48 protein-coding genes are annotated in these 51,426 nt (G+C 72.2%); 23 read left to right on the plus strand and 25 right to left on the minus strand.

Annotated elements, in window-relative coordinates; all coding sequences use genetic code 11:
• Positions 1-66: 66 nt before the first annotated feature.
• Positions 67-1,015 (minus strand): IS630 family transposase gene (locus WD341_RS03875; RefSeq protein WP_368424107.1). Its coding sequence is split into 2 segments (ribosomal slippage): positions 67-673 and positions 672-1,015, totalling 951 coding nucleotides; the frame shifts between segments, so codons are not numbered across the junction.
• Positions 1,016-2,280: 1,265 nt separating this feature from the next.
• Here WD341_RS03875 and WD341_RS03880 point away from each other — a divergent pair.
• Complete coding sequence (locus WD341_RS03880; protein ID WP_368424108.1) at positions 2,281-3,108, plus strand: hypothetical protein; 828 nt, start codon at positions 2,281-2,283, stop codon at positions 3,106-3,108.
• Positions 3,109-3,232: 124 nt separating this feature from the next.
• On the opposite strand, the gene WD341_RS03885 is transcribed toward WD341_RS03880, so the two are convergent.
• From WD341_RS03885 to WD341_RS03945, 13 genes are all read right to left on the minus strand, one after another.
• Positions 3,233-3,832 carry a methyltransferase domain-containing protein gene (locus WD341_RS03885; protein ID WP_368424109.1) on the minus strand — a complete coding sequence of 200 codons (600 nt, stop codon included), beginning with the start codon at positions 3,830-3,832 and terminating at the stop codon, positions 3,233-3,235.
• 46 nt (positions 3,833-3,878) lie between these two features.
• Positions 3,879-4,262: a HesB/IscA family protein gene (locus WD341_RS03890; RefSeq protein ID WP_368424110.1), complete on the minus strand. Its 384-nt coding sequence runs from the start codon at positions 4,260-4,262 to the stop codon at positions 3,879-3,881.
• A gap of 85 nt (positions 4,263-4,347) precedes the next feature.
• Positions 4,348-4,944, minus strand: a complete 597-nt coding sequence (locus tag WD341_RS03895) for a DUF59 domain-containing protein (RefSeq protein ID WP_368424111.1) — start codon at positions 4,942-4,944, stop codon at positions 4,348-4,350.
• On the minus strand, positions 4,941-5,354 hold the full coding sequence (locus tag WD341_RS03900; protein ID WP_368424112.1) for a SufE family protein: 414 nt from the start codon (positions 5,352-5,354) through the stop codon (positions 4,941-4,943). The genes WD341_RS03895 and WD341_RS03900 overlap by 4 nt, the downstream gene beginning before the upstream one ends.
• Positions 5,355-5,363: 9 nt before the next feature.
• Entirely contained in the window at positions 5,364-6,641 is a 1,278-nt protein-coding gene (locus WD341_RS03905; RefSeq protein ID WP_368424113.1) for a cysteine desulfurase, read from the minus strand.
• Complete coding sequence (gene sufD, locus WD341_RS03910; RefSeq protein ID WP_368424114.1) at positions 6,638-8,002, minus strand: Fe-S cluster assembly protein SufD; 1,365 nt, start codon at positions 8,000-8,002, stop codon at positions 6,638-6,640. Before sufD ends, WD341_RS03905 begins: the two co-directional genes overlap by 4 nt.
• Complete coding sequence (gene sufC, locus WD341_RS03915; RefSeq protein ID WP_368424153.1) at positions 8,002-8,754, minus strand: Fe-S cluster assembly ATPase SufC; 753 nt, start codon at positions 8,752-8,754, stop codon at positions 8,002-8,004. Before sufC ends, sufD begins: the two co-directional genes overlap by 1 nt.
• 226 nt (positions 8,755-8,980) lie before the next feature.
• Complete coding sequence (gene sufB / locus WD341_RS03920) at positions 8,981-10,432, minus strand: Fe-S cluster assembly protein SufB (protein WP_368424115.1); 1,452 nt, start codon at positions 10,430-10,432, stop codon at positions 8,981-8,983.
• Between the two features lie 51 nt (positions 10,433-10,483).
• The gene (locus WD341_RS03925; protein WP_368424116.1) at positions 10,484-10,999 is read right to left on the minus strand and encodes an SUF system Fe-S cluster assembly regulator; all 516 of its coding nucleotides are present in this window, start codon (positions 10,997-10,999) and stop codon (positions 10,484-10,486) included.
• A gap of 103 nt (positions 11,000-11,102) precedes the next feature.
• Positions 11,103-11,762, minus strand: coding sequence for a uracil phosphoribosyltransferase (upp, locus tag WD341_RS03930; protein ID WP_368424117.1), 660 nt, complete (start codon positions 11,760-11,762; stop codon positions 11,103-11,105).
• Positions 11,759-12,949 (minus strand): MFS transporter, encoded by a 1,191-nt coding sequence (locus tag WD341_RS03935; RefSeq protein ID WP_368424118.1) that lies wholly within the window; start codon positions 12,947-12,949, stop codon positions 11,759-11,761. The genes upp and WD341_RS03935 overlap by 4 nt, the downstream gene beginning before the upstream one ends.
• 151 nt (positions 12,950-13,100) lie before the next feature.
• Complete coding sequence (locus WD341_RS03940; protein ID WP_368424119.1) at positions 13,101-14,798, minus strand: methyl-accepting chemotaxis protein; 1,698 nt, start codon at positions 14,796-14,798, stop codon at positions 13,101-13,103.
• A 189-nt stretch (positions 14,799-14,987) separates the two neighbouring features.
• The gene (locus WD341_RS03945; protein WP_368424120.1) at positions 14,988-16,616 is read right to left on the minus strand and encodes a GMC family oxidoreductase; all 1,629 of its coding nucleotides are present in this window, start codon (positions 16,614-16,616) and stop codon (positions 14,988-14,990) included.
• 155 nt (positions 16,617-16,771) lie between these two features.
• Here WD341_RS03945 and WD341_RS03950 point away from each other — a divergent pair, with 155 nt between their 5' ends.
• On the plus strand, positions 16,772-19,021 hold the full coding sequence (locus WD341_RS03950) for a penicillin acylase family protein (protein WP_368424121.1): 2,250 nt from the start codon (positions 16,772-16,774) through the stop codon (positions 19,019-19,021).
• A gap of 3 nt (positions 19,022-19,024) precedes the next feature.
• Here the strand turns inward: WD341_RS03950 and WD341_RS03955 are convergent, their stop codons facing one another.
• A complete protein-coding gene (locus WD341_RS03955) occupies positions 19,025-19,801 on the minus strand; it encodes an SDR family NAD(P)-dependent oxidoreductase (protein ID WP_368424122.1) in 777 nt (258 codons plus the stop codon).
• A 52-nt stretch (positions 19,802-19,853) separates the two neighbouring features.
• Between WD341_RS03955 and WD341_RS03960 the strand changes: the two genes are divergently transcribed.
• From WD341_RS03960 to WD341_RS03980, 5 genes are read left to right on the plus strand one after another with little or no spacing between them, the layout of a single operon-like run.
• On the plus strand, positions 19,854-20,495 hold the full coding sequence (locus WD341_RS03960; protein WP_368424123.1) for a TetR family transcriptional regulator: 642 nt from the start codon (positions 19,854-19,856) through the stop codon (positions 20,493-20,495).
• Positions 20,496-20,498: 3 nt separating this feature from the next.
• A complete protein-coding gene (locus WD341_RS03965) occupies positions 20,499-22,100 on the plus strand; it encodes an acyl-CoA carboxylase subunit beta (protein WP_368424124.1) in 1,602 nt (533 codons plus the stop codon).
• A 52-nt stretch (positions 22,101-22,152) separates the two neighbouring features.
• On the plus strand, positions 22,153-22,947 hold the full coding sequence (locus WD341_RS03970; RefSeq protein WP_368424125.1) for a crotonase/enoyl-CoA hydratase family protein: 795 nt from the start codon (positions 22,153-22,155) through the stop codon (positions 22,945-22,947).
• Entirely contained in the window at positions 22,944-25,043 is a 2,100-nt protein-coding gene (locus tag WD341_RS03975; protein ID WP_368424126.1) for a biotin carboxylase N-terminal domain-containing protein, read from the plus strand. Before WD341_RS03970 ends, WD341_RS03975 begins: the two co-directional genes overlap by 4 nt.
• Positions 25,040-26,188: an acyl-CoA dehydrogenase family protein gene (locus WD341_RS03980; RefSeq protein WP_368424127.1), complete on the plus strand. Its 1,149-nt coding sequence runs from the start codon at positions 25,040-25,042 to the stop codon at positions 26,186-26,188. The genes WD341_RS03975 and WD341_RS03980 overlap by 4 nt, the downstream gene beginning before the upstream one ends.
• A 138-nt stretch (positions 26,189-26,326) precedes the next feature.
• Here WD341_RS03980 and WD341_RS03985 read toward each other — a convergent pair whose 3' ends face one another.
• Positions 26,327-26,617 carry a GIY-YIG nuclease family protein gene (locus WD341_RS03985; RefSeq protein WP_368424128.1) on the minus strand — a complete coding sequence of 97 codons (291 nt, stop codon included), beginning with the start codon at positions 26,615-26,617 and terminating at the stop codon, positions 26,327-26,329.
• 207 nt (positions 26,618-26,824) lie between these two features.
• On the opposite strand from WD341_RS03985, the gene WD341_RS03990 reads away from it, so the two are divergent.
• The 7 genes from WD341_RS03990 to WD341_RS04020 all read left to right on the plus strand — a co-directional run bounded on the left by WD341_RS03990 (position 26,825) and on the right by WD341_RS04020 (position 35,252).
• On the plus strand, positions 26,825-27,169 hold the full coding sequence (locus WD341_RS03990; protein ID WP_368424129.1) for a hypothetical protein: 345 nt from the start codon (positions 26,825-26,827) through the stop codon (positions 27,167-27,169).
• A gap of 116 nt (positions 27,170-27,285) precedes the next feature.
• Positions 27,286-27,753 carry a hypothetical protein gene (locus WD341_RS03995; protein ID WP_368424130.1) on the plus strand — a complete coding sequence of 156 codons (468 nt, stop codon included), beginning with the start codon at positions 27,286-27,288 and terminating at the stop codon, positions 27,751-27,753.
• A 171-nt stretch (positions 27,754-27,924) separates the two neighbouring features.
• Positions 27,925-28,797: an ImuA family protein gene (locus tag WD341_RS04000; RefSeq protein WP_368424131.1), complete on the plus strand. Its 873-nt coding sequence runs from the start codon at positions 27,925-27,927 to the stop codon at positions 28,795-28,797.
• The gene (locus WD341_RS04005; protein WP_368424132.1) at positions 28,691-30,310 is read left to right on the plus strand and encodes a DNA polymerase Y family protein; all 1,620 of its coding nucleotides are present in this window, start codon (positions 28,691-28,693) and stop codon (positions 30,308-30,310) included. Before WD341_RS04000 ends, WD341_RS04005 begins: the two co-directional genes overlap by 107 nt.
• Before the next feature lie 255 nt (positions 30,311-30,565).
• Positions 30,566-33,850 (plus strand): error-prone DNA polymerase, encoded by a 3,285-nt coding sequence (locus WD341_RS04010; RefSeq protein WP_368424133.1) that lies wholly within the window; start codon positions 30,566-30,568, stop codon positions 33,848-33,850.
• A 35-nt stretch (positions 33,851-33,885) separates the two neighbouring features.
• Positions 33,886-34,728 carry a helix-turn-helix domain-containing protein gene (locus tag WD341_RS04015; RefSeq protein WP_368424134.1) on the plus strand — a complete coding sequence of 281 codons (843 nt, stop codon included), beginning with the start codon at positions 33,886-33,888 and terminating at the stop codon, positions 34,726-34,728.
• An 83-nt stretch (positions 34,729-34,811) separates the two neighbouring features.
• A complete protein-coding gene (locus WD341_RS04020) occupies positions 34,812-35,252 on the plus strand; it encodes a VOC family protein (protein ID WP_368424135.1) in 441 nt (146 codons plus the stop codon).
• Between the two features lie 39 nt (positions 35,253-35,291).
• Here the strand turns inward: WD341_RS04020 and WD341_RS04025 are convergent, their stop codons facing one another.
• A complete protein-coding gene (locus WD341_RS04025) occupies positions 35,292-36,080 on the minus strand; it encodes an SDR family oxidoreductase (RefSeq protein WP_368424136.1) in 789 nt (262 codons plus the stop codon).
• Positions 36,081-36,180: 100 nt separating this feature from the next.
• Between WD341_RS04025 and WD341_RS04030 the strand changes: the two genes are divergently transcribed.
• Genes WD341_RS04030 through WD341_RS04040 form a run of 3 tightly spaced genes read left to right on the plus strand, consistent with a single transcriptional unit; the run spans position 36,181 to position 38,306 of the window.
• Positions 36,181-37,347 (plus strand): toxic anion resistance protein, encoded by a 1,167-nt coding sequence (locus WD341_RS04030; RefSeq protein WP_368424137.1) that lies wholly within the window; start codon positions 36,181-36,183, stop codon positions 37,345-37,347.
• 3 nt (positions 37,348-37,350) lie between these two features.
• Positions 37,351-37,992, plus strand: a complete 642-nt coding sequence (locus WD341_RS04035; RefSeq protein WP_368424138.1) for a 5-bromo-4-chloroindolyl phosphate hydrolysis family protein — start codon at positions 37,351-37,353, stop codon at positions 37,990-37,992.
• Positions 37,989-38,306 carry a ferritin-like domain-containing protein gene (locus tag WD341_RS04040; protein ID WP_368424139.1) on the plus strand — a complete coding sequence of 106 codons (318 nt, stop codon included), beginning with the start codon at positions 37,989-37,991 and terminating at the stop codon, positions 38,304-38,306. The genes WD341_RS04035 and WD341_RS04040 overlap by 4 nt, the downstream gene beginning before the upstream one ends.
• Before the next feature lie 96 nt (positions 38,307-38,402).
• Here the strand turns inward: WD341_RS04040 and WD341_RS04045 are convergent, their stop codons facing one another.
• The 5 genes from WD341_RS04045 to WD341_RS04065 all read right to left on the minus strand — a co-directional run bounded on the left by WD341_RS04045 (position 38,403) and on the right by WD341_RS04065 (position 44,481).
• A complete protein-coding gene (locus WD341_RS04045; protein ID WP_368424140.1) occupies positions 38,403-39,482 on the minus strand; it encodes a Glu/Leu/Phe/Val dehydrogenase dimerization domain-containing protein in 1,080 nt (359 codons plus the stop codon).
• 303 nt (positions 39,483-39,785) lie between these two features.
• Positions 39,786-40,823: a lipid A deacylase LpxR family protein gene (locus tag WD341_RS04050; RefSeq protein ID WP_368424141.1), complete on the minus strand. Its 1,038-nt coding sequence runs from the start codon at positions 40,821-40,823 to the stop codon at positions 39,786-39,788.
• 14 nt (positions 40,824-40,837) lie between these two features.
• Positions 40,838-42,013, minus strand: coding sequence for an iron-containing alcohol dehydrogenase (locus WD341_RS04055; RefSeq protein ID WP_368424142.1), 1,176 nt, complete (start codon positions 42,011-42,013; stop codon positions 40,838-40,840).
• A gap of 686 nt (positions 42,014-42,699) precedes the next feature.
• Entirely contained in the window at positions 42,700-43,524 is an 825-nt protein-coding gene (locus WD341_RS04060) for an aldo/keto reductase (RefSeq protein WP_368424143.1), read from the minus strand.
• Between the two features lie 45 nt (positions 43,525-43,569).
• A complete protein-coding gene (locus WD341_RS04065; protein ID WP_368424144.1) occupies positions 43,570-44,481 on the minus strand; it encodes a LysR substrate-binding domain-containing protein in 912 nt (303 codons plus the stop codon).
• A 114-nt stretch (positions 44,482-44,595) separates the two neighbouring features.
• Here WD341_RS04065 and WD341_RS04070 point away from each other — a divergent pair, with 114 nt between their 5' ends.
• From WD341_RS04070 to WD341_RS04090, 5 genes are all read left to right on the plus strand, one after another.
• A complete protein-coding gene (locus WD341_RS04070) occupies positions 44,596-45,111 on the plus strand; it encodes a flavin reductase family protein (RefSeq protein WP_368424145.1) in 516 nt (171 codons plus the stop codon).
• Positions 45,112-45,168: 57 nt separating this feature from the next.
• Positions 45,169-46,635, plus strand: coding sequence for a 4-hydroxyphenylacetate 3-hydroxylase family protein (locus WD341_RS04075; protein ID WP_368424146.1), 1,467 nt, complete (start codon positions 45,169-45,171; stop codon positions 46,633-46,635).
• A gap of 163 nt (positions 46,636-46,798) precedes the next feature.
• Positions 46,799-47,296 (plus strand): hypothetical protein, encoded by a 498-nt coding sequence (locus WD341_RS04080; RefSeq protein ID WP_368424147.1) that lies wholly within the window; start codon positions 46,799-46,801, stop codon positions 47,294-47,296.
• Positions 47,297-47,324: 28 nt separating this feature from the next.
• Complete coding sequence (locus tag WD341_RS04085; RefSeq protein WP_368424154.1) at positions 47,325-47,750, plus strand: RidA family protein; 426 nt, start codon at positions 47,325-47,327, stop codon at positions 47,748-47,750.
• 76 nt (positions 47,751-47,826) lie between these two features.
• Positions 47,827-48,510 (plus strand): DUF1028 domain-containing protein, encoded by a 684-nt coding sequence (locus WD341_RS04090; protein ID WP_368424148.1) that lies wholly within the window; start codon positions 47,827-47,829, stop codon positions 48,508-48,510.
• 234 nt (positions 48,511-48,744) lie between these two features.
• Here the strand turns inward: WD341_RS04090 and WD341_RS04095 are convergent, their stop codons facing one another.
• The 3 genes from WD341_RS04095 to WD341_RS04105 are packed head-to-tail and all read right to left on the minus strand — an operon-like array spanning position 48,745 to position 50,166.
• Positions 48,745-49,479 (minus strand): nitrile hydratase subunit alpha, encoded by a 735-nt coding sequence (locus WD341_RS04095; RefSeq protein WP_368424149.1) that lies wholly within the window; start codon positions 49,477-49,479, stop codon positions 48,745-48,747.
• On the minus strand, positions 49,476-49,772 hold the full coding sequence (locus tag WD341_RS04100; RefSeq protein WP_368424150.1) for an SH3-like domain-containing protein: 297 nt from the start codon (positions 49,770-49,772) through the stop codon (positions 49,476-49,478). Before WD341_RS04100 ends, WD341_RS04095 begins: the two co-directional genes overlap by 4 nt.
• Positions 49,773-49,782: 10 nt before the next feature.
• Positions 49,783-50,166 (minus strand): nitrile hydratase, encoded by a 384-nt coding sequence (locus tag WD341_RS04105; protein ID WP_368424151.1) that lies wholly within the window; start codon positions 50,164-50,166, stop codon positions 49,783-49,785.
• A gap of 155 nt (positions 50,167-50,321) precedes the next feature.
• On the opposite strand from WD341_RS04105, the gene WD341_RS04110 reads away from it, so the two are divergent.
• Complete coding sequence (locus WD341_RS04110; RefSeq protein ID WP_368424152.1) at positions 50,322-51,302, plus strand: 3-keto-5-aminohexanoate cleavage protein; 981 nt, start codon at positions 50,322-50,324, stop codon at positions 51,300-51,302.
• Positions 51,303-51,426 lie beyond the last annotated feature (124 nt).

Raw genomic sequence — 51,426 nt, forward strand, 5'->3', positions numbered from 1 at the left:
CAGCCCTCGACAGGCTCAGGACGAAGCGGAATGCGGTGCGATTTCAAGACCTAGAGCATTTTCCGATCAGTCGCGGTCATATCCGGCAGCAGCGAAGTAGTTCTCGCATTCGCCCGGGGTGAAGATCTCGACGCCCTGAGCGATGGCCAGCCAGAGGTCGTCAACGGTCCTCGGGGCGAGCTTCTTGAGGAAGGCCTTGAACTTGGAGAAGGCCATCTCGATCGGATTGAAATCGGGGCTATAGGCCGGCAGGAAGCGCAGCTCGGCGCCGGCGGCCTCGATGGCCTGGCGCACGGCGAGACTCTTGTGGGCGGGCAGGTTGTCCATGACGACGATGTCGCCAGGGCTCAGGGTCGGCCCCAGAACCTGCTCGACATAGGCCAGGAAGGCAGGACCGTGCATGGCGCCGTCGAGGACCATGGGGGCGGTCATGCCGCCGAGCCTGAGGGCGCCGACGAAGGTCGTGGTCTTCCAGTGGCCGTGCGGCACCGGCGCCCGGCAGCGCTGGCCGCGCCGGGACCGCCCGTAGCGACGGGCCATCTTGGTCGAGGCGCCGGTCTCGTCGATGAACACCAGGCGCTCCGGGTCCAGCTCCGGCTGGAGTTCGAACCAGGCGCGCCGACGCCGGAGCACGTCAGCGCGCTGCTGCTCGCTGGCGTGCGCGGTTTTTTTTGAAGCTTTGGCCGTGCCGGTCGAGCAGTCGCCACACACTGCTCTGCGCCGGCCTGATCCCGTGGATCTCGTCCAGATGAGCGGCGATCTCGGCCAGGGTGACGTCCGGCGTCTGCTCGATCAGACACAGGATCTCCTCGGCGTGGGTCTCGAGATGCTGCGAGCGCCGGTCGCAGCCCTGAGGGCGAGGCTCGACCGTGCCTCTCCGCTGCCATTGCTCGACCCACTTGATCGCTGTCGAGGCGGAAACACCAAAGCGCCTGGCCGCCGACCGTCGACTCATGCCGCCGTCAACCGCCCGAACCAGCCGTTCCCGAATGTCCATCGAAAGAGGTCGCGTCATGCAGGCTGGCCTCCCTCACCAGCCCACATCTTGAATCAGAATTCACGCCGCGCCGGAATCCCCTGTGAGTCCGTCAGGTAGGAAAGTGCTCTAGCAGCACTGAATAGAGTCTCGACACTCATGATCTGCCACAGAGGTAGACGAGCGATAGGCACCACACATTAGCATGGCATTTTTCCGCGACTGGCGCGATCATTATGGATGCGGTCGCATGCGCAGATGCGGCGGCTGATGCCGGGTGAGGCTTGTTGCCTTTTCGCCGCATGCCGCCCGGCCAACTGTGCCGCGCTGGACATGATGAAGGTTGTTGACGAGGTGGCCGAGCGATGCACCAGCAGGCGAACCAGGCGCGAGATCCCCAGTACGCAGAGCGCAACGCGGGGCAGTGCCGCGTCGCCGGCAGAAGGTCGCGATGCAGCTCAAGGGCGCTCCGACAGCGTCGGCTGAGCAGGCGCACTTGTCCTCTGGAGAGTTAGATTCCCACCTCAACAGCCCGGGACTCTCCTGTTTAATCCCCAGAATAATTCGGCCTCCACTGGAACACGTTGCCAAGTCGATATCTACACAGAGAGGGCGCCGTCGCAATGGAAAGATCCAGTCGGAAAGATAGCGAGGCAATGAAGATCGTCGCTTTCTCAACCACGATCTTCCTTCTGAGCGTGGGGGCGCTCCAGGCTACTGAGAGACCAATGAGAAGGGATTGCATACTACTGGTGGATTTAAGATGGGGTACGGAGACCGCTTCAGAACGCGACGCCGTGATAAATCGTATGCCGGATGCGCTGTGGTCATTTAGGCTGCAGGGCAATGCCCCGGTCGCGACGCAGATTTCATCGCAAGGTGACATTTATTTGCAGTTCTCAAGCGGCTGCGATTCTAAACGTCAGCTTGCGCGTAAGCTTATGCTGCATATGAAAAACAAGATATCGTCGTTTCCTGCTTTCACAATAACTAGTGACATTGTAGAGCCTGGACTGTTAACAATCGATGTATGCGGTAAGGTATGGCGAGATTGCCAGAGTGAGAATTAACCTTAGCACGTCGGCGCTGGACAAACGACTCTTGAGGCTTGCGCGAGCATGACTTGTGATCGCTTGCATGTTCCTGATGTAGAGGTACGTACAGCTGTGCGTCAGGGGCTCGATGAGCAGATGGCGTCGGTATCTGTCCCGGGGAGAGGGAATGGACCTGGAGTAAGGGCGGCGCTACCTTTTCGAGGTTAGAAGTCAGAGCCTTGGAAGCATTCAGGAGGTTTGACGATCAGAATGCGTATGGTGGTGGATTCAAATTTCCTAGAGAGACAAGAGCTTACGGAATACTTGGCAGCGTCGACCGAGAATAGCATTGTTCTCACCGATTATGTCGCGATGGAAGCCTATAAAGCGGATACTCTTACTTCCATCTGCCGGCGCATGACAATTCCCTGCCAGTATCCCGCACAAGTGATGGTCCTGCGCTCTACAAGAGACGCGTGTGGCCTCGCTTTGAGGGCTGACGACTTCGCCGAACAAATCATTGATCCAGAACAGTCGGCGGGCTTTGGGCGCTTTTGTCAAGCGCTGGCACTTGCGGAATCCGGCAATCAGAAAATTCGACAGAGAGTGCTTGAGCACGGCCGCGAAGCACGAGAGCATTTGGAGCGGATGCTTTGCGAATCGGATGGCATGATGTCCGCGATCACGGAAATGGCCGCAGGGTTTTCGTCTCAAGAACTGAAAGCAATTCGGCGACCAGACGCGGCGTACTCGGACGCGTTGGTGAGTAAGCTCGCGCGTAATATCATTGCGCTTTCCTTGAATCTGATGAACTCCCATCCTGACGTGAAAAAGGAAGCGCCTTCATTCCAGGGAGCGACGGACAGATTCATTTTTCGGATAGCCATATGCGGCCTTGTCCTTGCAACGCGATGGATCGCTGTGGGCGGCGTGCAGGGCGTAAGGCCGGAAAAGATTCGGAATGATCAAGTAGACATTAACTTTGCGGCTTTCGCGACGTACTATGACGGGCTTTTTACCGCCGATAAGAAACTCACGGAACTATACCGTGAGTCGAAAGCATGGCTCAACATCTTCGGAGAGGCCAATCCTGCTTGACCCCGTTGAGGGCGAAGGTGCGCGCCCGCACTAGTCTAGCAAGGCGACGCTGCACCGCCATCCGCTTCGTCCCGAACTATCGAGGGGCGTGGGAGCACCGCAGTTAAGCAGGAACCGGCCGCGCTCACGCCCGCCGGAACAGCGCCAGCTGGCTGGCGCCGCCGAGGCGGGGGTGCTCGCCGGCGAGGTCGCGGCAGGCGACCCGGTAGGCGTTGCGGGCGGCGACGCCCTCGGCCCAGGCGCGGAACTTCGTCCGGTCCCACTCGAAGCGGTGGTCCGGGTGGCGCCGGCGGTGATCGGGCACGCCGAGCAGGGGATTGAAGTCGCTGTTGGGGGTGGTCACGACGACCGTGGCCGGGCGCGCGCGGCCAAAGACATTGCGCTCGACGGCCGAGAGGCGGTCGGGCTCGATGTGCTCGATGGTCTCGAGCAGCACCGCCGCCTCGAAGCCGGTCCAGGCGTCGCCGCCCTCGGTCATCGAGCCCTCGACGACCTCGACCTTGGCGCCCAGCGCGGCGGGCAGGGCCTGCAGCGCCCGGCGCAGGACCGCGAGGGCGGTCGTGGAGAGGTCGAGGGCGAGGACGCGCTCCACCTCCGGCTCGCGGGCCAGGCGCAGGCTCAGCGGGCCGTCGCCGCAGCCGAGGTCGAGGATGCGGCGCGCGCCGGACTCGCGCAGCAACGCGACGACGACCTCGATCCTCTGGTCGTGGAGGTGGGTGGTCACCGGGAGGCGCGCGCCGGCGGCGCCGGGCGCGTTCCCGCCGCCAGCCTCAGCCCGCGCTCTGCGCCTGGGGCTGCTGGGGCTGGCCCATGTTGCCGACGGTGAAGGACTCGCCGCAGCCGCAGCGGCCGGTCTCGTTGGGATTGCTGAAGACGAAGCCGGACTGCAGCTTGTCCTCCCGGTAGTCCATCTGGCTGCCGAGCAGGAACATGACGGCGGTCGGGTCGATGAAGATGCGCACGCCGCGGTCCTCGATCACGTCCTCGAGCTTCTTGCGCTCCTTGGCGTACTCGACGAAGTAGCTGAGCCCCGAGCAGCCGCGCGACTTCACGCCGACGCGCAGGCCGAGGATCTGCTCGTCGGCGGGCGCGGCGGCCATCAGCTTCTTGACGCGCTCGGCGGCGGCGTCGGTCAGCGTCAGCATCGGACCCATGGCGTTCTTCCTCTCGTCGTCGCGGCGCGTGCGATGGCTTGCCCGCTGAATATAAGGGCTTGGGCGGCCTGCTTGAAGGGGGCGCTCAATAGATGCCCAGGGCCAGGCGCGCGTCCTCGGTCATCTTCTCCTTGTCCCAGGGCGGGTCCCAGGTCAGCGTCACCGTGACCTCGCCGGTGCCGGGCACGGTGGCGATCGCGCGCGCGACCTCGCCGGGCAGCGTGCCGGCGACCGGGCAGGCCGGCGCGGTCAGGGTCATGGTGACGTCGACGGTGCCGTCCCCGGCGATCTCGAGCCCGTAGATCAGGCCCAGGTCGTAGATGTTGACCGGGATCTCCGGGTCGTAGACCTCGCGCATGGCGTCCTCGACGGCGAGGCGCTCGGCGACCGGCTCCTCGGGGTCCTTGGGGCTGCCGGCGTGGGCCTGGGTGCCCTCGTCGGCCTCGCTCTCCATGGAGCCCGGCCACATGTAGGGATTGTAGTGCGCGGGCGCCGGCAGGTCGTCTTGCCCGCCGCCCTGGTCCACGACCTCGGCGCCGGGAGGCGCGGCGAGGTCGGCCTCGGTCACCACGGGGCGCTCGCGGCTCGCGCCCGGGGCGAGGTCGCGGTCCCGGGTGTCGGTGACGGGGGTGTCGCTGCTCATGGTCCGGTCCTTCGAGAACAGATTGCGCAGGAAGCTCATGCCGTTGCCGCCTGTCTGCTGAGTTTCTGGATGTGCTTCAGCATGGCCATCATGCCGACCTGACGCTGGGTGGTCAGGGCGCCGAGGTTGAGCCGGCGCACGTGGTCGAGCGAGAGGTCCTGGATCTCCTCGTCGGTCAGGCCGCTGAAGGATTCGGTCATCATGTGGACCAGCCCGTTGACGATGGCGCCGTCGCTGTGGCCGCGGAAGTAGTGCCGGCCGTCGCGCTCCCGGTGCAGGATCCAGACCCGCGACTGGCAGCCGTGCATCAGGTTCTCCGGGGTCATGGCCTCCTCCGGAAAGCGGTCGTCCTTGTGCTCGCGGGCCAGGTCGAGGATGTACTCGAAGCGCATTTCTTCATCGAGCACCTCCAGGGCCTCCACGAACTCCTGGTATCTCTCCATCGACATCCCGCGGCCCTATCCCAGCTTCGCCTTGACCTTCTCGAGCCCGCGCGCCAGCGCCTCGACGTCCTCGTGCCGGTTGTAGCAGGCGAGCGAGGCGCGCGCCGTCGCGGTCAGGCCGAGGCGGGCCATCAGCGGCTGGGCGCAGTGGTTGCCGGTGCGCACCGCGACGCCTTCGCGGTCGAGGATCAGGCCGATGTCGTTGGCGTGGGCGAAGTCGGCGTGCAGCGAGATGACCCCGCCCTTGCCCGGCGCCGTGCCGACGATGCGCAGACCGTCGATGGCGGCGAGGCGCTGCGTCGCGTGGTTGAGCAGCGCCTGCTCGTGCGCGGCGACGCGCTCGATGCCGAGCTCCTGCAGGTAGTCGATGGCGACGCCCAGGCCGACCGCCTGGGCGATCGGCGGCGTGCCGGCCTCGAACTTGTGCGGCAGCTCCGCCCAGGTCGAGCCCTCGAAGCTGACGGTCTCGATCATCTCGCCGCCGCCCTGGTAGGGCGGCATGGCCTCGAGCAGGGCCTCCCTGCCGTAGAGCGCGCCGATGCCGGTCGGGCCGTAGAGCTTGTGGCCGGTGATGACGTAGAAGTCGCAGTCCAGGGCCTGGACGTCGACCCGGCTGTGGATCACGCCCTGGCAGCCGTCGATCAGGGTCGCGGCGCCGGCGGCCTTGGCCTTCTTCACGATCTCGGCGATCGGCAGGATGGTGCCGAGCACGTTCGACATGTGGGCGACCGCGACCAGCCTGGTGCGCGGGCCGAGCAGGCGCTCGAAGGACTCCATGTCCAGGCGGCCGTCGTCCTCGATGCGTGCGACCTTCAGGACCGCGCCGGTCGCCTGGCAGAGCAGCTGCCAGGGCACGATGTTGGCGTGGTGCTCCAGCTCGGTGACCAGGATCTCGTCGCCGGCCTTCAGGTTCTGGCGGCCCCAGCTCTGGGCGACCAGGTTGATCGCCTCGGTGCCGTTGCGGGTGAAGACGATCTCGCGCTCGCTGGCGGCGCCCAGCAGCCGGCGCACCTTCTCGCGCGCCGCCTCGAAGGCCGTGGTCGCGCGGTCGCTCAGGTAGTAGAGGCCGCGGTGGACGTTGGCGTACTCGGTCTCGTAGAGCCGGCTGACCGCCTCGATGACCTGGCGCGGCTTCTGTGCCGAGGCGGCGCTGTCCAGGAACACCAGAGGCTTGCCGTAGACCTCGCGCTGCAGGATCGGGAAGTCGGCGCGCACGGCCTCGACGTCGTAGGGTCGCTCCGGCGCGGCCAGGCTGCCCGGGGGAGCGCTGGCCAGGGGTGCGCTGCTGCTCATCGCCCGGCCTCCCCGCCGCTTGCGCCCTGCTGCTTCTCGCTCGCGACCTGCAGCCAGGCGCGCACGCGCGCCAGCAGCGGCACGTGCAGCGCCTCGTCGCTTAGGGTCTCGATCGCCTCGGCCAGGAAGGCCTCGATCAGCAGGGCCCGCGCCTGGCGCCCGTCGAGGCCGCGGCTGCGCAGGTAGAAGAGGGCGTCGGCGTCGATCTCGCCGGCGGTCGCGCCGTGGGCGCACTGCACGTCGTCGGCGTAGATCTCCAGCTCCGGCTTGCTGTCAATCTCGGCCTTGTCGGACAGCAGCAGCGTCTTGTTGAGCATGCGGCCGTCGGTCTTCTGGGCGTCGCGCTCGACCAGGATCATGCCCTGGAAGACGGCGCGCGCCGCGTCGTCGAGCGCGCCCTTGTAGGTCTCGCTGGCCGAGGTGTTGGGCACCCGGTGCTCGATCCGCGTCGTGGTGTCGCCGTGCTGGGTGCCGCGCAGCAGGTAGGCGCCGTTGAGCGCGATGTGGGCGCCTTCGCCGACCAGGGCGAACAGCAGCTCGTGTCGCGAGAGGGCGGCGCCAAGAGTCAGGCTGAAGCCCTCGTAGCGGGCATCGGCGGCCAGGCTGCCGCGCGTCGTCGCCAGCTCGACCGCCTCGGCGCCGGCCTCCTGCAGGCGCAGGTGGACCAGGCTGGCGCCGGCGCCGAGGTCGATCTCTGTGACGGCGTTGGCGAGAGAGCCGGTCGGGCCGAGGCCCTGGATGCGCTCGACCAGGGTCGCCCGCGCGCCGGCGCCCAGCACCACGAGGTGGCGCGGGCAGTGGAACACCGGCCGCTCGCTGAGGCCGCCGAGCTGGACCAGCTCGATGCGACCGGGCACGACGACGCCGGGCTCGACCAGCAGCACCAGGCCGTCGTCGAGCAGCGCGGCGTTGAGCGCCAGCAGCGACTGCTGCGGGTCGTCGCCGCCGTCGCCCTCGGTCAGGGCGCCCAGGCGGCCCTCCAGGAGCGCGGGCTCGCGCTCCAGGGCCTGGGCCAGGGAGAGCAGACGGACGCCCTCGGGCAGGCCCGCCGTCGCGCTCAGCTCGGCGCGATAGAGGCCGTCGACGAAGACCAGGCGGGCCAGCGGCGCCTCGGCGATCAGGGCCGGGACGGCGTCCAGGCTGACCGGCTCCTGGCGCTGCGCCGGCAGGTACTCGCGGTCCTTCAGGGCGCGCGGCAGGTCGGTGTACTTCCAGGCCTCGAGCCGCCGGTTCGGCAGGCCATGCGCGCGGAAGCGCTCCGCCGCCTCGGCGCGCCGGCGGCTCAGCCAGGGCAGGGTGCCGCCGGGGAGGGCGAGGGGGCCCTGGTCCAGGAGGCCGGAGAGCACGGGCAGGTCGCGCATCAGGCCGCCTCGGTCTCGGCGAAGGCGGCGTAGCCTTCGACTTCCAGCCGCTCGGCGAGCTCCGGGCCGCCGGACTCGACGATCCGGCCGCGCGACAGGACGTGGACCCGGTCGGGCACGATGTAGCCGAGCAGGCGCTGGTAGTGGGTGATCAGCAGGAAGGCGCGCTCGGGCCCGCGCAGGGCGTTGACGCCGTCGGAGACCGCCTTCAGGGCGTCGATGTCGAGGCCGCTGTCGGTCTCGTCGAGCACCGCCAGGCTGGGCTGCAGGCAGGCCATCTGCAGCACCTCGTTGCGCTTCTTCTCGCCGCCGGAGAAGCCGACGTTGACGGCGCGCTTGAGGAACTCGTCGGACATGCCGAGCTCCTTCAGCTTCTCGCGCAGGAACTTCATGAACTTGAGCGCGTCGTAGCGCGGCTCGCCGCGGTGCTCGCGCACCGCGTTGACCGCCTCGCGCAGGAAGGTCGTGTTCGGCACGCCGGGGATCTCGACCGGGTACTGGAAGGCCAGGAACAGGCCCTCGCCGGCGCGCTCCTCCGGCTCCAGGGCCAGCAGGTCCCGGCCCTTGAAGGTGACCGAGCCCTCGGTGACCGCGTAGCCGTCGCGGCCGGCCAGCACGTAGGACAGGGTCGACTTGCCCGAGCCGTTCGGCCCCATGATCGCGTGGACCTCGCCGCCGGCGATCTCCAGGTCGATGCCCCGGAGGATCGGCTTGCCCTCGACCTCGGCGTGGAGGTTGGTGATTTTCAGCATGCTCTCGGTCATCGGTTCAGGATCTTCCCGGTTCATGTTTCGTCGCGGTCGGGGCGCTTCATGGTTCGACAGGCTCACCATGAAGCGCGGGTCGTCTCGGCGCCGGCTTCACGGCGCGCTTCCTGCTTCGACAAGCTCACCATGAAGCCACGTGGGCCGGCTTCGGGGCGCGCTTCATGGTGAGCTTGTCGCACCACGAAGCGCGGCGAGCGCCGCTGCCGGACCCTCAGCCCACCGAGCCCTCCAGGCTGATGCCGACCAGCTTCTGGGCCTCGACCGCGAACTCCATCGGCAGCTGCTGCAGGACCTCGCGGCAGAAGCCGTTGACGACCAGGGCGACGGCGGCCTCGGCGCCGATGCCGCGCTGGCGGCAATAGAACAGCTGGTCGTCGGAGATCCGGCTGGTCGTCGCCTCGTGCTCGACCTGGGCGGTGCGGTTGCGGTTCTCGATGTAGGGCACGGTATGGGCGCCGCAGCGGTCGCCGATCAGCAGGGAGTCGCACTGGGTGTGGTTGCGCGCGTTGGCGGCGCGCGGGCCCATGCGCACCAGGCCGCGGTAGGTCTGGTTGGCCTGGCCGGCCGAGATGCCCTTGGAGATGATCCGGCTGCGCGTGTTCTTGCCCAGGTGGATCATCTTGGTGCCGGTGTCGGCCTGCTGGTGGTTGTTGGTGATGGCGATCGAGTAGAACTCGCCCACCGAGTTGTCGCCCTTCAGGATGCAGCTCGGGTACTTCCAGGTGATCGCCGAGCCGGTCTCGACCTGGGTCCAGGAGATCTTGGAGTTGCGCCCGGCGCAGAGGCCGCGCTTGGTGACGAAGTTGTAGATGCCGCCGCGGCCCTCCTCGTCGCCGGGGTACCAGTTCTGCACCGTCGAGTACTTGATCTCGGCGTCGTCGTGGGCGATCAGCTCGACAACCGCCGCGTGCATCTGGTTCTCGTCGCGCTGCGGCGCCGTGCAGCCCTCCAGGTAGGAGACGTAGGAGCCCTCCTCGGCGATGATCAGCGTGCGCTCGAACTGCCCGGTGTTCTGGGCATTGATGCGGAAGTAGGTCGACAGCTCCATCGGGCAGCGCACGCCCTTGGGGATGTAGACGAAGGAGCCGTCGGTGAAGACCGCCGTGTTCAGGCAGGCGTGCTTGTTGTCGGCGTAGGGCACGACCGAGCCGAGGTACTTCTGCACCAGCTCCGGGTGGTTCTTCACGGCCTCCGAGATCGAGCAGAAGATGACCCCGACCTCGTGCAGCTTCTTCTTGAAGGTGGTCGCCACCGAGACGCTGTCGAACACCGCGTCGACGGCGACCCCGGCCAGCATCTCCTGCTCCTTGAGGGGGATGCCCAGCTTCTCGTAGGTCTCCAGCAGCTTCGGGTCGACCTCGTCGAGGCTCTTCGGGCCCTCCTTGGTCTTGGGCGCCGCGTAGTAGCAGGCGGCCTGGTAGTCGACCGGCGGGAAGGCGACCTTGGCCCAGGCCGGCTCCGGCATCTCGAGCCAGTGGCGATAGGCCTTGAGCCGCCACTCGAGCAGCCACTCGGGCTCTTCCTTCTTGGCCGAGATGAAGCGGACGATGTCCTCGCTCAGCCCCTTGGGGGCCGTGTCCATCTCGAGGTCGGTCGACCAGCCGTGCTTGTAGCGCTCGCCGAGCGACTTGACCTTCTCGACCGTTTCGAGGCTTGCGACCATCCCGGTTAGATCCCTCTAGAAAACAGTGTCTGCGTCACGTGGCCGGGCCGCTCAGCGGGCCGGCTCGAGCGCCGGCGCGTCGGGCGCGGCCGGTGCCTGCTCCGGCGCGGCCTTGCCGCCAGTCGGTCCGATGGCCGGCTCGATGGCCGGTCCGATGGCCGGAAAGCCCCAGCTCATGTCGGCCAGGGTGACCCCGGCCAGCGCCTGGCGGATCGCGCCGTTGACCTTCTCCCAGTTGCCGCGCATCGGGCAGATCAGCTCGCTCTCGCAGCTGTCGTGGGCGCCCTCGACGCAGGCGGTGAGGGCGATCGGCCCCTCCAGCGCCTGGATCACGGCGGCGATCGAGATCTCCTCGGCGCTGGCGGTCAGGCGGTAGCCGCCGGCGGCGCCGCGCGTCGATTCGATAAGGCCGCTGCGCGCCATGCTGTTGAGCAGCTTGGCGACCGTCGGCAGCGGCACGCCGCTCTCCTCGGCCAGATGGCTCGCGCTGACCAGCCGCTCCGGCGCCTGCGCCATCTGCATCAGGATCACGACCCCGTAGTCGGTCAGGCGGTTGAGGCGGAACATCGGTCAATCCGGACTGTTCGTGTCGGGATTGGATATACCGCGGCCGGCAAGGCGTTCAAGCGCTTTCTTGACTGTATTGGTAGGATATGGCCGCCGGGCCGCGTCACGCCGGCGGGTCGGGCTGCTCGGTGCCGAATTGTCGGTCGCCGGCGTCACCCAGGCCGGGAACGATGTAGGCCCGCTCGTCGAGATGGCTGTCGAGCGCCGCGGCCAGGATCGGGATCCCCGGAAAGGCCTCGGCGAAGCGCTCGACGCCCTCCGGCGCGGCGATCAGGCAGAGGAAGCGGATCTCCTCGGCGGCGACGCCCCGCGCCAGCAGCACCCGCACGGCGTGGACGGCCGAGCCGCCGGTCGCCAGCATCGGGTCGACCAGCAGGACCCGGCCGGGCTCGTCCGGAAGCTTGACGTAGTACTCGCGCGGCTCGTGGCTCTCCTGGTCGCGGTAGAGCCCGATGTGGCCCTCCTGGGCGCCGGGCAGGAGCTCGCGCAGCGCCTCCGCCATGCCGAGCCCGGCGCGCAGGATCGAGACCAGGGTCACCGGCCCGACGAGGCAGCGCACCCGCGTCGGCGCCATCGGCGTCTCGACCTGGCGCGTCTCCAGCGCCAGGTCGCGGGTCAGCGCATAGCCCATCAGCAGGGCGACCTCGCGCAGCAGCTGGCGGAACAGCGCCGGCCGCGTCGTGCGATCGCGGATCAGGCCGAGCTTGTGCTCGATCAGCGGATGCTCGAGCAGGGTCAGGCTGGGAAAGCGCTCGTCGGTCATGGCCGCCTCGCTGTCGGGGCCCGCCGGAGCCGGGCCAGCAGGACGATCGGCACGATAGCGGCTGCCGAGAGCAAGGCCATGACGAAATAGCCGTCGGCGCCCAGGCCGTCATAGAGCCGGCCCGAGAGGAACATCACGCTGCCGATGCCCAGGCTGCCGGTGATCGTGGCGTAGAGCGCCTGGGCGGTCGCCGCGCGCTCGGGCGCCACCGTGTCGGCGATGTGGCGCATGGCGCCCAGGTGGCTGGCCGCGAAGGTGAGGCCGTGCAGCATCTGGATCGGCACCAGCAGCAGCGGGTCGGCGGTCAGCGCCATCAGCGGCCAGCGCACCAGGCCGGCCACCGCCCCCAGCCCGAGCAGGCGGTAGGCGCCGAAGCGGGCGAGCAGCCGGCCGCCGTGCCAGAACAGCAGCATCTCCGCGATCACGCCGATCGCCCAGAGCCAGCCGATCTGGCCTTCGCTCAGGCCCTCGCCGAGCCAGGCCAGGCTGCCGAAGGCGTAGTAGAAGCCGTGCGTGCCCTGGAGCGTCGCCCCGGCGATACAGAACAACAGGAAGCGCCGCTCGGCCAGCAGGGTCCAAGGCAGCCGCCAGCGGCCGGAACGCGCGGCGTCGGGTCCGCGGTCGGGCGGCAGCGCCAGCATCGCCAGCGCGGTCAGGCCGATCAGGCTGACGAAGGCGGCCAGGATCAGCTCGGTCGGGCGGCCGGTGAGCAGCCAGCCGCCGCCGAGGTTGGCGAGCACGAAGGCGACCGAGCCCCACAGGCGGGCGCGGCCGTAGTCGAAGCCGCCCGCCTCGAGCGGCCGCTTGCTGGCCTGGATCGCCAGGCTCTCCTGGATCGGCAGCTGCGGCTGGTGCAGCAGCGCGCCGATGCCCTGGAAGACCGCGATGAAGACCAGCGATTCGATGAAGCCGAGGCCGAGGAAGCAGCCGAAGGCGCCGGCCGCCAGGATCAGCATGAGCCGGCGCGGCCGGCCGCTGCGGTCGGCGAGGCCCGCGAGCGCCGGCGTCGTGACGATGCGCAGCCAGGCGGGCAGGGCGACGACCAGGCCGATCTGCTCGGCCGTGAAGCCGCGGCTCTCCAGCCAGACCGGGAAGTACGGCAGGTAGATGCCGATCGCGCCGTAGAGGCCGGCGTAGGTCAGGGCATAGGGCAGGGCGGCGCGGGCGCCGGGCGACAGGGCGAGCATCCACCCTGGTACCAGCCGTCCCCGCTCGCGTCCCATGCAGCCTGTGCAGGGCATCGCCCCGCCCTGGCGGGGCGGCGGCGATGCGCCGGACCCGCGACCCTAGAGCCGGGCCGGCCCTAGAGTCGGGCTCGATCAGGAGAGCCGGGCTCGATCAGGCTGCCCGGATCTTTGCGATGAACTGCTCGACTTCGCGGCTCAGGTGGTCCGCCTGCTCCGAGAGGTGGCTCGCCGCCTCGAGCACCTGCCCGGCGGCGCCGCCGGTCTCGGCGGCGGTCTGGGAGACGGCGCTGACGTTGCCGGTGACCTGCTTGGTGCCCGCGGAGGCCTGCTGGACGTTGCGTGCGATCTCCTGCGTCGCCGCGCCCTGCTCCTCGACGGCGGCCGAGATGCTGCCGGCGATTTCGTGGATCTCCTCGACCGTCGCGCCGATCGAGCGGATGGCGGAGGCGGCGCCGGTGGTCTGGCTCTGGATCTCGCCGATCTGCTGGGAGATCTCCTCGGTCGCCTTGGCGGTCTGGTTGGCCAGGGCCTTGACCTCGGAGGCCACGACCGCAAAGCCCTTGCCGGCCTCGCCGGCGCGCGCCGCCTCGATGGTGGCGTTGAGCGCCAGCAGGTTGGTCTGCTCGGCGATCTCCGAGATCAGGTTGACGACCTCGCCGATCTTGCGCGCCGACTCGACCAGGCCCTCGACCTGCGTGTTGGTCGCGCGGGCGTCGGCGACGGCCTTGGTCGCCGTCTGGGAGGACCGGTCGACCTGGCGGCCGATCTCCTCGATCGAGGAGGACAGCTCTTCGGCCGCGGAGGCGACCGTCTGCACGTTGCCGGAGGCTTCCTCCGCCGCGCTGGCGGCGGCGCCGGCCTGGCGCTCGGTCTCGTCGGCGGCGGCGCTCATCGTGCGGGCGGTGGTCTGCATCTGCGTTGCCGTCTGCGAGACGCCGTCGACGACGCTCTTCACGCTCGACTCGAAGTTGTCCGCGAATTCCAGCGTGGCGCGGCGCTTCTCCTCCTCGGCGCGCTGGCTGGTGAGCTTGTTCTCCTCGACCAGGCGCTGCTGCTCCACGGCGTTGGCGCGGAACACCTGGACGGCCTCCGCCATCGCGCCGATCTCGTCGCGGCGCCCGTGGCCGGGAACCTCGCTGTCGAGGTCGCCCTCGGCGAGATTGCGCATGCGTCGGCTCATCCCGGCGATCGGCCTGGTGATGCTGCGGGCGACCAGCAGCGACACCCCGCCCATGACCAGAAGGATCAGCGCGATCACGCCCGATTCCAGGGTCGCCTGCTTCCAGAAGGCGGCCTCGAGATCGTCGATGTAGACGCCCGTGCCGATCACCCAGCCCCAGGGCGCGAAGCCCTGCACATAGGACTCCTTGGGCACCGGCTGCTCCTGCCCGGGCTTCGGCCAGAGGTAGCCGACGAAGCCCGCCTGCTGCGCCTCGACCATCTTCACGAACTCGACGAAGAGGTGCTTGCCGGCCGGATCCTTGAAGCCGGTAAGGTCGGAGCCGTCGAGCTCCGGCTTGATCGGGTGCATCACCATGGTGGGATGCATGTCGTTGACCCAGAAATACTCGGTCCCACTGTAGCGCATGGCGCCGATGGCCTGGAGGGCCGCGCGCTGCGCCTCCTCCACGCTGGTCCCGCCGGCTTCGGCCTCGGCGTGGTAGGCGGCCGCGATCGCAACGGCGCTCTCGCCCAGCTGCCGAAGCTCCGTCTGCTTCTGCTCGACCAGGGTGCGGTTCAGCTCGACGAGGCGGATTCCCGCCAGGACGATCATGCTGATCGCCATCAGCGCGATCAGGGCGAGAACCCGATGCGCGATGCCGATGGACAGCGGCTTTCCGAGACTCATGGTGGCTCCTTGGTGCCCGTGCTGCGAGCGGCAGCCTTTGGAAGGGCTGCCAGGCTACCAAGGGAGGGTTAAGAATCGCTTTCTGGGAGAATTGGCGAGTTCTTCCCAACCGCATGGAGTGCGCGGGGCAGCGGGTCAGGCGCGCTCCGGCTCCGGCGGCGCAAGGGCTGCAGGGATCCCGCAGATATTTCACGAGCCCCTCGCGTCCTCGCGAATGAGGTCGCTGGCCTTCTCGGCGATCATGATGGTCGGCGAATTGGTGTTGCCCGAGGTGATGGTCGGCATGATCGAGGCGTCGACCACGCGCAGCGCCTCGATGCCGTGGACGCGCAGGCGCGCGTCGACCACGGCCTGGTCGTCCTGGCCCATGCGGCAGGTGCCGACCGGGTGGAAGATCGTCGTCGCGATGTCGCCGGCGGCGCGCGCCAGGACCTCGTCGCCCTCGAGCTCCGGGCCTGGCCGGATTTCGAGCGGCCGGTACCTGGCCAGCGGCGGGGCGGCGCAGATCCGGCGGGTCAGGCGCAGCGACTGCGCGGCGACCAGGCGGTCTGCCGGCGCCGAGAGGTAGTTGGGCAGGATCTCCGGCGGCCGGTCCCACTCGGGCCCGGCGATCGAGACCCGGCCGCGGCTCTCGGGACGCAGGTTGCAGACGCTGGCCGTGAAGGCCGGAAAGCGGTGCAGCGGGTCGCCGAAGCGGTCCAGGCTGAGCGGCTGGACGTGGTACTCCAGGTTCGGCGTCTCCTGGCTGGGGTCGGACTTGGCGAAGGCGCCGAGCTGGCTCGGCGCCATGGTCAGCGGCCCGGAGCGGTTGAGCGCGTACTCCAGCGCCATGGCGGCCTTGCCGAACAGGGAATTGGCCTGCTGGTTCAGGGTCTTGACCCCATGAACCTGATAGACCGCGCGAATCTGCAGGTGGTCCTGCAGGTTACCGCCGACGCCCGGCAGGTCGTGCTCGACCGGAACGCCGCGCTCCTGCAGCAGGGCGCCGGGACCGATGCCCGAGAGCTGCAGCAGCTGCGGCGAGCCGATCGCGCCGGAGGCCAGGATCACCTCGCCGCGCGCCTGCGCCGAGACCGGCCGGCCCTCGTGGCGGAAGGCGACGCCGCGGCAGCGCCGCCCCTCCAGCAGCAGCCGCTCGGCCTGGGCGTGGGTCAGCACGGTCAGGTTGGGCCGCTCCAGGACCGGCTTCAGGAAGGCGACCGAGGTGCTCCAGCGCCGGCCGCGCCGCTGGTTGACCTCGAACAGGCCGACGCCCTCGTTGTCGCCGCCGTTGAAGTCCTCGGTCGGCGGGATGCCGACGGCGATCGCCGCCTCGCGGAAGGCCTCCAGGATCTCCCAGCGCAGGCGCTGCTTCTCGACCCGCCACTCGCCGCCGGCGCCGTGCAGCGCGGTCTCGCCCTTGTAGTGGTCCTCGGAGCGCTTGAAGTAGGGCAGCACGTCGTCCCAGGCCCAGCCGGCGTTGCCCATCTGGCGCCACAGGTCGTAGTCGCGGGCCTGGCCGCGCATGTAGATCATGCCGTTGATCGAGGAGCAGCCGCCCAGCACGCGGCCGCGGGGGTAGGCCAGGGAGCGGCCGTTCAGCCCCGGGTCCTCGGCGGTCTTGAAGCCCCAGTCGGCGCGCGGGTGGCCCATGCAGTAGAGGTAGCCGATCGGGATCTTGAACCAGATCCAGTCGTCCTTGCCGCCGGCCTCGAGCAGCAGCACCGAGACCTTGGGGTCGGCCGACAGGCGGTTCGCCAGCACGCAGCCGGCGCTGCCCGCGCCGACCACGATGTAGTCGAAGGTGCCCAGCTCGCTGCGCTCCACGGCCTCGGCCATCGGCCCCGATCCTCCCTTGCCTGAGTCGGCCGCCAGCTTGCCGGATGGGGCGGCCCGGCGAAAGGGGCCGGCCGAAAGAGGCGCGCGGGGCCCTGGTCGGCGGCCTCTTGCTGCCTAACTGGAAGAACGGCAACGGCAGGAGGGGACGCTCGCCCATGCGCAACGGAGTGACGGCGCCGCTGGCGGCGCTGCTCGCGACCCTGGCCCTGGGCGGCTGCGCCGTCCTCGGCGGCCTGCCGGCGCCGAGCGAGCGCGGCGAGCGGCTCGCCGCCTTCCCGACGCGGGACCTGCCCCTGGAACGGCCGGTCACGATCCGCTGGAACGAGCGCATGGTGCCCTTCGTCGAGGCCGAGACCGACCGCGACGGCGCCTTCGTGCTGGGCCTGGTCCATGCCCACCTGCGGCTCGGCCAGATGGAGAGCCTGCGCCGCATCGCCCAGGGGCGCATCGCCGAGATGGTCGGCCCCTTCGCCGCCGACATCGACAAGTCCCTGCGCATCCTCGGCTTCGGCAGGGCCGCGCCGGGGATCGTCGCCGCCATGCCGGCCGAGAGCCGCGCCTGGCTGGACGCCTACCTCGAGGGCGTGAACCACTACCTGGCGACGACCGAGGCGCTGCCCCACGAGTTCGCGCTCTTCGACCTGGAGCGCGAGCCTTGGACGCCCGAGGACGTGGTGACGATCGGCCGCCTGGTGTCGACCGACGTCAACTGGCTGGTCTGGTTCGGCCTGCTGGAGCAGCGCGAGCGCGAGGACTGGCCCGAGCTCTGGGCGCGCCTGCTCGAGGCCGGCAGCAACTCGACGGCCAGCTACCGGCTGGAGGGCGAGGGCGAGACGCGCCTGCTCGAGGACATCCTGGGCGGCCTCGGCCGCAGCGGCTCCAACTCGGTCGCCGTCGCCGCCGGGCGCAGCGCCAGCGGCGGCGCCCTGATGGCCAACGACCCGCACCTGGGTGTCACCCTGCCGAACGCCTGGATCGTCGCCGGCTACCGGACGCCGAGCTACCACGTCGTCGGCCTGATGGTGCCGGGACTGCCCTTCGTGGCGGTCGGCCGCAACCCCTGGATCGCCTGGGGCGGCACCAACCTGCGCTCGGCGAACAGCGACCTGATCGACGTCTCCGGCCTGCCGCCGGAGGCCTTCGAGACGGAGCGCCAGGCGGTCGCGGTGCGCTGGTGGTTCGACGAGGAGGTCGAGATCCGCCACTCGCCCCACGGCCCGGTGATCACCGACGCGCCGCTGGTCGAGGCGGGCGCGGCCGAGGCGGCGCTGAAGTGGGTCGGCCACGGCCCCAGCGACGAGCTCTCGGCCCTGCTGGCGCTCAATCGGGCGCGCGACTGGGAAGGCTTCCGCGCGGCGCTGGCGGACTACGCCATCGCGCCGCAGAACTTCCTCTACGCCGATGCCGCCGGCGACATCGGGCAGGTCATGGCGACCCGGCTGCCGGCGCGCGCCATGACCCCGCCCGACGACCTGATCCGCCCGCTCTCGGCGGCCGCGGACTGGGAGCGAATGATCGGGACCGCGGACCTGCCGCAGGTCTTCCGGCCGCAGTCCGGGCTGCTCGCCTCGGCCAACAACCGCGGCGCCGAGGCCGCGGTGCCGGTCGGCTGGTTCTTCTCCTCGAACGACCGCATGGAGCGGCTCCAGGCGCTGCTCGCCGCCGATCCCGAGATCTCGCTCGAGCAGCTCGCCGCCCTGCAGCGCGACGTCTACATGGCCTCGGCGGTCGCCATTCGCGACGTCCTGCTGCGCCGCGCCGAGGGCCTGGCGCTGGCGGAGGAGCCGGCCGAGGTGCTGGCGCTGCTGCGCGGCTGGGACGGCCACTACCGGGCGGACAGCCGCGGGGCCCTGGCCTTCGAGCAGACCCTGGCGCCGCTCGTCGAGGCGCTGTTCGAGGACGCCGACCTCGCCGCCTTCGACGCCGGCGGCCGGCCTTTCCGGCTGATCGCAGAGGGGCTCGCGGCGCTGCCCGACGCCACCCTGCAGCCGGCCCTGGCCGAGGCCCTCGCCGGGGCCGCGCCCGGCGTCGAGCGCTTCGGCACCTGGGGCGCGCAGCACCGCCTGGTCCTGCAGCACCCGCTCGGCAACCTGCCGCTGCTCGGCGCGCGCTACCGCTTCGCCGACCATCCGACCGGCGGCTCGACCTCGACCCTCATGAAGACCGCCCACGCGCTGACCACCGAGCGCCACCCGACCCGCTACGGCAGCCAGTCGCGCCACCTCTCCGACCTCTCGGACCCCGACGCCAACTGGTTTGTTCTGCTCGGCGGCCAGGACGGCTGGTTCAACGCCGAGAACTTCCGCGACCAAGTGCCCCTGTGGCGCGCCGGGGAGTACGTGCAGGTGCCGCTCGAGCCGGGGGAAGGCTGGGGCGAGACGGTCCTGCTGGAGCCGGCGCAATAGGGGCTAGGCCGCCGAGATGCCGCCGTTGACCGAGATCGCCTGGCCGGTCAGGCGGGCGGAGGCGGGGCTGCAGAGGAAGACCGCCAGCGCGCCGAGGTCGCCGGGCTCGGCGACGCCGAGGCGGGCAGCCTGCTCGGCCTTGGCGAAGAGGCGGCTGGCGAAGGGGTCCTGGCGGCTCTGCTCGTAGAGCGGCGTGCCGCGCACGACCGAGGGCGTCATGGCGTTGACCCGGATGCCCGAGCGCTTGGCCTCGATCGCCAGGGCGCGGCAGAACATCACGATGGCGGCCATGGCGGCGCCGATCGTGACCTCGCCGGGGGTCGCGACCTTGGCGGCGTCCGAGGCGATGCAGACGATCGAGCCGCCGCCGGCCTCGGTCATGTAGGGCAGCACCGCGCGCGCCGGCAGCAGCACGCCCGAGGTGATGGTGCGCAGGGTCTCGGGCAGCGTCTCGATCGGCTGCTCGTGGAGCAGCTTGGGCAGGGCCTCGCCGCCGGCCGTCGAGACCAGGGCGTCGATTCGGCCGTAGGCCTCGGCGCAGGCGGCGGCAGCCGCGGTCGCCCCCTCGGGCGTCGTGACGTCGGCGGCGAGGAAGCGGACCTTGGTCGCGGGCGCCGCCGCGCGCAGGGCGGCGATCGCCTCGGCGCCGCGCGCGGCCGTGCGGCTGGCCAGCATCAGTCGCGGCACCCCGGCTTCGGCCAGGGCCGTGGCACAGGCCAGGCCGATGCCGGCGGTGCCGCCGGTCAGCAGGATCGAGCTCTCTTCCAGCCGTCGCGCCATGGGTCTTCCTCCCCTGTTTGACTTTCACCCGATTCTGCCTAACGTTCGTTAGATGGCAAGCGCCGATCCACAGCGCCAGGAGAGCGGGGCGGCCGAGACCCGCCGGCGCATCCTCGACGTCGCCGCGCGGCTGTTCCGCCAGCAGGGCTACGCCGGCGTCTCGCTGCGCGCGATCGCGGCCGAGGCGGGGCTGCAGGCCGGCAGCCTCTACTACCACTTCGGCTCCAAGGAGGACCTGGTGGTCGAGATCCTCGACGAGGGCATCCGCGCGGTCCACCAGGGCGTCGCCGAGGCGGTCGGAAGGCTGCCGGCCGACGCCGACGGGGCGAGCCTGCTGCGCGCCGCGATCCTGGGCCACCTGCGCAGCCTGCTGCGGCTCAGCGACTACACCTCGGCCAACGTCCGGATCTTCGGCCAGGCGCCGGAGAGCGTGCGCCGGCGCAGCTTGGCCGTGCGCCAGGCCTACGACGCCTACTGGGACGCCCTGCTGGCCGAGGCCCAGGCGCGCGGCGCGCTGCGCGCCGACGCCGAGCCGCGCTCGGTGCGGCTGCTGCTGATCGGCGCGCTCAACGCCTCGCTCGAGTGGTTCGAGCCGGCGCGCGGCGGCGTCGAGCGGCTGGCCGAGAGCTACGCCGACATCCTCTGGCGCGGCCTCGCGCCCGAACCCCTCACGCCTGCCTGCCGGGAGGACTGACGCTTGGCGATCCTGGAAACCGCCCTCGACCCGCGCTCGGCCGCCTTCGAGGCCAACCGCACGGCCTACGAGGCGCGCCTGGCGACCCTGCGCGAGCGCCTGGCCCACGCCGCCTTCGGCGGCCGCGGCAGCCACCTCGAGCGCCACCGGGCGCGCGGCAAGCTGCCGGCGCGCGAGCGGATCGACCTGCTGCTCGACCCCAGCAGCCCCTTCCTGGAGATCGCGCCGCTGGCGGCCTGGGGCCAGTACGCCGACGAGGTGCCGGCCGCCGGCGCCTTTGCCGGCATCGGCCTGGTCGCCGGCACGCCGGTCATGGTCATCGCCAACGACGCCACGGTGAAGGGCGGCTCCTTCTACCGCGAGACCGTCAAGAAGCACGTCCGCGCCCAGGAGATCGCCGAGCAGCAGCGGCTGCCCTGCCTCTATCTCGTCGACTGCGGCGGCGCCAACCTGCCGCAGCAGGACCAAGTCTTCCCGGACAAGGACCACTTCGGCAACGCCTTCCTGCGCCAGTGCCGCATGTCGGCGGCCGGCCTCGCGCAGGTCTCGGCGGTCTTCGGCGGCTGCACCGCGGGCGGCGCCTACATCCCGGCGCTCTCCGACGAGGTCGTCATGGTCCGCGGCCAGGGCCGCATCCACCTGGGCGGGCCCTCGATCGTCAAGGTCGCGATCAACGAGGAGATCGACGCCGAGGCCCTGGGCGGCGCCGAGATGCACAGCCGCGTCTCGGGCGTCTCCGACTGGCTCGCCGAGGACGAGTACGAGGCCCTGGCCAAGCTGCGCGAGATCGTCGCCTCCCTGGCGATCGAGCGGGACCTGGCGCCGCCGCGCGCGGTCCGGCCGCCGCGCCGCCCGCCCGAGGAGCTGGCGGGCGTGATCCCGGCCGACCGCCGCCAGCCCTACGACATGCGCGAGGTCGTGGCCCGCCTGGTCGACGACAGCGAGTTCGTCGAGTTCAAGCCCGCCTGGGGCGAGACCCTGGTCTGCGGCACCGCCTGGATCCACGGCTTCGCCGTCGGCATCCTGGCCAACAACGGGCCGCTTTATTCCGACAGCTCGCTGAAGGCGGCGCACTTCGTCCAGCTCTGCGACCAGCGCGGCGTGCCGCTGCTGTTCCTGCAGAACATCTCCGGCTTCATGGTCGGCGGCGAGGCCGAGCGCGGCGGCATCGCCAAGAACTCGGCCAAGATGGTCTACGCCATGGCGACGGCGCGGGTGCCGCGCCTGACGGTGATCCTCGGCGGCTCCTACGGCGCCGGCAACTACGGCATGTGCGGGCGCGGCTTCTGGCCCGACTTCCTCTTCGCCTGGCCGAGCGCCGAGTGCGCGACCATGAGCGCCGACATCGCCGCCAACGTCATGCTCGAGCTGCGCCGCTCCTCGCAGCGCCAGGGCCCGCCCGCGCCGGGCGAGCTCGAGGAGATCGAGCGGGCGGTGCGCGCGCAGTACGCCGAGCAGTCCGACCCCTACTACGCGACCTCGCGGCTGTGGGACGACGGCATCCTCGAGCCGGCCGAGACCCGCGACGTCCTCGGGCTCTGCCTGGCGCTGGCGGCGAGCCGCTCCGAGGCGGCGCCGCGCGACGCCCGCGTGTTCCGCATGTAAGGCCGGCGAAACGCCCAAGACCCGCGAAACGCCGAGGACCCGGAGCCCGACCATGAGCGAGACCTTCCAGACCCTGACCCTGGCCTGCGACGCCCGCGGCGTCGCCACCCTGACCCTGGCCCGGCCCGAGGTGCACAACGCCTTCGACGAGACGGTGATCGCCGAGCTGCAGCGCGCGGCCGAGCGGCTGGCCGCCGATCCGGGGGTGCGCGTCGTGGTGCTGACCGGCGAGGGGCGGTCCTTCTCGGCGGGCGGCGACCTGCGCTGGTTCCGCCGCCAGGTCGACAGCGGCCGCGAGGAGCGCATCGCCGGCAGCCGTGCCCTGGGCTCGATGCTGCGCACGCTCGACGAGTTGCCCCGGCCGCTGGTCGGCCGGATCAACGGCGGCGCCTACGGCGGCGGCACCGGCCTGATCTCGGTCTGCGACATCGCGATCGGCGTCGAGGGCGCGCGCTTCGGCCTGACCGAGGTCCGCCTGGGCCTGCTGCCGGCCAACATCTCGCCCTTCGTGGTGCGCCGTCTCGGCGCCGGCAACTGCCGCCGGGTCATGCTGTCCGGCCGCACCTTCGGGGCCGGCGAGGCGGTGCAGCTCGGCCTGCTCGCCGCGGCGGTGCCGGCCGAGGCGCTGGACGCCGCGGTCGAGGCCGAGGTCGCCGAGCTGCTGCAGGCGGCGCCCGGCGCCGCGGCCGCGACCAAGAGGCTGATCCGCTACGTCGAGGGCCACGACCTCGAGGCCAGCCTGGACTATAGCGCCAGGGCGCTGGCCGACGGCTGGGAGAGCGCCGAGGGGCAGGAGGGCATCGCCGCCTTCCTGGCCAAGCGCACCCCCTCCTGGCGCGGCGAATGACTTCCCTGCCACCCGGGGCGCTGCCCCGCTGCCTGCTGATCGCCAATCGCGGCGAGATCGCGCTGCGCATCGCGCGCACTTGCCGCGCCCTCGGCATCCGCAGCGTCGCCGTCCATGCCGCGGCCGACGCCGGCGCGCCCCATGTCGGGGCCTGCGACGCGGCCGTGGCGCTGGAGGGACCGGAGCCCGCCTCGGGCTATCTCGACGGCGCCCAGCTGATCCGCGCGGCCCTGGCGAGCGGCGCCGGGGCGATCCACCCCGGCTACGGCTTCCTGGCCGAGAACGCCGATTTCGCCGAGGCCTGCGCCGCCGCCGGCCTGCTCTTCGTCGGGCCCTCGCCCGCGGCGATGCGCGCGCTCGGCGACAAGATCGCGGCCAAGCGCCTGGCCGCCGATGCCGGCGTGCCGGTGGTCCCGGGCGTCGAGGAGGGGCCGGGCGTCGCCCCGGGCGACGCCGGCCTGGTCGCGGCGGCCGGGGCGCTCGGCTTTCCGCTGCTGGTCAAGGCCAGCGCCGGCGGCGGCGGCCGCGGCATGCGCATCGTCGAGCGGCCGGAGGCGCTCGCCGAGGCGGTCGCGCAGGCGCGCCGCGAGGCCGAGGCCGCCTTCGGCGACGGCCGCCTGCTGGTCGAGCGTTACGTCGCCAGCCCGCGCCATGTCGAGGTGCAGGTCTTCGGCGACCGCCACGGCGGCGCGGTCCACCTCCACGAGCGCGACTGCTCGGTGCAGCGCCGCCACCAGAAGCTGATCGAGGAGGCGCCGGCCCCCGGCCTCGAGGCCAAGACGCGCCGCGCCCTGCACGAGGCGGCGCTGAAGCTGGTCCGCCGGATCGGCTACGATAACGCCGGCACCGTCGAGTTCGTGCTCGACGCCGGCACCGGCGCCTTCTTCTTCCTGGAGATGAACGCCCGTCTCCAGGTCGAGCATCCGGTGACCGAGGCGATCCTGGCCGAGAGCACCGGCGGCCTCGACCTGGTCGAGTGGCAGATCCGCGTCGCCGCCGGCCAGCCGCTGCCGCTCGCCCAGGAGGCGTTACGGCCTTGCGGCTGGGCGATCGAGGCGCGCCTCAACGCCGAGGACGCCGCCGACGACCACCGCCCCCAGACCGGCCGCATCGTCGCCCTGGCGCTGCCCGGCGGCCCCGGAATCCGGGTCGAGTCCGGCGTCGCCGAGGGCCAGGCCGTGACGCCCTACTACGATTCGCTGCTCGCCAAGGTCATCGCCCACGGCCCCGACCGCGCGACCGCGCTGGCGCGCCTGCGCCAGGCGCTCGGTGAGACCCTGCTGCTCGGCGTCACCAGCAACGCCGCCTTCCTGCGCGACGTCCTCGGCGACGAGGCCTTCGCCGCCGGCGCCGTGACCACGCACCTGCTGGCCGAGCGCTTCCCCGGCGGCTGGCGCGCGCCCGAGGAGCCGCTCGAGGCCGCCGCCGCGATCCTGGCGCTGCGGGCCGGGCCGCGGCCCGGCGCCTCGCCCTGGTCGGCACTGGCTGGCTGGCGCCTGGGCGCCGCCGCCGGCCTCGCCGGACGCTCGCCGGTGGTGCTGCTCGACGCCAAGGGGGAGCGCCGCGCCTTCTGGCTGACGCTCTCGGCCGGCGAGGCGCGGATCGAGGAGATCGGCGCCGAAGCGCCGCCGCTGGTCCTCCGCTACGCCCTGGCGGGCGAGCGCCTGGCCCTGGCCCACGAGGGCCGCAGCCTGGCCTTCCGCTTCCGGGTCGAGGGCGAGACGATCGACCTCGAGGGCGGCGCCGGCTGGCGCCGCTTCCGCGCGCTCGAGGGGCTGGCCGCCTGGCGCCGCGCGGCCCCGCAGGCGGCCGGCGAGGGGCAGGTCCGCGCCGCCGGTCCGGGCCTGGTGGCCTCGCTCGAGGTCGCGCCCGGCGACCGCGTCGAGGCCGGCACGCCGCTGGTCGTCATCGAATCCATGAAGCTGTTCCAGACCCTGCGCGCCGGCCTCGCCGGCCGCGTCACGGCGGTCGCCTGCGCCGCCGGCCAGCCGGTCGGCGCCGGCGACCTGCTGGTCGAGATCGAGCCGGACATCCCCGGCGGGAGTGGGGGCGGGAGCGGGGAAGAACCGGCGCCGCAAGAGGGAGAGCGCGCGTGAGCAACCCGACCGTCTACGACAACGAGACCCTGGAGGCGCTGCGCGACCAGGTCCGGCGCTTCGTCGCCAGCGAGGTCGTGCCCCACGTCGAGGCCTGGGAGGCCGCCGGACAGGTGCCGCGCGAGGTGCTGCGCCGGATGGGCGAGCTCGGCTTCCTGGGCATCCGCTACCCCGAGCGCTACGGCGGCTCGGGCCTCGACACCCTGGCGACCGTGGCCTTCGTCGAGGAGCTGTCGCGCTCGACCTGCGCCGGCTTCAACATCACCGTGCTGGTGCACACCGACATGGCCTCGCCGCACCTGGCGCGCTTCGGCTCGCCCGAGCAACTCGAGCGCTACATGGCTGACGTCGTCGCCGGCCGCGCCATCACCGCGGTCGCGGTCACCGAGCCCGGCGGCGGCTCCGACGTGGCGGCGCTGAAGACCCGGGCCGAGCGGCGCGGCAACGGCTGGCGGCTGAACGGCAGCAAGACCTTCATCACCAACGGCGCGCTCGGCGACCTCTACTTCGTCGCCGCGCGCAGCGACCCGCAGGCCAAGGCCTCGCGCGGCATCTCGATGTTCGTCGTCGAGAAGGGCACGCCCGGCTTCTCGGTGGCGCGCAAGCTGGACAAGATGGGCTGGCTGGCCTCCGACACCGCCGAGCTCGCCTTCGAGGACTGCGACCTGCCGGCCGACGCCCTGCTGGGGGAGGTCGACCGCGGCTTCTACGCGATCATGAAGAACTTCCAGAACGAGCGCATCGTGCTCGGCGCCATGGGCGTCGGCGAGAGCCGCAAGGCGATCGAGATGACCCTGGAGTACGTGCGCCAACGCCAGGCCTTCGGCGGCACCCTGTGGGACAAGCAGGCCGTGCGCCAGAAGCTGGCCGCCCTGGAGGGCGAGGTCGAGGCCGCCCGCCAGCTGGTCTGGCACGCCGCCTGGCTCGACGCCCAGGGCCGCGACGCGGTCAAGGAGGTCTCGATGGTCAAGGCGCTCTGCGGCGAGCTGGTCAACCGCGTGATGTATGCCTGCCAGCAGTTCCACGGCGGCTACGGCTACATGCGCGACTACCCGATCGAGCGCATGGTCCGCGACGCCCGCATCCAGTCGATCGGCGGCGGCGCCACCGAGGTGATGCTCGAGGAGGTCGCGAAGCGGATGTGAGGCCGGGGGCTCGCCTTCGCGTCCGGGAAGGGGGGGCACACTTCCCCGTCATCCCGGACGCTAGGCGAGCCCCGGAAGCCGCCAGGCTTCCGGCTGGCGAGCCTTGCGATCCGGGATCCAGGGGCACGGTCGGGCAGGTCAGCGCTGCAGCTCGTCGTAGAGGTCCCGCCAGTCCGGATTGCGCTCCTCGATCAGGGCGATCTTCCAGGCCCGCTTCCAGCGCTTGAGCTTCTTCTCGCGCAGGATCGCGTCCTCCATCCGGTCGAGGAACTCGACGTGCACTAGGCAATGGACCCCGTAGCGGCTTGTGAAGCCCTCGACGCCGCCGCTCCTGTGCTGCCAGGCCCGCGCGGCGATGTCACTGGTGACACCGACGTAGAGCGTCCCGTTGCGGCGGCTGGCGAGGATGTAGACGCAGGGCTGGCGCATGTCCGGAATGATGCCACGGGGCGGGGCACGGTGGATCCCGGATCGCGAGGCTCGCACCCGATCGCCTCCGGCTCTCGGGCTCACCTAGGCGTCCGGGATGACGAGAGGAGGCACTCTTCTCCCGTCATCCAGGGCGGCCCCTCCATCCTCGCCAGCCACTGCAATGGCTCTTGGCGCGGCGCGCGGGCCGCGCTATGGCTCGGGGCCATGGCACCGAAGAAGAACCCGCTGAAGCTCAACACGCTGCAGCTCAAGACCCTGGCGCTGCTGCAGCAGATGGCGCGCAGCCCGAACCACGCCCAGCCCGGCGACGAGGCGGGCAGCGTCATGGTCGGGAACTTCCCGCCGGCGCACGGCAACCACTTCCACATCGGCGATGCCGTGGTGCTCGGCCGCGACGCCAGCGGTCTGGCCAACGCCAACGTTTTCGCGATCCTGGAGCGCAAGGGCCTGATCCGCTCGCTGCATCCCATGGGCGCCGTGCTGACGCCCGAGGCGCTGGCCTACGAAACCGGCGTCGCCGAGCAGGTGCTGCACCGCTCGGACCACTGAGGCCCCCCGGGGCCGCCCCCGACTCCACCCTGGCCCGGAACGCCCGCCCCGCAGGGATCGTTCTTCCCGCAGACGCCGCGGCCTCGAAGCCGCGGCGCGCAACGGAGGAACCGAAGATGACCATCCGAGCCCTGGCGGCAGGCGCCGCCGTGATCTTCCTGGCCGGCCCGGCCTTCGCCGACTGCGCGCAGGAAGCCCAGAAGCTGGATTCGGCGATCGTCGCCCACGAGACCGGTGCTGCCGCGGACGACTCCGCCATGCCCGCCAGCCCGCACCAGCAGCAGGTCCTGGAGGGGGACAAGGAGGGGGACAAGGCGGCCGAGGAATCAGGCCTGCCCGCGACCCAGCACCAGGAAGAGGTGCTGTCCGGCGACAAGGAGCAGGTTGCCGAGACGACCGGCAGCACCGGCAACACCGAGGCCGTCTCGCCGCACCAGCGCCAGGTCGTCCGCGAGCTCGACGAGGCAACGCGCACCCAGGCCAGCGATCTGGTCAAGGCCGCCCTGGAGAAGGCCCAGGCGGGCGACGAGCAGGGCTGCCGGGCGCAGCTCGCCGAGGCCAAGGCGCTGCTCGGCACCGAGTGACGCCGGAGGAGACTCGGGCCGGGTCGCTGGCGAGGGAGGAGAGCCCGCCCTTGCCGGATTGAAGTTTTGTCGTCCTTGAGTTCTGCCGCCTTGAAGTTCTGCCGCCTTGAAGTTCTGCCGTCCGCGCATTAGAACATAAAGGGAACATCAGGCAGCGCAGGACGGCAGACCATGGTTTCCACCGCCAGCCTCAAGGCTCCCAAGCTCCTGGACCTGCGCGCGCGGGTCCGCAGCCTCGAGCGGCAGGGCACCGACCCCGCACCCCGCCTGCCGCTCGGCATCGCCGCGCTCGACGAGGCGCTCCCCGGCGGCGGCTTGGCGCTGGCCGGACTGCACGAGATTCTGCCGCAGCGCGCCGAGTGGGACGACGGCCCAGCGGCCGGCTTCTGCCTCACCCTCGCCGCGCGCATCCTGGATGCGCGCCCGGGCCGGCTGCTCTGGGTCTCCCAGGCCGGCGACCTTCACGCGCCGGCCGCCGCGGCGGCCGGGATCGCGCCCGGGCGGCTGCTGCAGGTCCGGGTGCGCAACCGCCTCGACGCGCTCTGGGCGCTCGAGGAGGCGCTGCGCTGCGGCGAACTGGCCGCCGTGGTCGGCGAGGTCGACGCCCTCGACGCCCTGGCCGCCCGCCGCCTGCAGCTCGCCGCCGAGAGCGCGGGGCGACCCTGCCTGCTGCTGCATCGCCCGCGCCTGGCCGGCCGCGGCGAGCGGCTGGCGAGCCCGGCCCTGACCCGCTGGCGGATCGCCGCCGCGCCCTCGGACCCCGCTCTGCCCGCCGAGCTGGTCGGCCGGCCGCGCTGGCGCGTCGCCCTGGAGCGCTGCCGCGGCGGCCGGCCCGAGGACTTCCTGCTGGAGTGGCACGATGAGCACAGCCCCTGGGACGACGCCCCCCCTCGAGAGGAGGCAGACCCCCGAAACCAGCCCGGCCGGGCCCCGGCGGGTGCTCTCGCTCTGGCTGCCGGACTTCGCGATCGAGCTGGCCCTGGGCGAACTGACCGGGGGCGAGCTGGGCAAGCTGGAGCCGGCTGCGAGCGGCGCGCCGGCTGAGCGGCCCCTGGTCCTGGTCGAGGCCGAGGCCGGCCGGCCGCTGCTCTCGGCGCTCGACCGCCGGGCCGTCGAGGCCGGCCTGGCGCCGGGCATGGCCCTGGCCGACTCCCGCGCCCTGGCCCCCGGCCTGCGGGTCCTGGAGCGCGACCGTCCGGCCGAGCGGCGCGCCCTGGAGGCGCTGGCCGACTGGCTGGAGCGCTACAGCCCCTGGGTGGCGCTCGATCCCGTCGCCGAGCCGGCGGGCGCCGCCGGCCTGCTGCTCGAGGTCACCGGCTGCGCCCACCTGTTCGGCGGCGAGGCCGCCCTGGCCGGCGACCTGCTGTCCCGGCTCGGGCGGATCGGCGGCGGCGGCTTCCGGCGGCGCGGCCACCACGGCCGCCTCGCCGTGGCCGGCACGCCGGGCGCCGCCTGGGCCGCGGCCCGCTACGCCACCGGCACCGCCGCGCCCTTCCGGCTGGTCGCACCGGGCCGCCAGGCCGAGATTCTGGCCGGGCTGCCGGCCGCCGGCCTGCGCCTGCCCGACGGCCAGGTCGAGCTGCTCGCCCGCTTCGGCCTGCTGCGCATCGGCCAGCTCGCCGCCCTGCCGCCCGAGACCCTGACCGCGCGCGCCGGCCCGGCGGTCGCGCGGCGCCTGCGCCAGGCCTTCGGGCAGCTCGACGAGCCGGTCTCGCCGCGCCGGCCGGTGCCGGCGCAGCGCGTGCGGCGGGTCTTCGGCGAGCCGATCGCCGCCGCCGAGGACCTGGCGCGCGGCCTGGAGGGGCTGCTGATCGGACTCTGCGAGCGGCTCGAGGCGGCCGGGCTCGGCGCCCGGCGCGTCGAGCTGGCGCTGCACCGGGTCGACGGCAGCGTCCAGCGCCAGGGCATCGGCCTGAGCCGGGCCAGCCGCGAGGCCGACCGCCTGAAGCGGCTCTTCGCCCAGCGCCTCGAGCGGCTCGACCCCGGCTTCGGCGTCGACGCCCTGGTCGTCTCGGCGCCCGAGACCGAGCCGCTCGACGCCCTGCAGCTTGCGCTCTCCTCGGCTCGGGCCGCGACGCGCCCGAAGGATCCGGAAGACGACCTGGCGGCCCTGGTCGACCGCCTGGAGAACCGGCTCGGCGCCGGCAGCGTGACCCGCCCGGCCCCGCGCGAGAGCCACCTGCCCGAGCGCGCGACCGAGCCGCTGGCGCCCTTCGCCCGGCCGCCCCGCCAGGCCGCCGCCGCCTGGCCGCGCGGCCTGCCGCGGCCGCCGCGCCTGCTCGCCCGGCCCGAGCCGATCGAGGTCGTCGCCGCCCTGCCCGACAGCCCGCCCCGCCAGTTCCGCTGGCGCCGCCTGCTGCACCGCGTGGTGCGCGCCGAGGGCCCGGAGCGGGTCGGCGCCGAGTGGTGGCTGGCCGACCCCAGCAGCGCCAGCGAAGGCGCCCGCGACTACTTCCGCGTCGAGGACGAGGACGGCCGCCGCTTCTGGCTCTACCGCAGCGGCCCGCCCGAAGGCCCGGGCGGCGGCCGCTGGTTCCTGCAGGGATTGTTCGGGTGACGATACCGGCTCGGGTGAAGTTTATTTGTTTCAAAGGATTACGTTCATTTCCTCGTCTTTTCCGACACCCACTCGTCATCCCCGCGAAAGCGGGGATCCATGGAGACTCGCCGTCCGCACTCAAGCCTGCCGGTTCAACTCCGCCGAGACTCCCTATGGATCCCCGTTTTCACGGGGATGACGGGGAGGAGGCGGGGCGACGGGAAAGGACGCGGGGGACGACGGGCGAGGCGGCGGAATGACGCGGCTTGCGCCATGAGCTACGCGGAGCTCGCGGTCGCGAGCAACTTCTCCTTCCTGCGCGGCGCTTCGCATCCGGAGGAACTGGTGACCCAGGCCAGGGCGCTGGGGCTGGCGGCGCTGGGGATCGCCGACCGCAACTCCCTGGCCGGCGCGGTGCGCGCCCACGTCGCGGCCAAGGAGCTCGGCCTGCGCCTTCTGGTCGGCGCCCGGCTGGTGCCCGAGGACGGGCCGGAGATCCTCTGCTATCCCGAGGACCGCGCGGCCTACGGCCGGCTCTGCCGGCTGCTGACCCTGGGCAAGCGGCGCGCCGGCAAGGGCGAATGCCGCTTCACCCTGGACGACCTGCTGGCCAAGGCCGAGGGCCAGCAGCTGATCGTGCTGCCGCCCGATACGCCCCAGCAGCGCCTGGAGGCCGGCTTCCCCGAGGCGCTGCGCCGCCTGGCCGGCGCCCTGCCCGGCCGCGTCCACCTGGCGGCCAGCCTGCTCTACCGCGGCGACGACGCGCGGCGCCTGCGGCGGCTCGCCGGGCTGGCGGCCGAGAGCGGCGCGCCGCTGGTCGCGGTCAACGACGTCCACCTGCACCACCCGGCGCGCAGGCCGCTCGCCGACGTGCTGGCCTGCATCCGCGAGGGCGTCACCGTCGACGCCGCCGGCTGGCGCCTCGCCGCCAACGCCGAGCGCCACCTCAAGCCGCCGGCCGAGATCGCCCGCCTGTTCGCCGGCTACCCCGAGGCGGTGGCGCGCAGCCTGGAGATCGTCCGGCGCTGCCGCTTCTCGCTCGAGGCGCTGCGCTATGAGTATCCGGAGGAGCTGACCGACCGCGAGGAGAGCGTGCAGCAGGCCCTGGAGCGGCTGACCTGGGCGGGCGCCGCCGAGCGCTATCCCCACGGCCTGTCGGCGAAGCTGCGCCACGCCCTCCTGCACGAGCTGGCGCTGATCGCGCAGCTCGACTACGCGCCCTACTTCCTGACCGTCCACGACATCGTGCGCTTCGCCCGCAGCCGGGGCATCCTCTGCCAGGGCCGCGGCTCGGCCGCCAACTCGGCGGTCTGCTACTGCCTGGGCATCACCGCGGTCGATCCCGAGCGCGCCGAGCTGCTGTTCGAGCGCTTCGTCTCGGCCGAGCGCAACGAGCCGCCGGACATCGACGTCGACTTCGAGCACGAGCGCCGCGAGGAGGTCATCCAGTACATCTACGCCCGCTACGGCCGCGAGCGCGCCGGCCTGACCGCGACGGTGATCTGCTACCGGTCGCGCGCCGCCCTGCGCGAGGTCGGCAAGGCGCTCGGCCTGTCGCCCGACACGGTCGGCGCCCTGGCCGGCACGGTCTGGGGCTGGTCGAGCGAGCCGCTGCCCGACGAGCGGGTGCGCGAGCTCGGGCTCGACCCCACGGACCGGCGCCTGCGCCAGGCGCTCGACCTGGCCGCCGAGCTGATCGGCTTCCCGCGCCACCTGTCGCAGCACGTCGGCGGCTTCGTCATGACCCGCGGCCGGCTCGACGAGCTGGTGCCGATCGAGAACGCGGCCATGGCCGAGCGCACGGTCATCGAGTGGGACAAGGACGACATCGAGGCGCTCGGCATCCTCAAGGTCGACGTGCTGGCGCTCGGCATGCTGACCTGCCTGCGCAAGGGCTTCGACCTGCTGCGCAGCCACTACGGCCGGATCTGCGACCTGGCCAGCGTGCCGGCCGAGGACCCGGCGGTCTACGACATGCTGTGCAAGGCCGACTCCCTGGGCGTCTTCCAGGTCGAGAGCCGGGCCCAGATGACCATGCTGCCGCGCCTCAAGCCGCGCGCCTTCTACGACCTGGTGGTCGAGGTCGCGATCGTCCGCCCGGGGCCGATCCAGGGCGACATGGTCCATCCCTACCTGCGCCGGCGCAACGGCGAGGAGAAGGTCGAGTTTCCCTCCGAGGAGCTGCGCCAGGTGCTGGGCCGCACCCTCGGCGTGCCGCTGTTCCAGGAGCAGGCGATGAAGATCGCCATCGTCGCCGCCGGCTTCACGCCCTCGCAGGCCGACCGCCTGCGCCGCGCCATGGCGACCTTCCGCAAGAACGGCGACATCCACCTGTTCCGGGAGAAGATGATCGAGGGCATGGTCCGGCGCGGCTACGAGCGCGACTTCGCCGAGCGCTGCTTCAAGCAGATCGAGGGCTTCGGCACCTACGGCTTCCCGGAGAGCCACGCCGCCAGCTTCGCCCTGCTGGTCTACGTCTCGGCCTGGCTGAAGTGCCACCATCCCGACGTCTTCGCCTGCGCCCTGCTGAACGCCCAGCCGATGGGCTTCTACGCGCCCGCCCAGATCGTGCGCGACGCCCGCGAGCACGGCGTCGAGGTGCGCGGGCCCGACATCAACCGCAGCGGCTGGGACTGCAGCCTGGAGCCGGCCGCCGATCCGCTGAAGGGGCCGGCCTGCGCCCTGCGCCTCGGGCTGCGCCAGATCAAGGGCCTGGCCGAGGCCGACGGCCGGCGCCTGGTCGAGCGACGCGGCAACGGCTATCCCGACCCCCTGACCCTGTGGCGCCGCGCCGGTCTCGGCCAGCGCGCCCTGGAGGCCCTGGCGCGCGGCGACGCGCTGCGCTCGCTCGGCCTCGACCGGCGCGAGGCGCTGTGGGCGATCAAGGGCCTGCCCGACGACGCGCCGCTGCCGCTGTTCGCAGCGCAAGGCGAGGAGGAGCGCGGGGTCAAGCCGGCGGTCGCCCTGCCGCGCCTGGCCGAGAGCGAGCAGGTCGTGCAGGACTACGCCAGCCTGCGGCTGTCGCTGCGCAGCCACCCGGTGAGCTTCCTGCGGCGCGAGCTGACGGAGGCCGGTTACGCCCCCTGCGCGCGCACCCGCAGCCACCGCGACGGCGCGCGCCTCAGCCTCGCCGGGCTGGTGCTGGTGCGCCAGCGGCCGGGCAGCGCCAGCGGCGTCATCTTCCTGACCCTGGAGGACGAGACCGACATCGCCAACCTGGTGATCTGGCCCAAGGTCTTCGAGCGCTACCGGCCGCTGGTCCTGAAGGCGCAGCTGCTCGGCGTCGCCGGGCGCCTGCAGCGCGAGGGCGCGGTCATCCACCTGGTCGCCGAGCGCCTGTTCGACCTCTCGGACCGCCTGGCCGAGCTGGAGCTGCGGCCGCGCGACCTCTTCATCCCGCCCTACAGCAACCCGCCCAAGGGCGAGGAGAAGGCCTTCGAGGAGGTGCTGGCGCGCGCCGACGTCAAGCACTCGACCTCGCCCGACCAGCGCGAGAAGCCGCGGCGGGGCCTCCCGGCCGGCGTGGTGCTGGCGGTCAGGAGCCGCGACTTCCACTGACGCCCCTGGCGGCTTTTCCGCTACCCTGCCCGGCCATGTACCTGCGCCGCCCGCCCTCCGCCCCGCTGCGGCCCTTCGTCGAGTGCCTCTGGGCCTCCGACGGGTCCGGCGCCGCCCCGCCCGAGAGGGCGCGCGAGCTGGTGCTGCCGACCGGCTCCCTGCACCTCGTCTTCCGGCTCGGCGGCGAGCCGCTGCGGGTGTTCCGCGACCCGGGCGACAGCCTCGGCGAGAGCGTCGGCTGCGCCCTGGTCGGCGGCGCCCGCGCGGCGCCCTACCTCAAAGACCTGTCGCGGCCGGCGCCCAGCGTCGGCGCCCTGCTCCGGCCCGGCGCCGCGGCGGCGCTGCTCGGCGTCCCCGCCGGCCCGCTGTCCCACGCCCACACGCCGCTCGCGCTGCTGTGGGGCGAGGCGGCGGTCGCGGAGATCGGCGAGCGCCTCGCCGCAAGGCCGACGCCCGCCGCGCGCCTCGCGCTCTTCGAGGCGCTGCTGCTCGCCCGCCTGGCGCCGCTGCGCCGGCTCGACGCGCTGGTCGCCGAGGCGCTGGCCGGCTTCCGCGGCCTGCGGCCGGTCGGGCGGGTGGCGCGCGAGGCCGGCGTCAGCGAGCGCCACCTCTCCCGCCGCTTCGGCGAGGCGGTCGGCCTGTCGCCGCGCAGCTGGTGCCGGGTGCGGCGCTTCGGCCTCGCCCTGGAGCGCCTGGCGGCGACGCCGGGCCTGGCGCTGGCGGAGCTAGCGGCGGCCGAGGGCTACGCCGACCAAGCCCACCTGACCCGCGAGTTCCAGGCCCTGGCCGGCCTGACGCCGGGCGCCTACCGCCGCGCCGCCCCGGCCGAGACCCGCCACGTGCCGCTGCAAGCCCCCGCTCCTGACGGAGGAGCTTGAGGCGGGCCCGAGTCCGATTCCTTCAAGACGGGCGGCCTGGCTCCGGGCCAGGATCGCGCCGCCATCACAGGAGGAGGCCAGCCATGGCGATCCACGAAGTCTACGTCTACCTGCGCGCCCGCAACGCCGAGAAGGCCGTCGCCTTCTACAAGGCGGCCTTCGGCGCGACCGAAAAGTTCCGCCTGGTCGAGCCGGGCGGCCGCATCGGCCACGTCGAGCTGCTGTTCGGCGAGGCCATCGTGATGCTCTCCGACGAGTTCCCCGAGATGGGCTGCCACGCCCCCGACCCCGAGGCGCCGAGCGGCTTCGTCATCCACCTGCACGTCGACGACGCCGACGCCATGATCGCCCAGGCCGTCGAGGCCGGCGCCAGGCTGCTGCGCGCGCCGCAGGACCATTTCTACGGCGAGCGCTCGGGCACCCTGCGCGACCCCTTCGGCTACGACTGGTTGATCGGCCACGCCATCGAGCAGGTCTCGCCCGAGGAGATGCAGCGCCGCTACGACGCGACGGCGGCCGGGTGAGGCGCCCCGCTGGGTGACGCGCCCCGGGCGGCTTGAGGTCTAGCGCAGCACCTCCAGCCCCGCGTCGACGGCGATCGCCTGCCCGCTGATCGTGGCGCCCAGCGGGCTGCAGAGGTAGAGGATCTGGTTGGCGATGTCCTGCTGGCTGACGAAGCAGCGCAGCGAGGCGTTGGCGATCTTCTCGGCGCGCATCTCGGCCTCGGGGATGCCGCGCTGGGCGGCCTTGGCGGCGATCACGCGGTCGATGCGCTCGCCGGCGACGGCGCCCGGGCAGACCGCGTTGACCCGGATGCCCTCGGGGCCGAGCTCGATGGCCAGCGACTTGGAGAAGCCGACGACCGCCCACTTGCTGGCGGCATAAGGCGTGCGCAGCGGGAAGCCGAAACGGCCGGCCGCGGAGGAGAGGTTGACGATGCTGCCGCCGCCGGCGCGGCGCAGCAGCGGCACGGCGCGGCGCACGCAGAAGAACTGGCCGTCGAGGTTGACCGCCTGGGTGCGGCGCCAGTCCTCGTCGGAGATCTCCTCGACCGGCAGGGTCGGACCGGCGACCCCGGCGTTGTTGACCAGCACGTCGAGGCCGCCGAGCGAGGCCTCGGCCGCCTCGAAGAGCGCGTCGACCTGGGCCGGGTCTGAGACGTCGCAGCGCGTCGTCCCGGCCGCAGGCAGGGCGTCCGAGATCGCCGCCAGAGCCGTCTCGTCGAGGTCGCAGAGGTGCACCCTGGCGCCGTTGGCCAGGAAGCTCTCGACCGCGGCCCGGCCGATCCCCGAGGCCCCCGCCGTGACCAGCACCCGCAACCCCGTCAGGTCGACGCTCAGCCGCTCGCTCATTCCGGTTCTCCTTCTACCATTTCACGCGCGGCGCCAACGGTAGCGGGCGGCGCGCGGCTTCACCATATGCAGCGCAGACTGGGCAGGGAGGAAGCGACGCATGACCGACAGCGACCACAGCCGAGACGCCGCCGTGGCGGCGGCCGAGCGCAAGGGCCTGCCGCCCGAGGCCCGGCCGACCGCCGCCCTGGTCGCGGAGATCCGCGAGGGCCTCGACCTCGAGGACCGCGCCTCGGTCGCCGAGTTCGGCGAGCACGCCCAGCGCGCGGTCGCCGAGTTCGCCGACGGCGTGCTGCGCGAGACCCTGAACAAGGACGCCGGCCCGATCGGCGAGCTGCTCGCGGACATGCTGGCCAAGGTCCAGGGCCTGGCCCCCGACCGGCTCAAGGAGCAGGGCCTGGTCGAGAAGCTGTTCGGCGGCACCCGGCGCAAGGTCGTGCGCTTCAAGGAGCAGTTCGGCACGGTCGCCGCCCAGGTCGACCGAATCGCCATCGCGCTCGACCGCCAGCGCGACGGCCTGCGCCGCGACGTCGCCATGCTCGACCAGTTCTACGTCCGCAACCTGGAGCACCTGCGCCAGCTCGAGGCGCACATCGAGGCGGGCGAGCGCTGCGCCGCCGACTACGAGGCGACGGAGCTGCCCAAGCTCGAGGCGGCGGCGCGCCAGGCCGAGGGCGCCGAGTCGCACCTGGCGGCCCAGCGCCTGGCCGACGCCCGCCAGGCGGTCGAGCGCTTCCAGCGCCGGCTCCACGACCTGAAGCTGAGCCGCGCCGTGGCGCAGCAGAGCCTGCCGCAGATCCGGCTGATCCAGGGCGGCAACGAGACCCTGGTCGACAAGCTGCAGTCCTCGATCTCGACGACCATCCCGACCTGGAAGAACCAGATGACCATCGCCCTGGCGCTGCACCGCCAGGAGAGCGCGCTGAGCCTGGACCGCGAGGTCGCCGACGCGACCAACGCCATGCTGCGCAAGAACGCCGAGATGCTGAAGACCGGCTCGCTGGAGCTGGAGCGCCAGGCGCAGCGCGGCGTCGTCGACGTCGAGACGCTGCAGGAGACCAACCGCAAGCTGGTCGAGACGATCTCGGGCGTGCTCGAGATCCAGCGCGGCGGCAACGCCCGGCGCCGCGAGGCCGAGCAGCAGCTGCGGCGCATCGAGGCCGACCTCAAGCAGGCCCTGACCGCCGCCGCCGAAGGGCGGCCGCCGGAAACCCCGAAGGCCGAGACGGCGGGCGGCGGCGCGCCCGGCCCCGCCTCGGGCGGCTGAGCCATGGCGATCGAGCCCTCGGGCTGGATCCGCAACCGCGGCCTGGTCGCCGGCCTCGGCGCCCTGCTGCTGGCCCTGCTCTCGACGGCGGTGGCGCCGCTCTGGGCGGCCCTGCCGGTCGGCGTCGCCGGCTACTTCGGCCTGCGCTGGTACTTCTCGCCGCGCGGCCTCTTCACCGGCATCGCGCGCAGCGAGCGGCCGCGCGTCGAGCTGGTCCGCGAGGTCCTGGGCGCCGCCGCCCACGACCTGGCGGCCCTGGTCGCGGCCGGCGAGCGCATCGGGGACCGGCCCGTCGCCGACCGTCTGGTCGCGGCGCGACTCAAGCGCATGGCCGTCGCCTGCAACGAGGTCTGCCGCCAGCTCGAGCGCCGGCCCCAGCGCCTGCTCCAGGTCCAGCGCCTGCTGACCTTCTACCTGCCCTCGGCCCGGCGCCTCGCCGAGAGCTACGAGGTGCTCGAGCGCCGGCCGGGCGGCGCCGGCGCCGAGACGCGGCAGATGCTGGAGCGCCTGGAGACCCTCTTCGCCGACTATGCCCGGCGGCTCGACGAGCCGCAGCAGGACGCGCTCGACGTCGAGCTGCGCCTGCTCGAGCAGACCCTCGAGGAGGAGCGCGCAGGGTCCCCGGCAAGAGTCGCGCCCCGGTGAGAATCGAGTTCCTCAACAAGGTGCTGCGGAACGAATTGACCGCGATCAACCAGTATTTCCTGCACTCCCGCATGCTGCAGGACTGGGGCGGCTCGGAGCTCGCTCGGCACGAGTACGAGGAATCCATCGACGAGATGAAGCACGCCGACGCGCTGGTCCAGCGGGTGCTGTTCCTGGAGGGCCTACCGAACCTGCAGGATCTGGAGCACGTCGACTACCTGGAAACCCAGTTCAGCCTGATCGAGAGGATGGGCATCGAGCACTCCATCCACCTGCAGACCAAGGCCAACGCCAGCCAGGCCCTGGAGGACTGAGCCGGTCGGAGCGACCGTGGGATCGGCCCGGCCTGTGACACCGCTCCAAAATCCGCTTCGTCCCGAGCCTGTCGAGGGGCGTGGCGGCGCCGCTTCCTAGGCGGCGCGGGCGCGGCCGGGGCGCTTGAAGCGCTCCTCGGCAAGGCGGTCGGCGGCGGTCGAGGTGGCGATGCCCTCGCGCTCGGCGCGGCCGAAGATCTCCAGGGCGGTCTCGTGGATGCGGTCGATGTGGGCCATGGCCGCGGCGCGCTCGAAGCGCGGGCCGCGCCGGCCGGCCTCGTAGGCGATGACGATGATGCCGCCGGCGTTGATCAGGTAGTCCGGCGCATAGAGCACGCCGCGACGGCGCAGCAGCTCGCCGTGGCGCGGCTCGGCGAGCTGGTTGTTGGCGGCCCCGGCGACGACCTTGGCGCGCAGCGCGCCGATCGTCTCGTCGTTCAGGATGCCGCCCAAAGCGCAGGGCGCCAGCACGTCGCAGTCGGCGGCCAGGATCGCGGCCGGGTCCGCCGGCTCGGCGCCGAAGCGCGCGACCGCGGCCTCGACCCGCGCCTGCTCGAGGTCGGCGACGATCAGCTTCGCGCCGGCCTCGGCCAGATGCTCGCAGAGCCCCTGGCCGACATGACCCAGTCCCTGAACCGCGACCCGCAAGCCCTTGAGATCGTTGCGGCCGAGGCGGTGGGTCACCGCGGCCTGGAGGCCGCGGAAGACGCCGTAGGCCGTGTAGGGCGAGGGATCGCCGACCTGGCCCTTGGCGACGCCGGCGACGTGGCCGGTCTCCCGGCCGACCAGCTCCAGGTCCGGGACCGAGGTGCCGACGTCCTCGGCCGCGGTGTAGAGACCGCCGAGCCCCTCGACGGCGCGCCCGAAGGCACGGAACAGCGCCTCGGCGCGTCGCGGCTCGCGGCGCAGCGCCCGGGCGTCGCCGAGGATCACCGACTTGCCGCCGCCGAGCGACAGCCCGGCCAGGGCCGACTTGTAGGTCATGCCGCGCGAGAGGCGCAGCACGTCGGTCAGGGCCTCCTCGTCTCCGGCGTAGGGCCACAGGCGGCAGCCGCCGAGCGCCGGACCCAGGGTGGTGTCGTGGACGGCGATGATCGCCTTGAGGCCGCTGGCGGCCTCCTGGACGAAGACGACCCGCTCGTGGCCGTCGAACTCGGGATGGGAAAAGACCGTCATGACGTGGCGAACCTCCGCAGCTGCGCGTTCCGGCTGTCGCGAGCCGAGGGGGCCGCGAGCCGAGGGGCCGTCTTGCCGGCTCTTGCCTGTCGCTGGGCTCGCAGGGGGGCCCCCGTCGAGGGGGCCGCTATCCCCTTGAAGGTGAGGCGCGCGCCGGCGCGGCGCAACGCCGCAGGCGGGCGGCGCTGGAAAAAGCAGTCATCTGAGCCCGATACCGCTCCGGCCGCCAGAAAGGCCGGTCCGGGCGGCCGCGAGAGAAAGATTGTTGCTCGCGCCGCGGCCGGTGCCGAGGGCCTCGGCGCCTCAGAAGCGCAGGGACAGGCTGAGGGCGCCGAAGCTGGAGCCGCCGCCCTGCCCCTCGAACTCCTCGGTGCGCAGCACGTGGGTGTAGCTGAGCCGCACGTCGCGCCAGGTGAGCGCGACGCCGAGCTGCAGGTCGCCGACGAAGGGCTGCTTGTCGACGCTGCGGCTGTCCCGGAAGCTGTTGCCGTCCAGGAAGATGTTGCGGACGACGGCGCGGCCCTCGAGGCCGGCGAAGAGGTACCAGCCGAAGCTCCTGCTGGGCGAGAAGAAGCCGGAGCCCGGCAGGCTCGGCTGGATGCGCGGGACGCCGTAGTCGAGCGGCAGGTCCTGCCCGAAGCGGAAGGTCGCGCCGGCGTTGGCGTAGGTGAAGACGTTGCCGAGCGCGCCGCCGGCGTGGGGCGTGACGTCGAAGGTGAAGCCGGAGTGCGTCCGCGAGACCAGGCTGCGCCAGGAGCGCTGGTAGGTCAGCACGACTCCGGGCTCGTTGCCGAGCTGGCTGTCCCAGCCGCGGGGCTCCTCGGAGCCCGTGATCGAATGGACGAACTTCTGCGTGTCGTCGGCGAAGGAGGCCGGCCCGACGACGCCGAGCGCCAGCTCCAGCTGGTCGAGCCGCTGGCCGGTCTCGACGACGACGCCGGCCGAGCCGTAGAGCCAGCCGGCGTAGGGGCGGTCGTCGGGCGGCGGGTTCACGAGCCCGACGTCGTTCGGGGTGTACATGTTCTGGCCAAGCGCGAAGCTGGTCCTGACGCTGCCGCCGTCCGGGAAGAAGGGCAGCCAGCGGGCGGCGCGCACCACCAGCCCCGGCGTTTCCCGCGGGCTAGACAGCCAGGACAGGCGCACGCCGTTGGTATAGTGCCGGTCGGTCCTGGCGAAGAGGTCGTTCTCGACCACCAGGCTGAGCGTGCCGCCGTCCTCGGCGGCGGCCGGCGCCAGCGGCCAGAGCGCGAGCGCCGCCGCGAGGAGGAGCAGCCGTGCCCTTGCCTGGCCCCTTCTCGCCCGATTGGGCTCCGGCGGCTGGGCGCCGAATCGCTCCGTCATGCGCCCCCCGCCCATCAAGTGAGCCGGCCGGTCAGGGCGTCCTCGAACAGGCGGCGCAGGGGTGCCGCCTCGAGGGGGATCGGGTTGGTCGACGCGGTCGGGTCCTCAAGCGCCATGGCGACGATCTCCTCGGCGCGGGAGTCGTCGACGCCGAGCTCGGCCAGGGTGTGGGGAATTCCCAGCTCCTCGCGGAAGCGAAGCACCCAGTCGAGCAGTGCCGGGAAGCCGGGCGAGCCGAGGCCGAGCCAAGCGGCCAGGCGCTGGCACTTGCCCTCGATGGCGGTGCGGTTGAACTGCAGCACGTAGGGCATGAAGACGGCGTTGGTCAGGCCGTGGTGGCTGTCGTAGAGGGCGCCGACCGGATGCGACAGGGAGTGGATCGCGCCCAGGCCCTTCTGGAAGGCGGTCGAGCCCATCGAGGCGGCGGCCAGCATGTAGGCGCGCGCCTCGAGGTCGCGGCCCTCGTGGACGGCGCGCGGCAGCCAGTCCTTGACCAGGCGCATGCCCTCGACGGCGATGCCCTCGCAGAGCGGCTGGAAGCCCGGCGCGCAGTAGGCCTCCAGGCAGTGCGCCAGGGCGTCCATGCCGGTCGCCGCGGTCAGCTTCGGCGGCAGGCCGACGGTCAGCTCCGGGTCGGAGATCACCAGCCCGGGCAGCATCTTCGGGTGGAAGACGATCTTCTTGACGTGGTCGCGCTCGTCCAGGATGACGCCGGCGCGGCCGGTCTCGGAGCCGGTGCCGGCGGTCGTCGGCACCGCCAGGATCGGTGCGATGGCCGATTCCTCGACCAGCTTCCAGTTGGCGCCGCGGTCCTCGAAGTCCGACCAGGGCCGGCTCTGCCGGGCGGCCAGGGCGATGGTCTTGCCGGCGTCGAGCGCCGAGCCGCCGCCGAAGGCGATGACGCCGTCGTGGTCGCCGGCCTTGAAGGCGGCGATGCCGGCCTCGACGTTGGCGCCCGTCGGGTTGCCCTTGACCTCGGCGAAGAGGGCGACGCCGAGGCCCTCGGCGCGGCAAGCCTCCAGCGCCTCGGCGATCATCGGCAGCGCCGCCAGCCCGGGGTCGGTCACCAGCAGCGGCCGCGCCATGCCCAGGGAGCGGCAGCCGGCGGGCAGGCTGCGGATGCGGCCGGCGCCGAACAGCACCTGGGTCGGGAAGCTCCAGTTCGACTTCAGCTCGGCGGCGTCGCCCATGCGGGTTGTCTCCAGTCAGGTTCGGCGGGTCGCGGCGGATGTCCGGCCGGCTTCTAGACGGAGGCGGACCGCGATTCCAGCGGTAACTTGGACCGACTCGCCGGAGGCCCGGCGCGAGGGAGCGCTTGCATGGTTCGACAAGCTCACCATGAAGCGACGGGGGCGATGGTGCGGCTTCTCCGTCTCCTTCGGCAGGCGCGTGGGAAGGCCGGCGCGAGGGTCGCGTTTCATGGTGAGCTTGTCGAACCACGAAGCGCGAGTTGCGCGGACCTCGGGCCTCGGCAGGTCGCTGCCGGCGGAGGCGGCGCGCTGGCATGGTTCGCCCTTCGACAAGCTCAGGGTGAAGGGCTCACCATGAAGCGACGGGGTCGCCGGTGCGGCGGCTCCCCCTCCTTCGGCGCTCGCGGAGGAGGGCCGGCGCGAGGTTCGCGCTTCATGGTGAGCTTGTCGAACCACGAAGCGCGAGTTGCGCGGACCTCGGGCCTCAGCAGGTCGCGGGCGGTATCGCGGTCGCGCTCGCATGGTTCGACAGGCTCACCATGAAGCGACGGGGACGCCGGTGCGGCTTCGCCATCTCCTTCGACGGTCCGGAGGATGACCGGCGAAAAGGTCGCGCTTCATGGCGAGCCCTTCACCCTGAGCTTGTCGAAGGGCGAACCACGAAGCGCGATCTGCGTACCGCCCCCTCAAGCCGCGTCCCAGGCGGGCGCCCAGGACGGTTCGACGAGGCGCCGGCGGCCCCGTCCCAGGGCGGCGATCGCGGCCATCTCGGCCGCCTCCAGGCTGAAGTCGAAGATCGCGAGGTTGGCCTCGGCGTGGCGGCGGCTGCCGGCCTTGGGGATCGCGGCGACGTTGCGCTGCTGGACCAGCCAGCGCAGCGCGACCTGCTCGGGCGACTTGCCGTGGGCCTCGGCAATCCGGCCGATGGTGGCGTCGCGGGCGACCGCACCGCGGGCCAGCGGCGCGTAGGCGGTCAGCACCATGTCGCGCTCGTCCAGGGCCGCGCGCAGGTCGTCCTGACTGAGGAAGGGGTGGTACTCGACCTGGTTGGCCAGCAGCTCGACGCCGGCGCCGTCGGCCTCGGCGAGCTGGGCCACGGTGAAGTTCGAGACGCCGAGGTGGCGGACCCGCCCGGCCCGGCGCTGCTCCGCCATGGCGGCCAGGGTCTCGAGGTGAGAGACCTCCTCGCTCGGCCAGTGGATCAGCAGCAGGTCGAGGTAGTCGGTGCCGAGCCGCTCCAGGGACTCGGCCAGTGCGCCCGGGACGAGGTCCGGCGCCAGGCGGTCCATCCACAGCTTGCTGGTGATCCAGAGGTCCTCGCGCGCCAGGCCGGCGTCGCGCAGCCCCTGGCCGATCTCGGCCTCGTTGCCGTAGGCCTGGGCGGTGTCGATGTGGCGGTAGCCGAGCTCCAGGGCGACCGGGATCATCTCGCGGCAGGTCGCGCCGCGCAGCTCCCAGGTGCCGAAGCCGAGGGCCGGCAGCCGCGCGCCCTTCGTCTCGATCTCGATCATCGCGCTTCTCCTCCTTCGCGTCCCTCTCCTGCCCGCGCGGCCAACCTAGCAGGTCGCCGGCGCGGCTTTGAAGAAGGCGCGTGCGAAGTCGCCGAACAGCGCCGCCCGCCGCGTCGGGCGCGCCGCCGCGACGCGCGCCAGCACGAGCGCCAGGCCTGGCGGCGGGCCGGCCAGGGGGCGCTGGACCAGGCGGCTGCCGTCGTAGGCGCGCTCCGAGACCGGCCGGACGTTGAGCAGGCCGTAGCCGAAGCCGTTGCCGACCAGGGCGCGCAGCAGCTCGTAGGAGGCGGTGCGCTGCACGACGCGCGGCTCCAGGCCCTGAGCCAGGAACAGCGAGCGGAAGTACTCGCGGCTGTGCGGCAGGTCGAGCAGCACCATCGGCCGCTCGGCCAGCTCGGCCAGCTCCAGCTCGGCGCGGCCGGCCAGGGGATCCTCGGCGGCCAGCAGCACGTAGGGCGGCAGCTCGGCGAGGCGCTCGGCCTCGAGCCGGCGGTCGAGGTCGAGCTCGTAGAGCAGCGCCAGCTCGACCCGCCCCGACAGCAGGTCGCCCTGCAGCGAGTCGAGGGTGCCCTCCCGGAAGGCCAGCTCGATGCCCGGCTGCGCCGCCTGGAAGTCCCGGAGCAGGCGCGGCAGGTAGAGCGGCGCCAGGGTCGAGAAGCAGCCGAGCGCCAGGCTGCCGGTCGCGCCCTCGCCCAGGCTGCGCGCCGCCTCGCCGAGCTCGCCGGCGTGCTCCAGGAGGCCGCGCGCGCCAGCCAGGAAGACCCGGCCCGCCTCGGTCGCCGCCAGGCCCTGGGCCGGATGGCGCAGGAAGAAGGTCGTGCCGGCGCTCGCCTCGAGCCCGGCGATGGCCGCCGAGATCGCCGGCTGCGAGATGCCGAGCCGCTGGGCGGCCGCGGCGATGCTGCCGGCCTCGGCCGCGGCACAGAAGTAGCGAAGCTGGCGCAGGGTGAAGTTCATCGGCTTTTCCGAGGTACATCCCAGGTTAATGATAATTTACCGATGGGCGCGCGCGGCGCTACCCTGCAATCGATTCCGATCCGCAATTGCCCCTCCGCGACCCGGGAGACGCCGATGCCGCCGTGCGCCGAGGCCGCCCGCACCGCCTTCCTGGCCGCCATGGCCCAGGCCGCCACGGCGGTCAGCGTCGTCGCCACCGAGGGGCCGGCGGGCCGGCGCGGCACCACCGTCTCGGCGCTCTCCTCTGTCTCCGCCGAGCCGCCCCTGCTGCTGGTCTGCCTGCACCACCTGAGCCCGACCTGCGCCGCCATCGAGACCAACCGCTCCTTCACCGTGAACCTGCTGGCCGAGCACCAGTCGGCGATCTCCGACGTTTTCGCCGGCCGCGGCCTCGGCGCGGGCCAGGACAAGTTCGCGACCGGCGGCTGGCGGCGCGGCGACGACGGGGCGCTCAGGCTCGAGGGCGCCGCCGCGACCTTCCACTGCGCGCTGGAAGCGGCCCACGCCCACGGCACGCACCGCATCTTCGTCGGCCGGGTCCTGGAGAGCGCGCCGGGGGCCGAGCGTCCCCTGCTCTACCAGGCGCGCGGCTACCGCCGCCTGGCGCCCTGCGCGCCGGCCTCCGTGTGACGGCGGCCTCCGCTTGAACCGGCGCCACCTCAACAAGCCTTCCGGGAGAAGCCTGCCATGATCCGCACCGGCGAGGAGTACCGCGCCTCGATCCGCGACGACCGCGAGGTCTGGATCGACGGCGCGCGCGTCGGCGACGTCGCCGCCCACCCCTCCTTCAAGCCGATCGTCGACGTGCGCGCGCGGATCTACGACCTGGCCCACGAGCCGGCGACGGCCGAGATCATGTCCTACGTCGACCCCGGCACCAACGAGGCCAACGCCGTCGGCCTCAAGCTGCCGGAGAGCCAGCAGGACTGGTGGGACAAGCGCCGGGCCGTCGACACGGTGCTCGAGGACATCGGCGGGGTGGTCATCCGGGTCGGCGACGAGACGGTCGGCGAGATGTGGTCGCTCTACGACGGCCAGGACGTGCTCAACGAGGTCGACCCGCAGTTCGCCCGCAACATCGAGGCCCACATCAAGAAGGCGCTGCACGGCGACCCCTTCCACGTCTCGGCCAACACCGATCCCAAGGGCGACCGCTCGAAGCGGCCCCAGGAGCAGGACCCGGACATGCTGCTCCACCTGGTCAAGGAGACCGACGCCGGCATCGTCGTGCGCGGCGCCAAGTTCGAGACGGCGGCGGCCTACGCCAACCAGGCCTTCGTCAAGCCGACCATCGCCAACTGGGGCGACGCGGCGCTGTCCGACTACGCGCTCGGCTTCGTCTGCGACATGGGTGCGCCGGGCGTCCGGCACATCTGCCGGACCGGCTTCGCCGGGCGGCGGCCGGCGGCCGACTATCCCCTGGCCAACCGCTTCGACGAGGTCGACACCCTGGTCATCTTCGACGACGTGCTGGTGCCCTGGGAGAATGTGCTGTTCTACCGCCACACCCGCGCCGCGACCTTCATCCGCGGCACCCTGCACCGCTACTCCGCCTTCCCCTTCGTGCAGCGCATCGAGAAGATCGCCGACATGCTGATCGGCGCGGCGCTCTTCAACGTGCGCCAGACCGGCCTCGACAAGCAGCAGGCGGTCCAGGAGAAGCTGGCGCAGCTGGCCTGCTACCGCGAGACCATCAACGCCCACTTGACCGCCTCGATCGCGCTCGCCGAGAAGAGCCCGGCGGGCCTGCTGATGCCGAACCAGTCGCTGCTCTACACCGGCCGCGTCCATGCCTGCTCGAAGCTGCCGGAGATGCTGCACATCGCGCGCGAGCTGTGCGGCGGCCAGATCTGCGTGACCCCGGACCAGGCGACCTTCGAGGCGCCGGAGATCGCGCACTGGCTGACCAAATACTACAGCGTCAACGAGGACTGGGTCGCCGAGGATCGGCGCAAGCTCCTGGCCTTCGCCCGCGACCTGATCAACAGCGACTACGCCGGCCATCGCGTCACCTTCGAGCTCTTCGCCCAGGCGCCGCCCTTCGCGCACCTGGCCGCCGTCTACCGCAGCTTCGACTTCGACGGCCCGCTCGACTTCGTGCGCAAGGCCGCCGGGCTGTCGGACAAGGTCATGGGCGGGAAGAAGCCGAACTGAGGGTGCGCAGCTCCCGTCACCCCTCACCCTCCCGCTTCGCGGGCCCCTCCCTCTCCCCAAAGGGGCGAGGGCAATGGACAGCGCCCTTGTCTTCCCTCGCCCCTTTGGGGAGAGGGAGGGGCCCACGCGAAAGCGTGGGAGGGTGAGGGGAAAGGGCACCGACATGGACCTCTACGAGGCGACGGCCGAGGAGGTCGAGGGCGAAAACCGCTTCGACCTCGCGGTGATGACCGGCCACGCCTTCCAGGTGCTGCTCGAGGACGCGGCCATCGCCGCGACGCTGGCGGCCGTCCGCCGCCTGCTGCGCCCGGGCGGCCGCTTCGCCTTCGAGAGCCGCAATCCGGCCTTCCGCAGCTACGAGCGCTGGACGCCGGCCGAGAGCGCCGAGACCCACCGCCTGCCCGACGGCGAGCTGGTCGAGATCCACAACGACGTGACGCCCCTGGTCGAGGAGCGGCTGACCTACGAGACCCACTTCCACTTCCCGGCCGAGGGCACGCGCTTCGTCGCCCGCAACCGGCTGCGCTTCGCACCGCGGCCGACGATCGCCCGCCTGCTCGCCGGCGCCGGCTTCGATCCGGTATCCTGGCACGGCGACTGGCAGGGCGGGCCCTTCGCCGAGACCTCGCGCGAGATCGTCGCGGTCGCCACCGCCCGCTAGAAACGAGAAGAGGACAGCCGAGACCATGGTGCCGATCCAGCGCATCCGCCGCTTCAACACCCGCGACACCTATCCCGGCCAGGAGCTCGACAACGACCTCTCCCAGGCCGTGGTCGCCGGCTCGACGGTCTACCTGCGCGGCCAGGTCGGCAGCGACCTCCGGACCGGCGAGACGGTCGGGGTCGGCGATGCCGGCGCCCAGGCCGAGCAGGCCATGCGCAACGTCGAGCAGCTGCTCGGCGAGTGCGGCGCGACCCCGATGGACGTGGTCAAGATCGTCGTCTACATCGTCCGGCGCGAGGACCGCCCGGCGGTCTACCGGGCGGTCGGCCGGGCGCTGAAGGGCGTCTTCCCGGTCTCGACCGGCCTGATCGTCGCCGGCCTCGCCAAGGAGGACTGGCTGATGGAGATCGACGTCACCGCGGTCCGGCGGTACGAAGCCGGCAAGCCGTGAGCGGCCGCCGGGCCAGCGGGCGCCGGGCGAGCGGGCGCCGGGGCAGCGGGCGCCGGCCTACCGGGAGGGACCGAGGATGACTTTTTCGCTTACCGCGCGCTGCCGGCGCACCGGCCAGCTCGGCGTCGTCGTGACCTCCTCCTCGATGGCCGTGGCGGCGCGCTGCGCCTTCGCCCGCGCCGAGGTCGGGGCGGTCGCGACGCAGAACGTCACAGACCCCCGGCTCGGGCCCAAGGGCCTCGACTTCCTGGCCGCCGGCATGCCGGCCCAGGCGGCGATGAACGCCCTGCTGGCGACCCAGGCCCATCCCGACTTCCGCCAGCTCGCCCTGGTCGACGACCAGGGCGCCACGGCCTGGCACAGCGGCCCGCGGGCGCTCGGCCGCGTCGCCGTGGCGCTCGGCGAGGGCTGCGTCGCCGCCGGCAACCTGCTGGCCGACGAGGCGGTGCCGGCGGCCCTGGTGCGCGCCTTCGAGGAGAGCGCCGACCAGCCGCTCGGCGAGCGCCTGCTGCGCGCGCTGGAGGCCGGCCTCGCCGCCGGCGGCGAGGAGGGCCCGGTGCACTCGGCCGGCCTCGTCGTCGCCGCCGAGCAGGCCTGGCCCTGGGCCGACCTGCGCGTCGACTGGCACGACGAGCCGGACGGCGCGATCCCGGCCCTGCGCCGGCTCTGGGACGCCTGGTCGCCCCAGGCCGACTCCTACGTCACCCGCGCCCTCGACCCGACCGCCGCGCCTTCCTTCGGCGTCCCCGGCGACAGGTAGCGGCGGCTTCCCCGCTCCGTCGTCCCCACTTTTGTTCGTCATCCCCGCGCTTCTTTTTCGTCATCCCCGCGAAGGCGGGGATCCATAGGGACTCGCCTTCGCGCTCGCCTGCCAACCGTCGGCACAGGCGGGCCTCTCCCCATGGATTCCCGCCTTCGCGGGAATGACGAAGAAGGGGCGGAATGGCGAGGGCGGGGGACGACGAAGAATGGGAGAGAGCCGACCCAGCCGGCCTCAGTGCGCCGCCGGGTCCTTGGGGGTCAGGTCGCGCTGGGTGCCGATCAGGGAGTCGCGGGTGACCAGGGCGGCGAGCGCGGCCTCGTCCAGGCTCTCGGTGCCGGGCGGCCGCTGGGGCAGGACCATGTAGCGCAGCTCGGCGGTGGAATCGTGGACCCGGACCTCCACGGAGTCCGGCAGGGCGACGCCGAACTCGGCGAGCACCGTGCGCGGCTCGCGGACGATGCGGGCGCGGTAGTTCTTCGACTTGTACCAGGCCGGCGACTGGCCCAGGAGCGCGCGCGGGTAGCAGGAGCAGAGCGTGCAGACGACGACGTTGTGCAGCCGCTCGTCGTTCTCCAGCACGGTGAACTCGAGCGGCGAGAGGTCGTAGCCGAGCTCCTTGATGGCCTCGGCGCCGTCGGCCAGCAGGCGCTCCCGGAAAGCCGGGTCGGACCAGGCCCGCGCGGCGATGCGCGCGCCGTTGCCCGGGTTCGCGCCGGCCATCCTCTGGATCGTCGCCCGCTCCTCCTCGGCCGTGTAGAGGCCGCGCTCGAGCAGCAGGCGGCGCAGCGCGACGCCGATCAGGGCGGCGTCGCTGGTCGGCTCCGAGAGGTCGGGCTGGAAGGTCCGGGCGTGGTCGTGCCCGTGCCCCTCGTCGTGCCCGTGGCCGTGGTCGTGCCCGTGCCCGTGGTCATGCCCGTGGGCATGGCCAGGCTCATGGCCGTGGGGGGCGCTCGGGTCGCTGGTCATTCAACCGGCTCCAGCCAGGGTTCGAAGATCTCGAGGTCGAGCGTGTCGCCGGGCTGGCCCGCGTAGCCCTCCCAGAGCTGCTCCTGGGCGAGGCGCACGCGGTAGAGCCGCCGGAAGGGCCGGCCGTCGCCGCGGATGTAGGCCTCGGGCAGGCCGTGCTCGCTGCAGACGCGCACGATGCGCCCGACCCGGCCCTTGGCGTAGCTCGGCACCCGGTGGTGGACCGGCGGCGTGCGCGGCGCGATGCGCACGCTCTGGCCGACGGCGTAGCGCGGCTCCCCCTGAGTCTTCATCGGGGCGCCGTCATCGGTCCGGCGCCGCCGCCTGGGGCGGGCTCGTACCGGCGGAGCGGTCGGCCTTCAGCGCCTCGACCGTGGCCCGCAGCTCGGCCTCCTCGATCACGCCCTTGTCGATCAGGGCGTAGGCGACGGCGGCGGCCCAGCGCTCGTAGTAGCTCAGGCGCTCGTAGTCCTCGGGCTGCAGCTTCTCGATGCCGTCGCGCAGCTCGGCAAAGTCGCTGAGCACGCCCTTGCCGACCAGCAGCCGGACCATGGCGTCGACCTGCCACTCCCACTGCGCGGTGTCGTGCTCGCTGCGGTCGACCGGGCCGGCGGCCCGGCCGCCGACGTCGTGCGGCCCCCAGCAGGGGAGCGCGTCTTGCGAGGATTCTTGTGGTGCTTCGCTCATGACGGCGAGTGTACGACGCCCGGCGCCGCTGTCCAGCGCGATACCAACACGATAACGGCCAGCGCGATGTCCCGGCGCCGCCGGGACTTGCGGGGCCCCCGCCACCCTGCTGTTATCGCGCCCCCGAGACCCAGGCGCCGGAAAGGAGCATCCCCTTGGCCCCAGAGAAGCAACAGGCGAGCAAGCAGGAGAGCCAGCCCGCCAAGGCCGCGCGCAAGGTCATCATCACCTGCGCCGTGACCGGCTCGATCCATACGCCGAGCATGACCCCCTACCTGCCGATCACGCCCGGGGAGATCGCCGAGGCCTCGGTCGGCGCCGCCGAGGCCGGCGCCTCGATCATCCACCTGCATGCCCGTGATCCCGAGACCGGCAAGCCGACGCCCGATCCCAAGGTCTTCATGGAGTTCCTGCCGCGCATCAAGCAGGCCTGCGACGCGGTGGTGAACATCACCACCGGCGGCGGCCACGGCATGAGCCTGGACGACCGCCTGGCGGCGCCGCTGATGGCCTCGCCGGAGATGACCTCGCTCAACATGGGCTCGATGAACTTCGGACTGTTCCCGATCCTCGACAAGATGAAGGACTTCCAGCACGACTGGGAGCCGGCCTACCTGGAGGCCAGCCGCGACTTCATCTTCCGAAACACTTTCAAGGACATCGAAAGCATTCTTAAGCGCCTGGGACAGGACCACGGCACGCGCTTCGAGTTCGAGTGCTACGACGTCGGCCACCTCTACAACCTGGCCCACTTCCTCGACCGCGGCCTGGTCGAGCCGCCGCTGTTCGTGCAGACGATCTTCGGCATCCTGGGCGGCATCGGCGCCGACCCGGAGAACCTGATGCACATGCGCCGGATCGCCGACAAGCTGTTCGGCAGCGACTACCAGTGGTCGATCCTGGCCGCCGGGCGCCACCAGATGCCCTTCTGCTCGATGGGCGCGACCATGGGCGCCAACGTCCGGGTCGGCCTGGAGGACTCGATCTACCTCGCCAAGGGCAAGCTGGCCGAGACCAACGCCGCCCAGGTCCGCAAGATCCGCGGCATCCTGGAGGAGCTGTCCCTGGAAATCGCGACCCCGGCCGAGGCGCGCGCCATGCTCCAGCTCAAGGGCGGCGACCGCGTGGCCTTCTAGGCGGCGGCCGCACGGCCCCGGTGCTGCCCGTGCTCCCGTCATCGCCCCTTCCCCGTCATCCCCGTGAAAACGCACTGCTGTCCGGGATTTTTTCTGAGGGGAGTAGTGCACGGCAGACGCCGCC

Origin of the sequence: Tistlia sp. (assembly GCF_040905785.1) — a bacterium.
GTDB lineage: Bacteria > Pseudomonadota > Alphaproteobacteria > Kiloniellales > DSM-21159 > Tistlia.

Coding starts and splice junctions, on each gene's coding strand:
- WD341_RS03880 (WP_368424108.1), top strand. CDS start 2,281: ATGCGTATGGTGGTGGATTCAAATTTCCTAGAGAGACAAGAGCTTACG.
- WD341_RS03890 (WP_368424110.1), bottom strand. CDS start 4,262: ATGGGTCCGATGCTGACGCTGACCGACGCCGCCGCCGAGCGCGTCAAG.
- WD341_RS03895 (WP_368424111.1), bottom strand. CDS start 4,944: ATGAGCTTCCTGCGCAATCTGTTCTCGAAGGACCGGACCATGAGCAGC.
- WD341_RS03900 (WP_368424112.1), bottom strand. CDS start 5,354: ATGTCGATGGAGAGATACCAGGAGTTCGTGGAGGCCCTGGAGGTGCTC.
- WD341_RS03905 (WP_368424113.1), bottom strand. CDS start 6,641: ATGAGCAGCAGCGCACCCCTGGCCAGCGCTCCCCCGGGCAGCCTGGCC.
- sufD (WP_368424114.1), bottom strand. CDS start 8,002: ATGCGCGACCTGCCCGTGCTCTCCGGCCTCCTGGACCAGGGCCCCCTC.
- sufC (WP_368424153.1), bottom strand. CDS start 8,754: ATGCTGAAAATCACCAACCTCCACGCCGAGGTCGAGGGCAAGCCGATC.
- sufB (WP_368424115.1), bottom strand. CDS start 10,432: ATGGTCGCAAGCCTCGAAACGGTCGAGAAGGTCAAGTCGCTCGGCGAG.
- WD341_RS03925 (WP_368424116.1), bottom strand. CDS start 10,999: ATGTTCCGCCTCAACCGCCTGACCGACTACGGGGTCGTGATCCTGATG.
- upp (WP_368424117.1), bottom strand. CDS start 11,762: ATGACCGACGAGCGCTTTCCCAGCCTGACCCTGCTCGAGCATCCGCTG.
- WD341_RS03935 (WP_368424118.1), bottom strand. CDS start 12,949: ATGCTCGCCCTGTCGCCCGGCGCCCGCGCCGCCCTGCCCTATGCCCTG.
- WD341_RS03940 (WP_368424119.1), bottom strand. CDS start 14,798: ATGAGTCTCGGAAAGCCGCTGTCCATCGGCATCGCGCATCGGGTTCTC.
- WD341_RS03945 (WP_368424120.1), bottom strand. CDS start 16,616: ATGGCCGAGGCCGTGGAGCGCAGCGAGCTGGGCACCTTCGACTACATC.
- WD341_RS03950 (WP_368424121.1), top strand. CDS start 16,772: ATGCGCAACGGAGTGACGGCGCCGCTGGCGGCGCTGCTCGCGACCCTG.
- WD341_RS03955 (WP_368424122.1), bottom strand. CDS start 19,801: ATGGCGCGACGGCTGGAAGAGAGCTCGATCCTGCTGACCGGCGGCACC.
- WD341_RS03960 (WP_368424123.1), top strand. CDS start 19,854: ATGGCAAGCGCCGATCCACAGCGCCAGGAGAGCGGGGCGGCCGAGACC.
- WD341_RS03970 (WP_368424125.1), top strand. CDS start 22,153: ATGAGCGAGACCTTCCAGACCCTGACCCTGGCCTGCGACGCCCGCGGC.
- WD341_RS03975 (WP_368424126.1), top strand. CDS start 22,944: ATGACTTCCCTGCCACCCGGGGCGCTGCCCCGCTGCCTGCTGATCGCC.
- WD341_RS03985 (WP_368424128.1), bottom strand. CDS start 26,617: ATGCGCCAGCCCTGCGTCTACATCCTCGCCAGCCGCCGCAACGGGACG.
- WD341_RS03990 (WP_368424129.1), top strand. CDS start 26,825: ATGGCACCGAAGAAGAACCCGCTGAAGCTCAACACGCTGCAGCTCAAG.
- WD341_RS03995 (WP_368424130.1), top strand. CDS start 27,286: ATGACCATCCGAGCCCTGGCGGCAGGCGCCGCCGTGATCTTCCTGGCC.
- WD341_RS04000 (WP_368424131.1), top strand. CDS start 27,925: ATGGTTTCCACCGCCAGCCTCAAGGCTCCCAAGCTCCTGGACCTGCGC.
- WD341_RS04010 (WP_368424133.1), top strand. CDS start 30,566: ATGAGCTACGCGGAGCTCGCGGTCGCGAGCAACTTCTCCTTCCTGCGC.
- WD341_RS04015 (WP_368424134.1), top strand. CDS start 33,886: ATGTACCTGCGCCGCCCGCCCTCCGCCCCGCTGCGGCCCTTCGTCGAG.
- WD341_RS04020 (WP_368424135.1), top strand. CDS start 34,812: ATGGCGATCCACGAAGTCTACGTCTACCTGCGCGCCCGCAACGCCGAG.
- WD341_RS04025 (WP_368424136.1), bottom strand. CDS start 36,080: ATGAGCGAGCGGCTGAGCGTCGACCTGACGGGGTTGCGGGTGCTGGTC.
- WD341_RS04030 (WP_368424137.1), top strand. CDS start 36,181: ATGACCGACAGCGACCACAGCCGAGACGCCGCCGTGGCGGCGGCCGAG.
- WD341_RS04035 (WP_368424138.1), top strand. CDS start 37,351: ATGGCGATCGAGCCCTCGGGCTGGATCCGCAACCGCGGCCTGGTCGCC.
- WD341_RS04045 (WP_368424140.1), bottom strand. CDS start 39,482: ATGACGGTCTTTTCCCATCCCGAGTTCGACGGCCACGAGCGGGTCGTC.
- WD341_RS04050 (WP_368424141.1), bottom strand. CDS start 40,823: ATGACGGAGCGATTCGGCGCCCAGCCGCCGGAGCCCAATCGGGCGAGA.
- WD341_RS04055 (WP_368424142.1), bottom strand. CDS start 42,013: ATGGGCGACGCCGCCGAGCTGAAGTCGAACTGGAGCTTCCCGACCCAG.
- WD341_RS04060 (WP_368424143.1), bottom strand. CDS start 43,524: ATGATCGAGATCGAGACGAAGGGCGCGCGGCTGCCGGCCCTCGGCTTC.
- WD341_RS04065 (WP_368424144.1), bottom strand. CDS start 44,481: ATGAACTTCACCCTGCGCCAGCTTCGCTACTTCTGTGCCGCGGCCGAG.
- WD341_RS04070 (WP_368424145.1), top strand. CDS start 44,596: ATGCCGCCGTGCGCCGAGGCCGCCCGCACCGCCTTCCTGGCCGCCATG.
- WD341_RS04075 (WP_368424146.1), top strand. CDS start 45,169: ATGATCCGCACCGGCGAGGAGTACCGCGCCTCGATCCGCGACGACCGC.
- WD341_RS04080 (WP_368424147.1), top strand. CDS start 46,799: ATGGACCTCTACGAGGCGACGGCCGAGGAGGTCGAGGGCGAAAACCGC.
- WD341_RS04090 (WP_368424148.1), top strand. CDS start 47,827: ATGACTTTTTCGCTTACCGCGCGCTGCCGGCGCACCGGCCAGCTCGGC.
- WD341_RS04095 (WP_368424149.1), bottom strand. CDS start 49,479: ATGACCAGCGACCCGAGCGCCCCCCACGGCCATGAGCCTGGCCATGCC.
- WD341_RS04100 (WP_368424150.1), bottom strand. CDS start 49,772: ATGAAGACTCAGGGGGAGCCGCGCTACGCCGTCGGCCAGAGCGTGCGC.
- WD341_RS04105 (WP_368424151.1), bottom strand. CDS start 50,166: ATGAGCGAAGCACCACAAGAATCCTCGCAAGACGCGCTCCCCTGCTGG.